Raw genomic sequence first — 54,994 nt, forward strand, 5'->3', positions numbered from 1 at the left:
GGTGCTAAGGTGCAAGCCTTGAGCAATGCCTGACCCAGGGAGGGACATGCCATGACATGCCGAATTATCATAGCCGACGATCATCCGCTGTTTCGTGAGGCGATGCTGCGCACGGTTCAGCGACTGCTGCCCGAAGCCATCATCGACGAAGCTGGCGATCTGGACGCGGTGCGGGCGCTGCTGGCACTGGGTGAAGAGCCGGACACACTGATACTGGATCTGCGCTTTCCCGGACTGACCGGCGTCAGCCAGCTCGCCGAACTGCGCCAGCGCTTGCCGCGCAGCACGCTGATTGTGGTGTCGATGGTCGATGATGAAGCGTTGATCCGTGACGTCATGGCCGTCGGCATTGACGGCTTTATCGGCAAGAACATTGCCCCGGCCGAAATCGGTCAGGCGATTCTGGCGATTCGTGAAGGCGAGGTGCTGGTGAAGTTTGCGCCGTCAGGGCTGTTGCCGCTGGAGACCGGCACCCCGCTCACACCCCGTCAGCAAGACGTCCTGCGCTTGATCGCTCAGGGCAAGACCAACAAGGAAATCGCTCGCGAACTGGATATTTCACCGTTCACGGTGCGCATTCATGTGTCTTCTTTACTACGCACGCTCAACGTGCCCTCACGGGCGGCCGCTGCAGTGAAATATGCAGGAACTCTGTAGGCGCTGCCGCCGCGCTGCGATCTTTTGAGCTTGTCTTTAAAAACCAACATCAAAAGATCGCTGCCTTCGGTAGCTCCTACAGGTGACGGTGTGGGGTTATGGATCGACCTGCGCCATCAGCTCCGGCACCGACTCCGGCCGTTTCGCATAGCGCTGCGCCAACACCGCGCAAACCATCAATTGAATCTGATGGAACAGCATCAGCGGCAGGATCAGCACGCCAATGGTGCTGCCGGCAAACAATACCTGAGCCATCGGCACGCCGGTGGCCAGGCTCTTTTTAGAGCCGCAGAACAGAATGGTGATGCGGTCTTCCTGACTGAAACCGAAGGCCTTGCCCAGCAACGTCGCCGCCACTAGCACCATTGCCAGCAAAATGCAGCAGACCACTACCAGCCCGAGCAACTCGATCAGCGGGATCTGATGCCAGATGCCTTCGTTGACTGCCTCGCTGAACGCGCCGTAAACCACCAGCAGAATCGAACCCTGATCGACAAACTTCAGCCAGTTCTTGTTGCGCCCTACCCACGCGCCGATCCAGCGACGGGCAATCTGACCCACGATGAATGGCAGTAGCAACTGCATGCTGATTTTGACGATCGCATCGAGGGTCGAACCGCCGTCGCCATGAACGTCGAGCAGCAGCGTCACCAGCAACGGTGTGAGGAAAATCCCGAACAGGCTGGATGCCGCCGCACTGCAAATCGCCGCAGGAATGTTGCCTCGCGCCAGCGAGGTGAAGGCAATCGCCGATTGCACCGTTGCGGGTAACGCGCACAGGTAAAGCATGCCCATGTACAACGTGTCGCCGATCAGCGGCGACAGCAGCGGTTTCAAGGCAAACCCCAGCAGCGGGAACAGCACGAAGGTCAGACCGAACACCAGCAAATGCAGGCGCCAGTGACCCGCACCGGCGATGATCGATTCACGGGAGAGTTTGGCGCCGTGGAGGAAAAACAGCAGCGCGATGGCGATGTTGGTCAGCCAGCCGAAACCGACCGCGACCTGACCGCTGGCAGGTAGAAAACTCGACAGTAGCACGACGCCGATCAGCGTCAGGGTGAAGTTGTCGGGCAGGAATCTTGGGCGCGTCATGGTGTGTTCATCCGGGGGTTGCCAGTACGTGCCGACGACTCTAACGTGAGCGGCAATTACCGACTAACGCCGAAGAGCCTGCAGATGCCGCCTAAAGGACATATCAAAAGTATTCGGCGCAGCATTCCCGGGCTGCCCAGCCTTCCGCGTCCGCTGTACGGACGCACTGAATCCCTGCCCAATCGCGCACTGACCCGCCGCCACAGCCATCCGTGGGTGCAATTGTCGTACGCCATTCAAGGGGTGCTTGAGGTCCAGACCAGTGCCGGACGCTTCGTTGCGCCGCCTGAGCGCGCTGTATGGATTCCGGCCGGCGTGCCGCATCGGGTATTCAGCTCACCACACACCGAAATGCGCAGTCTGTATATCGATTGCAGCGTTGCCGGTTGGGCTGTTGAGCACTGTCATGTGCTCGGTGTCAGCGACTTGCTGCGTGAACTGATCCGCGCATTCAGCCAGGTTCCCGTGGAATACGATCAAACCGGCCCACACGGACGGCTGGCCCAGGTGATCCTCGATCAACTCGCCGAAGCGCCACAGATCGACCTGATGTTGCCGCTACCGCAAGACGCGCGTTTACGGCAGATCTACCAGAGCCTGGAGCAACATCCCGAACAGCAGACCACGCTAAGCCATTGGAGCGAGAAGTTCGGTGTCACCGAAAAAACCCTCACGCGCCTGTTCCTGCGCGACACCGGCCTGACCTTCCGCGCCTGGCGCCAACGCTTGCGCTTGCTCGGAGCGCTGACGCCACTGGAAAAAGGCGAACGCGTCACCGACGTCGCGCTGGCCTGCGGCTACGACTCGACGTCAGCGTTTATTGCAGCATTCCGCCAGCAGTTTGGGGAGACGCCGGGGGAGTTTTTTCGCTGATTCGCGATCATCCACGGGGTCAACACTTCGATAAAACCGAACTCTAAACCAGAAATAAACGATTTTTCTTTCACCCAAACACGTCGCTAGCATGGCCTCGTCTGACCCTGATACAACCAGAAAAAGGGAGCGTGACATGCCAGAAACGAACATCAATATCGGCGAACCATGGATGTGGGGCGCCTTCATCGTCTTCGTACTTGCGATGTTGGCACTGGACCTTTTTGTGTTCGGCGGGCGCAAGGCACATCGGGTTTCAGTGCGGGAAGCCTCGGCATGGGTTATTGCCTGGTGCTTGCTGGCGCTGAGCTTCGCCGGGCTGCTGTGGTGGTATCTGAACGGCGAATTCGGCGGCGAAATCGCCCGACAGAAAACCCTGGAATTCCTCACCGGTTATCTGATCGAGCAGTCGCTGTCGATCGACAACATGTTCATCTTCGTGATGATCTTCACCTACTTCGCCGTGCCGCCGGAGTTGCAGCGTCGGGTGCTGCTGTACGGCGTACTCGGGGCGATCGTAATGCGCGCGGTGATGATTTTTGCCGGGGTGTGGCTGGTGTCGCAGTTCGAGTGGCTGCTGTACGTGTTCGGGGTGTTCCTGATCATCACCGGTATCAAGATGCTGATCTTTGCCGATCAGCAACCGGATCTGGAGAAAAACCCTTTATTGCGCTGGGTGCGCGGGCATATGCGGATTACCAGCGGCTTTCATGGCGAACGGTTTTTTGTCCTGCAAAACGGCGTGCGCTGGGCCACGCCGATGTTTCTGGTGCTGGTACTGATCGAGGCCAGCGACTTGATGTTCGCGGTCGACAGCATCCCGGCGATCTTCGCCGTCACCACTGACCCGTTCATCGTCTTCACCTCGAACATCTTCGCGATCATGGGCCTGCGGGCGCTGTACTTTCTGCTGGCGGACATGGCCGACCGCTTCCACCTGCTCAAGTACGGTTTGGCGATCGTGCTGGTGTTTATCGGCGGCAAGATGACATTGATGCCGTGGTTCCACATGCCGGTGGAATGGTCGTTGGCGGTGGTGGGTGGGGTGATTTTCGGGTCGGTGCTGCTGAGCCTGATCACGACGAAGGGCAAAGCGCCGGAAAACCAGTCACCCTGAAACCCTGTGGGAGCGAGCCTGCTCGCGAAGGCGTCGTGTCATTCAACGATTATGTTGACTGATCCACCACATTCGCGAGCAGGCTCGCTCCCACAGGATTGTGTGCTGTCAATTACCGGATTTGATGCTGGTCCAGACCCGGGTGCGTACACGCTCAACCTTTTGTGGCAGTGGCTGGACGACGTAGAGGGTTTTCAGCGCCTCGGGGGTCGGCGTCAGGTTCGGGTTGCCAGTGATTTCCTTGTTGATCAACACCATCGAATCCTTGTTCGCATTCGGGTAACCGAGGAAATCACTGATCGGCGCGATGACCTTCGGATCAAGCAGGTTGTTGAGAAACTCGTGAGCCTCGGCGACGTTCTTCGCGCTCTTCGGAATCGCGAACGTATCGAACCAGATCGGCGCGCCTTCCTTCGGCAAGCGCCAGTCGACCACGACACCATTGCCCGACTCTTTCGCGCGATTGCCGAACTGATAGAAGCTGCCGGAGTAGCCGATGGCTACGCAGATGTCGCCGTTGGCGATGTCGGTCATGTATTTGGCGGAGTGGAAGTAGGTTACGTAGGGGCGAACCTTGAGCATGAGCTCTTTGGCTTTTTCGTAGTCGGCGGGGTTTTGGCTGTTCGGGTCCAGGCCCAGATAATGCAAGGCCAGCGGCAGAATTTCCGTCGGCGAATCAAGCATCGCCACACCGCAGGATTTCAGCTTTTCCATGTTCTCGGGCTTGAACACCAGATCCCAGCTGTCCACCGGCGCATTCTCGCCCAGCGCCGCCTTGACCTTGGCCGGGTTGAAGCCGATCAGCACCGTACCGACCATGTAGGGAACGCCGTACTGGTTGCCGGGATCGTTCTTGCCCAGCAGCTTCAACAACTCCGGATCCTGGTGCTTCCAGTTGGGCAACTTCGACTTGTCGAGTTTCTGAAACACACCAGCCTTGATCTGGGTCTCGAGAAACTGGTTCGACGGCACCACGAGGTCGTAACCGGAGTTACCGGTCAGCAGTTTGGCTTCCAGGGATTCGTTAGTGTCGAAGGTGTCCCAGGTCACTTTGATGCCGCTTTGCGCTGCGAAATCCTTGGGCACCGCCGGCAGGATGTAATCCGCCCAGTTATACACCCGCAGTTCGCGCTGCTCGGCCTGGACCGCGCTGGCCAGCAGCGTCAGTCCACAAACGGTGGCACCCAGAATACGTTTCATCGTGACCATGGTTGTTTTCCCAAAAAGCGACGTGAGTTCGATGGTTTTTATGTTCTGTACACGGCAGTGGCTAAAGATAGCCAAGGGTAAAAAGGTCTGGCGTTTCGTTGTGGCTTTGATTCTTGCTGACCGCGTAGATGGATCACAGTGGGCGATGGGCCAAAAGGGGATCGATATGGCCAATTTGAATGACCACCGTTATGCGCAAGCAAAAGTAGCCGGTGAATGGCTGGGCATTGTTCGTACTCGACTCACCCACTTCGCGACTATTCAAACCCCGTTGAACATCGGCTTTTGAACGCAAAAGCCACGCTTATCGGCTTCGCTTAAAAGCCCTTGCAAAGAACAAATACTGGTATACCATCAGACCAACAAATACATAATAATCGCGTCACAACACCCGAGGACTGCCCAATGATCGATGCCGCCATCTACAAACAAGTCATGGGCTCGTTCCCGTCCGGCGTAACCGTCATCACCACCCTTGATGACGACGGCCAGATCGTCGGTCTGACCGCCAGCGCCTTCAGTTCGCTGTCGATGGACCCGGCGCTGGTGCTGTTCTGCCCCAACTACAGCTCCGACTCCTACCCGGTGCTGATCAAGAACAAACGTTTTGCGATCCACGTTTTGTCTGGCGGCCAGCAAAGCGAGGCCTACGCTTTCGCCCGTAAAGGCAAGGACAAGGCGCAGGGCATCGAGTGGACATTGAGCGAGCTGGGCAATCCGATTCTGGCCAACGCGACAGCGGTGATCGAGTGCGAGTTGTGGCGCGAATACGAAGGTGGCGACCACGCGATCATGGTCGGTGCGGTGAAGAACCTGATCGTGCCCGAACAGTGCGCCGGACCGCTGGTGTATTGCCACGGCAAAATGGGCGCCCTGCCCGTCCTGGCCTGATCAAAACCTCCAGACTCATGCAGATCAAATGTGGGAGCGAGCCTGCTCGCGAAAGCGGTGTTACAGGCAAGCAGATGGCGACTGACACGATGCCAACGCGAGCAGACTCGCTCCTGCAGTTTTGCGGCCACAACAACAAAAAATCCGAGGAAGCGTCATGAAATTTTCCCTGTTCGTACACATGGAACGCTGGGACGAAAGCGTCAGCCACCGCCAACTGTTCGAAGACCTCACCGAACTGACCCTGATGGCCGAGGCCGGTGGCTTCAGCACCGTGTGGATCGGCGAACACCACGCCATGGAATACACCATCTCGCCGAGCCCGATGCCGCTGCTCGCCTACCTCGCCGCCAAAACCACCACCATCCACCTCGGCGCCGGCACCATCATCGCGCCGTTCTGGCACCCGCTGCGGGTCGCCGGTGAATGCGCGTTGCTCGACGTCATCAGCAACGGCCGCATGGAAGTCGGCCTCGCCCGTGGCGCTTATCAGGTTGAATTCGATCGCATGGCCGGCGGCATGCCCGCATCAAGCGGCGGCCAGGCCCTTAGAGAAATGGTCCCGGTGGTTCGCGCCCTCTGGCAAGGCGACTACGCCCACGACGGCGACATCTGGAAATTCCCCACCTCCACCAGCGTGCCGAAACCCATCCAGAAGCCCAATCCACCGATGTGGATCGCCGCCCGCGACCCGGACTCACACAACTTCGCCGTCGCCAACGGCTGCAACGTGATGGTCACGCCTTTGATGAAGGGTGATGAAGAAGTCCTCGACCTGAAGAACAAATTCCAGACTGCGCTAGACAACAACCCAGATGTACCGCGCCCGCAATTGATGGTGCTGCGTCATACCCACGTGCACACCGTTGATGATCCGGATGGATGGAAAGTCGGCGCCAAGGCGATCTCGCGGTTCTACCGCACGTTTGATGCTTGGTTTGGCAACAAGGAAACGCCGGTGAACGGCTTTCTCACGCCGAGCCCGGAGGAGAAGTTCGCAGGGCGTCCGGAGTTTGAACTGGAGAGTTTGCACAAGACGGCGATGATCGGTACGCCGGAGGAGATTATTCCGCGGATCAAGTATTACCAGGAACTGGGGGTGGATGAGTTTAGTTTCTGGTGTGATAACAGTCTGCCGCATGAAGAGAAGAAGAAGTCGTTGGCGTTGTTTATCAAGCACGTGGTGCCGGCGTTTCGGTGAGTGTTCTATTGGTTAAGCCTTGTAAATGAAAACGCCCCGATAATCCGGGGCGTTTTTCAGATAAAACTATTTACCATTAAGCTTTTCATGTATTCAAAAGAGAAAAAACACGAGCAGGTATAATAATAACGCTACTCCCGCCAGTCCGCAGCGGTGCCTAGGGTCAGCCTTCGGCCCCATTCCTCCGGGTCCGATAGTGACCCATCCGCCCCGCAAGTAGTTATAGACGGCTTGCCCAAACCAAATCTGCCCTAAGACCATTGCAAAAAAACGCTCCCTATCCCCGTTGTATCGTACAAATCCAGCGACCACTGCAACCACTAGCAGTATCAATCCAATGAGATGCCTGTATCGCTTCAATTCCTCCAACATCTATTTATCCTTGAAGATTTCTATCGGTTTTTCCGCAAGCGTATCCCACGCGCCAGTTGCTCCGATGCTGTTCGAAATTTTACTGGCTACTTCTTCAGAATAGCCACCGGCTACAACAAACTTTTCAAAACCAGCACTCAGTCCTGCGCTAGTCAACGCTTTCGTAAAATCATCTGGCCCCTTCAAGTAACCAGCCAACAATCCTGCCAACGTTGATCCATTGGACAACAGGGTAGCGGTCAGTCCGGCGGCCGGAACTGAAGCAACTCCCATGAGCCACCCCGCACTACTCAATGCCTCGATGTTAGCGGCGCGCAGCTACTGGAGAGTGCCTGCATCGCTAAAATCAATATTGGCACCCGAAGCGAGACAATCCATGTTTCCACAAGGAAGGTAACGCGGGGCATAGGCATTGCCATCAATGACAACTGGAATTCTGTAGCCACCGTTGTCATCCATTAGATAACCCGTAAGCAGATCCGAGTGCGGCGAGATCCTTGTCTTCCTTGTTCTGCCCGTCTGTCGGTGTGTTGGCTGTTTTAGCTCAATGCTCGACGCAGAATCGGGTCGCCACCTCATTCGCCCCCAACACGCGACCGTCCGCTGCCTTCAGCTCAATCTTGCGGATCGGTTGACGATTCTTCGCATCGACCATCACTGATCCCGCCTCACCCGGCGCGTACATAAACTCGCCGCCCCATTGCGACAGCGCGACAATCACGGTCTGCAAAGCCTTGCCGCGTTCGGTCAGCACATATTCCTTATAGGCGCCGCCATCGGCTGCCGGCACTGTTTGCAGGATGCCTTGCTCCACCAGCGCCTTGAGGCGGGCGCTGAGCATGTTTTTGGCGATATCCAGGTTCTTTTGAAAATCGCTGAACCGGCGTATGCCCTCCAGCGCATCGCGGATGATCAGCAACGACCACCAGTCACCGATCAGGTCCAGTGTCCGGGCAACCGGGCAGGCATTGCCCTGCAGGCTTTTGCGCTTCACGTCAACGTACTCCCTCAAACCAGTGATCGGCCTTGTGGCTCAGGGTTGCATCATACAACCCTGATGCCGAGATCCAACCCAGCACCTGCATACAAGTGACCGGTTGCGATTGCGGGGATAGTGAAGACTGCCTTTTCGGCAATCCATGCACGCCCTTCGAAGAACCCTGACGCAAGGAGTTTCCATGAGCACGCTCACCACGCAAGACGGCACCGAAATCTATTACAAGGACTGGGGCAGCGGTAAGCCCGTGCTGTTCAGCCACGGCTGGCCGCTGGATGCCGACATGTGGGAATACCAGATGGAATACCTGAGCAGTCGTGGCTATCGCACCATCGCTTTCGACCGTCGGGGTTTCGGCCGTTCCGATCAACCGTGGACCGGTTACGACTACGACACCTTTGCCGATGACATCGCGCAACTGATCAATCATCTGGACCTGCGTGAAGTGACGCTGGTAGGTTTCTCCATGGGCGGCGGCGATGTCAGTCGCTACATCGCCCGGCACGGCAGCGAGCGCGTTGCCGGGTTGGTTTTACTGGGCGCAGTGACGCCGCTTTTCGGCAAGAAAGCCGACTTCCCGCAGGGCGTAGACACCTCGGTGTTCGATGGCATCAAGGCCGGTCTGCTGAAAGATCGTGCGCAGTTCATTGCGGACTTTGCCGCGCCGTTCTATGGCACCAATCAGGGCCAGACCGTCTCCGACGGCGTGCTGACGCAAACCCTGAACGTCGCGCTGCTGGCGTCGCTCAAAGGCACCGTGGACTGCGTGACTGCCTTCTCGGAAACCGACTTCCGTCCGGACATGGCGAAGATCGATGTGCCGACGCTGGTGATTCATGGCGACGGCGACCAGATCGTGCCGTTCGAAACCACCGGCAAACAGGCTGCCGCGCAGATCAAAGGGGCTGAACTCAAGGTTTATGCCGGTGCACCACATGGTTTTGCGGTGACGCATGCGCAGGCGCTGAATGAAGATTTGTTGGCGTTTCTCAGACGATAACCCTGGCCAATCAAACCTGACACTAACCTGTGGCGAGGGAGCAGACTTCCTCGCCACAATTAAAGCGTCATTCTCAAGTGAAACAGCATCACGCCATGTGGGCCTTGTGCATTGCACTATGGTATTTGTCACGACCGACGACCACCAAGGAGGGAAACCCGATGCTGCGAATTCTGGGCAAGGCTTCATCAATCAATGTGCGCAAAGTGCTGTGGACCTGCGCCGAACTGCAGATCCCGTTCGAGCGTGAAGATTGGGGCTCGGGCTTCAAATCCACCGACACACCTGAATTTCTCGCACTCAATCCCTGCGCCATGGTGCCGGTGATTCAGGACGGTGATTTCACCCTGTGGGAATCAAATTCGATCATTCGTTATCTGGTGGCGCGTTATGACGGTTCGCACCTTTATCCGGCGGATGCGCGCGAGCGTGCGCGCATCGATCAGTGGCTGGACTGGCAGCCTTCGGAGCTGAACCGCTCGTGGTCGTATCCGCTCATGTCGCTGGTGCGCAAATCACCGGACTACCAAGACCCGGAGGCATTGGCTGCTGGATGCCGGGCGTGGTCGCGCAACATGGAAATACTCGACCGGCAGCTGGAAAAAACCGGCGCCTATGTTAGCGGCAAGCAGTTTTCCCTGGCCGATATCCCGATTGGCTTGTCGGTCAATCGCTGGTTCGAGACGCCGCTCGCTCATCCGCACCTGCCCGCGGTCAATGCCTACTACGAGCGCTTGAGCCAACGTCCCGGTTATCTGCTTTACGGCCGCAACGGCACGCCGTGATCAAGGCTATTTCGCCTTGAACGCCTCACGCCGCGCCTGCCGTTCGGCGGCGTAGGCTTCTCGCGGCTGGCTGATCAGGTCTGCGCGCCGCAAAGGTTCGCCGCAGTGGTCGCATAGCGGACCCAAACCTGCGTCGTGATGACAGTTTTTGTGGGTCATGTTCACTGCCACTCCCTCTTCCGGTGCCTTGCACCAGGTTTCTCCCCACGCCCGCAACGCAATCACCACCGGATAAAACGCCTCGCCTTTCGCGGTGAGGTGGTACTCGTAGCGTTTCGGCCGCTCGTTGTACAAACGACGCTCGACCAGCCCGTGCGCCTCGAGGTTTTTCAGGCGGGCGGCGACCATCTGCGGGGTGCCAGCGGTTTGCGCCAGGATCTCGTCATAGCGATGGCTGCCCATAAACAACTCGCGCAAAACCAGTACGGTCCAGCGGTCACCTACGATTGCCTCCGCCCGCGCCACCGGGCACAGCGTGTCAGCAGACGGACTATCATTTATTGCCATCAGCGCTTGCCTCTTTCTTGATTACTATGATTATCATATCAACATGGCGCCGGGACCAGCCCTGCGCACTGTTCAAACTCTCTGCCGGAGCAAACAGTCATGTTGCCACCTCGCTATCCACTGGACAGAACCGCTTACTTGCTGGTCGATCCGTACAACGATTTTCTCTCGGAGGGCGGCAAGGTCTTCCCACTGATCAAAGCGATGGCCGACCAGAACGGTTTACTCGACAACCTGCGCAAACTCGACCGCGCCGTGCGCGGCCTGCAGATTCCGGTAGTCATCGTCCCCCATCATCGCTGGGAAAAAGGCGATTACGAAAACTGGGATCACCCCACCCCGACCCAATGCAAGATCATGCACATGCACCATTTTGCCCGTGGCGAATGGGGCGGTGAATGGCATCCGGACTTCGCGCCGCAGGACGGCGACATCGTGGTTCAGGAACATTGGGGCTCCAGTGGTTTCGCCAACACCGATCTGGATTTTCGCCTGAAACAGAAAGGCATCACCCACGTGATCATCGCCGGTCTGCTGGCCAACACCTGCATCGAAGCCACCGCCCGCTATGCTGCTGAACTGGGCTATCACGTCACCTTGGTGCGCGATGCCACCGCCGCGTTCAAAGCGGAAATGATGCACGCCGCTCACGAACTCAACGGCCCGACCTTCGCCCATGTCATCGCCAGCACCGACGAACTGATCGCCAGCCTCACCCCACACGGTGAAGCGCAGTGAGCCGGTCCGGCATTTGACACGGGTCGTATGCGCAGAAATTCTCGTGGCCATCGCCGACACCCTGTGCCAAAAACCACAATCTCACACAGTGTCAATTACTCTTCTGCACGCACCACACCTCGCTCCTCAAGCAAACGCACAAACATGCTCAAACTGCGCGACACCGTGCCCCGCCGCCACACCAGCCAAGTGGTCAGGTAGCGGAAATCTGCCGCCAGCGGCCAGACACTCACCGTCGCGCTGCCGGGCATGCTTTGCAGCATTTTGCGTGGCATCAGCGCCAGGCCTGCGCCGGCGCTGACGCAAGCGAGCATGCCGTGATAGGACTCCATTTCGAAGATCTTGCCGGGCACGGCGGCGTCGGTGCTGAACCATTTTTCGAAGTGGTGACGGTAGGAGCAGTTGGAGCGAAACGCATAGATGCTCTCGCCATTCACATCCGCCGCGCGCTGGACTGGCGGGTGGTTGAGCGGTGCGATGATGACCATTTCTTCTTCAAACGCAGGCACGCCCTCCAGCGCCGGATGCAACACCGGGCCGTCGACAAATGCAGCGGCCAGACGCCCGGATAGCACGCCGTCGATCATTGTCCCGGACGGACCGGTAGACAGGTCCAGATCGACTTTGGGGTGCAACTGGTTATACGCCGCCAGCAGTTCAGGGATGCGCACCGCGGCGGTACTTTCCAGTGAGCCCAGAGGAAACGCGCCCTGGGGTTCTTCTCCGGCAACCGTGGCCCGCGCCTCTTGCACCAGGTCGAGAATGCGCCGTGCGTATTCAAGAAAGCTCCAACCGGCCGGTGACAGGCGCAAACGGCTTTTTTCACGAATAAACAGATCGACGCCCAAATCCTGCTCAAGCTGTTTGATTCGCGTGGTCAGGTTCGACGGCACGCGATGGATCTGCGCGGCGGCGGCGCTGATGCTGCCGTGTTCGGCCACGGCTTTGAAGATTTCCAGCTGCACCAGATCCATAGTCATTCTCTAATCGTGAAAGAAACGATCTTTATTATTCAGTTTCCAGAACACAAACACCACCCTACTCTAGGCCCATCCAATGAACACGCAGGACGAAAGCCATGAGCCAGATTTCCAGCCAGACCCACGCCATTTCGATCAACCCTGCCACTGGCGAGCAGATCGGCCACTACGCGTTTGAATCCGCAGAAGCCCTCGATGCCGCGCTGACCCGCGCAGCGTTCGGCTTCGGCAAGTGGAAGCGCAAGCCGTTGCAAGACCGCTCTCGCGCTCTGACCGCCCTCGCCGGCGCGCTGCGTGAAACCGCTGAGGCCATGGCCACCATGATCACCCTGGAAATGGGCAAGCCCATTGCCCAGGCCCGCGGTGAAATCGAAAAATGCGCCAAGCTCTGCGAGTGGTACGCCGAACATGGCCCGGCCATGCTCGATGCTGAACCGACTCAGGTTGAAGGCGGCAAGGCGCGCATCGAATACCGCCCACTCGGCCCGATCCTCGCCGTGATGCCGTGGAACTTCCCGATCTGGCAAGTGCTGCGCGGTGCCGTTCCAGCGCTTATCGCCGGCAATACCTACGTCCTCAAGCATGCGCCTAACGTGATGGGCAGCGCGTATTTGCTGCGCGATGCGTTTAACCGCGCAGGCTTTGCCCCCGGCGTGTTTGAAGTGATCAACGTCACTCCGGAAGGCGTCTCCAGCGCCATCGCCGACCCGCGCATTGCCGCCGTTACGCTGACCGGCAGCGTCCGCGCTGGCATGGCCATCGGCGCTCAGGCAGGTGCCGCGCTGAAGAAATGCGTACTGGAGTTGGGCGGATCTGATCCGTTTATCGTGCTCAATGACGCCAATCTCGACGAAGCCGTTCAGGCCGCAGTGATCGGTCGCTACCAGAACTCCGGTCAGGTCTGCGCGGCGGCCAAGCGACTGATCATCGAAGAAGGCGTCGTTGAAGCGTTCACCCGCAAATTTGTTGAGGCAACGCGCAAGTTGAAGGTGGGTGACCCGCTGTCTGCCGACACTTACATCGGGCCGATGGCGCGTTTTGATCTGCGTGATGAACTGGATCAGCAAGTGCGCGACACCCTCGAAGAAGGTGCGACCCTGTTGCTCGGCGGCGGCAAAACCGCTGGGGCTGGCAACTACTACGAACCGACCGTGCTGGCCGACGTTACCGATCGCATGACTTCGTTCAAACAGGAACTGTTCGGCCCGGTCGCCTCGATCATCACCGCCCGCGATTGCGCGCATGCCGTCGCGTTGGCCAACGACAGCGAATTCGGCCTGACCGCGACGATCTACACCGCCAATGTGCAACTGGCACAGCAACTGACCAGCGAGCTGGAAACCGGCGGCGTATTCATCAACGGTTATTCCGCCAGCGACCCGCGCGTGACCTTCGGTGGCGTGAAGAAGAGTGGGTTTGGCCGTGAGCTGTCGCACTTCGGCGTTCGCGAGTTCTGCAATGCGCAGACGGTGTGGCTGGATCGCCGCTGATCATTTGCAGAAAATGCTGCCGCTCGATGCCCTGCAAGTTGCCCATTGCCGTGGGCCTTCTATAGTGATCAGGTCCCCCTGCTTTTGGGGCCCGATATCGAGCGCTTTTCATGATCGCCCCCGAACGCCTGATCATCTGCGAGCACTGCGATTGTGTGTATGAAAAAGCCGTGCTCGGCAAACACCAGAAAACCCTCTGCGTACGCTGCGGCGGGGTGCTCGAACGCTTCAACGGACTGACCGTTGAGCAGCGTCTGGCCCTGTCGTTCACGGCGGCGGTGCTGTGGCTGTTCGCCAATTTCTATCCGGTGATGAGCATCAGCCTCAAAGGCTTGAAAAACAGTGCGACGCTGTGGGATTCAGTGGTCGCCCTGAGCCAGGGTCCGATCACGTTCATGGCGATGGTGGCCGCAATCTCGATCATTATTGCCCCGGCGTTCCAGTTGGTGTTGCTGATCTGGGTGCTGAGTTTCGCCCTCTCATCCCGACGCGCGCCAGGCTTCAAGGTCTGTATGCGCTGGCTGGAAACGTTGCGCCCGTGGAGCATGCTGGAAGTGTGTTTACTGGGGGCGATGGTCGCCGTGTTCAAACTGGCCGGGATGCTTGATGTGCTGCCCGGTATCGGCCTGTTCGCCCTGGCCGTGCTGAGCCTGATGATGATCCGTATTGCCGGCCGCGACATCCGTGAACTCTGGGACATCTTATGAAGCGACCAGCGACCGCCAGCGAGCTGAACCTGTGCCTGTGCCACAGTTGCGGCCTGGCCTGCGACATGACCGACGAACCGCATGAGTGCCCGCGCTGCGACGCCCCGCTGCATCGGCGCAAGACCAATTCGCTCACCCGCACCTGGGCCTATCTGCTTGCCGCACTGGTGTTTTACGTGCCGGCCAATTTGCTGCCGGTGATGAACACCACGATGCTGGGCAGCGGCGCCGACAGCACGATCATGAGCGGCGTACTGGAGTTCTGGCAGCACGGTGCATGGGATATCGCGCTGATCATCTTCATCGCCAGTATTGCCGTGCCGGGCGTCAAGTTCGGAGCCCTGACGCTGTTGCTGATCACTGTGCAGCGCGACAGTGGCTGGGCGCGGCGGGAGCGCTCGAAGCTGTTTCGATTCGTCGAGTTGATCGGCTATTGGTCGATGCTCGACGTACTGGTGGTTGCCCTGGTCGCGGCGCTGGTGAAATTCCAGACGCTGGGCGATATCGAACCGCGTTCGGGCATCCTGTTTTTCGGCATGGTGGTGGTGCTCACCATGCTCTCGGCAATGAGCTTCGACCCGCGACTGATCTGGGACAACGCGCCGGACGACGAAACGCTCAGCGACGCACCCTCTCAAGCAGCACCTGCAAGGGATGGCGCACTGCCCGATCCGACTGGCGCTTGACCTGGCTGCGGCACGAATATCCGGTGGCCAGCGCCTCGCCCTTCTGCGCTGGCGCGTCGATCTGACGTGCCCACGACTGTTCGTAGATCACTGCCGAAGTGTCGCGGTTGCGCGCTTCGTGGCCATAGGTGCCGGACATGCCGCAGCAGCCGGTGGCCTGCGTGGTCAGTTTCAATCCCACGCGCTCGAACACTTGCTCCCACTGCCGGGTCGCGGCCGGTGCATTGGTTTTTTCCGTGCAATGCGCCAGTAAACGGAAGGTCTCTGCGGTGCCTTCTAGTGCCTGTTCCGGTATCACGTCGAGCAGCCACTCCTGCAGCAGCGCGACCTCCGGACATGCCTGCATACCGGGGACTTTCTGATATTCCTGGCGATAAACCAGGGTCATGGCCGGGTCCAGCCCCACCAGCGGCACGCCGACATCCGCCAGTTCGCGCAACTGTCGCGCATTGCGTAGAGCCGCGCGGTTGAACGCCGACAGAAAACCCTGCACATGCAGCGGCTTGCCGTTGGCACTGAACGGCGCCAGATAGACCTGATAGCCAAGGCGCGAAATCAGCTCGACCAGATCCGCCAACAGCGGCGCTTCGAAGTAGCGGGTAAACGCATCCTGCACCAGCACCACGCTGCGCTCGCGTTGCGTCTGGGTCAGCGCAGACAAGGTCGGCACCGCCGCCGGCTGCACCTGCCAACGGCGCATCGCTGCGTGAAAATCGAAACGGCTGAGCAACGGTACATCAACCATGCCGCCCAGGCGTTCCAGCAGTTGTCGAACCACCGACGCGCCCATCAAACCGTTGTACAGCGCCGGAATCTGCGCCATGTAGGGGATGCTGTATTCAAGCGACGCGATCAGATAATCCCGCGCCGGACGCAGGTAGCGGCTGTGATACAGCTCGAGGAACCGCGAACGAAATTCCGGCACGTTGACCTTCACCGGGCATTGGCCCGCGCAGGATTTGCACGCCAGACAACCGGCCATGGCGTCGTAGACCTCGTGGGAGAAGTCCGGCGTTTGCGCGCGGCTGTTGCGCCAGCGCTGCCAAAAAGTGCTGAAAAACGCGGGTCGACGAATAGCCTCAGACAGCACATCAACCCCCGCCTCACCCTGCAATCGCAGCCATTCGCGGATCAACGACGCCCGGCCCTTGGGCGACTGCGCGCGCTCACGAGTGGCCTTCCACGACGGGCACATCGCGTCATCAGGATCGAAGTTGTAGCAAGCGCCGTTACCATTGCAGTGCATCGCTGCACCGTAGTCCTGCCAGACTTTCTCGTCGATCTGTCGATCCAGTTCGCCACGCAAGGTCACTTCATCAATCTTCAGCAGTGCTGCGCCAGTGCTGGCCGCCGTCGCGATTTTGCCCGGGTTGAATTGGTTGAACGGGTCAAACGCGGCCTTCAGCGCTTGCAGCGCCGGGTACAGCTCACCGAAAAACGCGGGCGCATATTCCGAGCGCAGGCCCTTGCCGTGCTCGCCCCACAGCAGGCCGCCGTAGCGTTGAGTCAATGCGGCGACGCCATCGGACACCGGCCGCACCAGCGCCGCTTGTTGCGGATCTTTCATGTCGAGAATCGGCCGCACGTGCAGCACCCCGGCATCGACATGACCGAACATGCCGTACTGCAAACCGTGGCTGTCGAGCAGATCGCGCAACTCGGCGATGTACTCGGCAAGATGCTGCGGTGGCACGGCCGTGTCTTCGACAAACGGCTGCGGCCGCGCTTCACCGGCAACGTTGCCGAGCAAGCCCACGGCGCGTTTGCGCATGCCGTAAACCTTGTTCACCGCGGCGTGGCCTACCGCCAGCGTGTGGCCCAGACGCTCAACGGTAAGGTCTTTGCTCAAGTGCTCAACGAACGCTTCGACACGGCGCTGCAGATCTTCGGCATCGTCACCGCAAAATTCCACCAGGTTGATCCCCAGCGTCGGCCGTTCGGGGCTTTGTGGGAAATACTCGGCAACGCCGTGCCAGACAATGTCCTGCATCGCCAGCAACAGCACTTTCGAGTCGACGGTTTCAATCGACAGCGGCTTAAGCGCCATCAGCGCCCGGGCATCACGGAGCGCGTCCATGAACCCGGCGTAGCGAATGTTCACCAGCATCGTATGCTTGGGGATGGGCAGAACGTTCAACTTCGCCTCAACCACAAAGCCGAGCGAACCTTCGGCCCCACACAGCACGCTGTTGAGGTTGAAGCGATTGTCCGCCTCGCGCAGGTGCGCCAGGTCGTAACCGGTCAGGCAACGGTTGAGATCGGGAAAGCGCGCCTTGATCAGCGCACCCTGCTCATCAATGATCTGCCGCGCACAACGATAGACTTCGCCGATCCGATCCTCGCGTGCGCACTGCGCCTGAAGTTCGCTCTCCGCAAGCGGCTGACCGTGCAGACGATCGCCGCCGCGCAGGATCATATCCAGCTCCAGCACGTGATCGCGGGTCTTGCCATAGGTGCAACTGCCTTGGCCGCTGGCGTCGGTGTTGATCATGCCGCCGACGGTGGCGCGGTTGGAGGTGGAGAGCTCCGGGGCAAAAAACAGCCCGGCTGATTTCAGCGCGGCGTTGAGCTGATCCTTGACCACCCCGGCCTGCACGCGCACCCAACGCTGCTCGACGTTGATCTCCAGAATACGGTTCATGTGCCGCGACAAGTCGACGACGATACCGTCGGTCAACGACTGGCCATTGGTGCCGGTGCCACCGCCGCGCGGGGTGATGACCACGTGTTGGTAGGTCGGGTCGGCAATCAGTCGTGCGACCTTCGCCACATCCTCAGCGTCCATGGGAAACACCGCAGCTTGCGGCAGTCGCTGATAGATCGAGTTGTCAGTGGCCAGCACCACGCGACTGGCGTAGTCAGCGCTGATTTCACCACGAAAACCGCTGGCCTTCAGCGCATTGAGGAACTGCTGGTAATTGGAGGTTTGCGCGGTTGCGGGCGACAGCTGGGCAATCATCGGTCAGGACATCTCGGTAAAAATCGGGCCGTGTGGCGGTGAACAGTTGTACGCAACGAATGATTGCGTCAGGCTCCGCCATCTCATGTTGCCCATATTCATTGCTGACGAACGCTGGGACAACCGTAAATTCGACCCGCTATTGATGACTTTTACGAATGAATCCGCGCACGCTCACGCCTTCCATGTCATTACTGCTGGCCTTCGAGGCTGCCGCGCGCCACGAAAGCTACACCCGCGCCGCCCATGAACTGTCGCTGACGCAAAGTGCGGTCAGCCGTCAGGTGCAAATCCTCGAGAAAATGCTCGGCATGCGCCTGTTCAGCCGCGAAGGCAGGCAAGTAGTCCTGACCGACGTCGGGCGCATGTATCAACGCGAACTCGCCGAGGCACTCGGGCAGATCCGCAGCGCCACTTTGCAGGCCATGGCATTCGGTTCGGGCATCCATAGCCTGCGGCTGGCAACGCTGCCGACCTTCGGCTCGAAATGGTTGTTGCCGCGACTCAAGGATTTCTACACCGCCCACCCGGGCATGACCGTGCACTTGCACTCACGCATCGAAGCCATCGATTTTGATACCAGTGAAATCGACGCGGCGATCTGTGTGGGTGGTGGCGAGTGGCCAGGGCTGACCGCCCTGCCCTTGCACACCGAGGAACTGGTGGTCATCGCCAGTACACAACTGTCCGAAGACGAGCGCAACGACGCCGGGCAACACATCGCCGGGCAATTGCTACTTAACGTCAGCAGCAATGCTCAAGCGTGGACAGAATGGTTCAGCCAGCACGATTTGCCGCATCGCAGCATGCGCATCGGCCCGAGCTTCGAGATGACTGCGCATCTGATTCAGGCGGTGCGGGCGAATATTGGCGTGGGTTTGGTGCCGCGGATTCTGGTCGAGGATGAACTGCTGAATGGGGAATTGCTGCAACTGGGCGAACCGATTACCAGTCGACGCAGCTATTACCTGGTGTACCCGCCGCGCAATGAAGCGCTGCCGTCGTTGAAGGCGTTTCGGGACTGGTTGGTGGAGACGCTTTGAAGGCTCGCGATGACTGACAAGGCACTGTCAGATTTTTTTGCGAGCTGGTAATGGCCTGCTGTCAGGCAGGCCTTAAATCCCCCAAACCTGAAACCTATGCATCCTGCAAAATCAGATCCGCACCCTTCTCCGCCACCATCAGCACCGCCGCATGGGTATTGCCCGACGTCACGTTCGGAAAGATCGATGCATCGACAATCCGCAAGCCCTCAAAACCATGCACCTTCAGACGCTTGTCGACCACCGAAGTCTGTTCGTCCGCGCCCATCGCGCAAGAGCCGCACAAGTGGTAGATCGAGCCGCAGTTGTCGCGGAAGTATTGCAACATCTGCTCGTCTGTATCCACTGCCGGCCCCGGCAACACTTCGTCAACTGTGATGCTCTTGAGCGCCGGGGCGTTCATGATTTTGCGCATCAGGCGACTGCCCTGAATCACCTCGTCGATGTCCTTTTGCGTGCTCAGGTAGTTGGGATCGATCAGCGCTGCGTCGCGCGGATTTTTCGAGGCGATCTCGATGTGTCCGCGACTGGTCGGCCGGCACGGGTTGAAGCACAACAGAAAGCCTGAGTACGGCTCCGGCTTGAGACTGGCCTTGTTGTTTTTCGGAATCTGATACGACAACGGGTTGAAGTACAGTTGCAGATTGGGGTGCTGCTGATGCGCCTCGCCACGGAAAAAACCGCCCGCCTGATTAACGCTCATGGCCAGCGCCCCCTTGCGCGTCAGCAGGTATTTCACGCCGAGTTTGAACTGGCCGAACAGCGAGCTCAGTTCATCGTTGAGCGTCGGGATATTGGCCTTGTAGTAATAACTGGCGCATAGGTGATCCTGCAGATTCCGGCCCACCGCCGGCAGATGTTTGACTAGAGGAATCTGGTGCCTGGCCAGCAGGTCGCGATCGGCAACGCCGGACAACTGGAGGATTTTCGGCGTATCGACAGCACCTGCGCAGAGGATGACTTCCTTGCGTGCGGTGAAGGTTCGCGCCAGGCCATGCTGGGTAATCGAAATGCCCGTCGCACGTCGCTTCGTTTCGTCGAACAGGACTCGGTCCACCAGCGCGTAATGCTCAACCGTCAGGTTCGGGCGTTTCAGCGCCGGATGCAGATGCGCAAAGCTGCTGGAGCAGCGCTGGCCATTTTTAGTGTTGACGTCGTAGAGGCCCGCACCCTCGAAATTCGCGCCATTGAAATCATCGCTGCGCGGATAGCCGAGCTCGGCGCAGCCCTCCAGAAACACGTCGCAAATCGGATGGGTCTGACCCTTCATCGGCGTGATGCTGATCGGGCCGCTGCTACCGTGGTATTCGCTGTCGCCCAGCGGATGGTTTTCCAGTTTGCGGAAGTACGGCAGCACGTCCTTGAAGCCCCAGCCGTCGTTGCCATTGGCAGCCCAATCGTCAAAATCATGGGCCTGCCCGCGCACGTAAATCATCGCGTTGATCGAGCCCGAGCCACCCTGCACCTTGCCGCGTGGCGCGTAGATTTCGCGATTGCCCAATTGCTTCTGTGGCTGGCTGTAATACATCCAGTTGAAGGTCGGGTTGTAATACATTTTGGCGAAGCCGACCGGGATCTTGAACCACAGAGAGCTGTCCTTGCCACCCGCCTCCAGCAGCAGCACGCTGTATTTGCCCGAGGCCGAGAGCCGGTTGGCGAGCACGCAGCCTGCGGCGCCTGCGCCAGCGATGATGTAGTCGTATGTCATGCACGGTTACCGCGTAAGTCGTTGTCCATAATTCGCCGAACCTTTAGGGGTTGGCGTGGCAATCAGAAGCTATGTCAGCCTCTGGCCGGCGATGTGTCTTTGACGTCCACAGGCGTCGGGGCCATTTGCAGGTGCAGGCGCTCGCCGGTGTACGGTGAATGCTTGCGCACCACGTCCATGTTCAGCTCGACGCCCAGGCCCGGCTCGGTGGACGGAATGATGTAGCCGTCCTCCCACTGCAACGGCTTGGTCAACACCTCGGCATGAAAACCGCCCCAGGTGCCGATGCTTTCCTGAATGAGAAAATTCGGTGTACACGTCGCCAACTGGAAACTCGCCGCCGCACCAATCGGCCCGTTGTACAGATGCGGGGCAATTTGCGCGTAATAGGCCTCGGCCATGCTGGCGATCTTCTTGGCTTCGAGCAGGCCGCCGCAACGCGCGACGTTCATCTGCAGAATCGATGCACCGCCGGCCTGCAGCAGCTTGAAGAATTCGTACTTGGTGGTCAGGCGTTCGCCCGTAGCAATCGGGATGCTGGTCTTGGCCGCAACCTGGGCCATGGCCTCTTCCTGCCCTGGCGGCACCGGCTCTTCGAACCACAGCGGATCGTATTTTTCCAGGCGCTTGGCCAGACGTATCGCCGAGGACGGCACCATCTGCCCATGGGTGCCGAACAGCAGGTCGCATTTGTTGCCCACCGCCTCGCGGATCTTGCGGCAGAAGGTTTCGCAGCGTTCCAGCACTTCCAGCGAGATCTGGTGCCCGGAGTACGCGGTGTAGGGCCCGGCCGGGTCGAATTTCACCGCCGTGAAGCCTTTGTTCATGTTGTCGATGGCGCACTCGGCAGCCAGGTCCGGGTCGTCGTAGTCGTACTCGCCACGGCTGTTGACCGGATACAGATAGGTGTAGGAACGCAGGCGTTCGTTAACCTTGCCGCCGAGCAACTCGTAAACCGGCTTGTTCGCCGCTTTGCCGATGATGTCCCAGCACGCCATCTCCAGACCGCTGACCACGCCCATCATGGTCAGGTCAGGACGCTGGGTGAAACCACTGGAATAGGCCTGACGAAAGAAGCGCTCGATGTGGTGCGGGTCCTGATCGAGCAGGTAGCGTTCGAACACGTCCTCGATGATTGGCAACATGGCTTTGGGGCCGAAGGTCGCGGCGTAGATCTCGCCAACACCTTCAATGCCGCAGTCGGTCTTGAGCTTGACGAACAGCCAGTACATACCGCCGACGTGCGGTGGCGGTACAGCAACGATATGGGTTTCAAGGGCGACGATTTTCATCTCAGGCACCTGTCTTGTTCAAGGATTGGCGATTGATTCGGGCACGCAGGGTCACGGCAGCCAGGGTGCCGAGGAAGCCGACGAAGGCGATGTAGCCGAAGTAGAGCTTGTAACCGAGGGCACCGGGATACTGCTCGGTGAGGTAGCCGTTGATCAGCGGAATGAAGGCGTCCGGCAGGTAACCGACCACCGAAACAATGCCGATGGCCAGGCCGGTGATGCGCAGCGGAATGTTGCAGGTATCGAGGATCGCCCAGTACAGCCCGCGAATCGCATAGGTCATCAGGCCGATGAAAATCACCGTGCTGATCAGCAGGCCGATGCTGTTGAGCGACGGGAACACGATCAGGCCGACAATCGCCAGACTCGCCAGTAACAGCGCAACGATCAGCACCGAAATATTCGAGAACCTGTCCCCCAGCCAGCCGCCACCGATGCCGCCAATCGGGCGCATCCACAGTTTGATCGTGGTGATGGTGCCGGCCATGACGGCCGTCATGCCGCTGCCCTGAAGGTAATCGGAGAAGCTGTAGGTGGCCCAGAAGATGTGATAACCGCAGAACACAATCGCGGTGACCAGCCATAGCTCGGGAATTTTCACCAGGGTCGCCAGGTCGGTGAGCAGATTGAATTTGCCCTTCTCCACCGCCGGCGTGTCCTGCATCGACTTCGGATCCTTGATCAGCACCAGCACACAGCCGATGGCGATACAGGTAAAGGCGTAGAGATAGACCACGTGCCGGAAGCCTTCGGCGGTGGACTCGCCACGGGTTTCGGTGGCGAAGGCAAACAGCCCCAGAGCAACGGTCGCCAACAAGGCTTCAATCAGGCCACGACCACCGTCGAGGATGCCGAAGAAACGCCCCTGTTCGGTGTGATGCGCGATCATTTTCACGCGCTTGAGCACCGAGGCCCAGAAGGTCAAACCGGTGGTCAGTCCCCAGCAACCGAAGATGATCATCAACTCGGTCATCGACGGCGCGGTCGAGTACCAGAGGCCCAAAACGCCCGTGGCCACCAGCGAGAAGAAAATCAGGAAACGCGGCGCAATGCGGTCGGCCAGCCAACCGCTCGGCAAGTAGCAGAGCAGAAAAATCGTGCCGAGGATCGAGTACAGATAGCCCAGTTCACTGTGGCTGATCTGGAACACCTCGAGCATGGTCGTTTGATAGACCTGGCGCAGGTACAGAATCGGATAGATCGCGCCGGCGGCCAGTACCAGCAACATCAATTGGAAATAGCGACTTCCCTTGTCACTTTGGCTTTTCACAGCCGCGTTGGAACCCTGAACAGCGGCAGCAGAGGATGCATGCTTGGACATTGAAGTGACCTCGGGCGACCCGTGCTCCGGGCGCCCCTGATAATTGTTTTTATAGATGAAGCGTGAGGCGTGTCGCGGTGGATCAGTACTTCATGACCACAAGTCGGGTCTGGGTGAATTCGAGCATGCCGTGCTTGCCGTCATCACCGCCCAGGCCGGAGCGCTTCCAACCGGCGTGGTAACCCTGATACGGGTCGGCCGGGGTGCGATTGACGTACAACTCGCCAGCCTCGATGGCGTTGGCGACTTTCTGCGCGGTGCGGTAATTCTCGGTGTAGAGCACCGACGCCAGGCCGAACTGGTGGTCGTTGGCCATGGCCAGCGCCTCGTCGATGTCGCGGTACTTGAGCACCGGCAGCACCGGGCCGAAGATTTCCTCCTGGACGATTTCCATGTCCTGACGGCAGCCGCTGAGCAGCGTTGGCGGATAAAAATGCCCCCGACCCTGCGGCAGGACACCGCCGCACTCCAGGGTCGCCCCGTCGGCCACGGCACGTTCGACCATCGCGTGAATGTTTTTCTGTGAGCTGGCGTTGGCCAGCGGGCCCATCAGGCTGGCGTCGGTGGCACGGTCGCCGAATTTGACCTCGGCGATTTTGCTTTTGAGCAAGTCGAGGAACCGGTCGTAGATACTTTCCTGCACATAGACACGCTCGACCGCAGTGCACAGTTGCCCGCAGTGCGTGGTCTTCGAGGCAATGACCGCCGTCGCAGCCGCTTCCAGATCGGCATCCGCCTCGATGATCGCCGGGGTCTTGCCGCCCAGTTCCAGCGACGGCTTGGCGATATTGGCCTTGCAGTAATCGAGGACGATGCGCCCGGCGTTGACGCTGCCGGTCAGGGTAATCAGGCCTACCGATTTATGCGTGCAGACCGCCGCCGCCGTGGCGTGGTCCATGGTCAGAATATTGATGACACCCGCCGGCATGCCCGACTGCTGCACCGCTTTGGCGATTTCGAACGCCGAGGTCGGTGTGTTGTTGCTCGGACGCACCACCACGGTGTTGCCGGTAATCAGCGCCGGGGCGATTTTGCGCAACAGGGTGTAGACCGGGTAGTTGAACGGAATCAGGCAGGCGACGACGCCGATCGGCTCACGATGCAAAAACAGGTTTTCATCAGGGCTGTCGCTGGGAATGATTTCGCCTTCGATACGGCGTGCCCATTCAGCATGATAACGAGTGATCTGCGCCGCATAGCGCGCTTCATTACTGGCGTCGCTGACGCTTTTGCCGGACTCGGCGGCCAGTGCGGCGCCAATGGCTTCAGCACGATCCTCAAGGGCTGCGGCCAAGGCTCGCAGGTGTTCGGCGCGCTCGATGCTGGTGAGTTTGCCCCAAAGCTTTTGCGCGATGGTCGCAGCGTCGACCGCGGCAGTGGCCTCCTCGGCAGTGGCGCCCGACACATGACCCAGCAACGCTTCGGTGGCCGGATTGTAGACCGCAATCAGCGCTGCGCTGGCAGGCTCGATGAATTGGCCGTTAACAAAATTTCGCTCGATTCGCATGTGCATCGCCCATCGTTTGTTTTTATCAATGCCGCCAGTCTTGTCATCGATGGCGGGTTGAACAAACGATTTATCGGGCGGTTAAACATGCGAAAAATGCAGGTTACTCCTGGCTCCACCGCAAACTCCTGTGGGAGCGAGCCTGCTCGCGAAGAGGTGGGTCATTCACAGATGATGGCGGCTGATCCAACGCTTTCGCGAGCAGGCTCGCTTCCACAAGGGGATTTGGGGTGTGTCAGGAAGCAGCCGTCGACGGCTCCAACTGACGTTGCGCCAGCCAGATTTCTTCTTGCAGCCACTGACTGAACACCTGCAACTGCGGCATTTCCGTCTGCTCCGGCCGGGTCACCAGCCAATAGGATTGATGCCCTTCGACATGCACATTCAGCACTTGGGTCAGTTGTCCGCTGGCCAGCTCCGTCGCGACCATGTGCCAGTCGGCAATGGTGATTCCCAGCCCATCGGTCGCGGCCTGAATCGCCAGGTCCAGCAGGTCGAACTCATAACCGCCCTGGGTATCCACACCAGTGATCCGTGCCGCATCGAGCCAGTGTTTCCAGGTCAAGTAGCGCTGATCTTCCTTGGCCAACACATGCAATAACGTAAGGCGATTGAGGTCGATGCCCTGCTCGCCACTCTCGCGGGCATACAGCGACGACGCGCACACCGCGATGTGCCGCTCCTGGATCAGCAGCGAACTGTCGAGGCCATCCCACTCCCCATCACCAAAACGGATGGCGCAATCGAGGGTACTGGTTTCCGCGAGGCTGTCCTGCAAGCGCGTCGTAATGCTCAATTCCAGTTCCGGGTGCCGCTCGCGCAGACGCCCCAGCCGCGGCATCAACCAGCGACTGGTGAAGGTCGGCGGCGCGTTGATGTGCAGGCGATTGGAATGGGTTTTCTGTTGAATGCTGCGCACCGTCAGCTCGATCTTGTCGAACGACTGATGCAGCGCCCGCAACAGAATCTTGCCGGCGCCCGTCAGCTCCAAATGATGATGGCGGCGCTCGAGCAGGCTTTCGCCAAGCTGTTCCTCCAGTTGCCGCACCTGGCGGCTGACCGCACTTTGCGTGACATTGAGCAACTCGGCGGCGCGGGTGAAGCTGCCGGTGCTGCCGGCGACTTCGAACGCCTTGAGCGCGTTCAGGCCAGGCATTTTGCGTTTCATATCAAAGCACTCGAAAACCGCTGACAAGGCGCAGAGCATCCCATGAGTGTGTGGGACTGTCCTACAGGATTTTTCGAGTAACTTGCATTCGACGCAGGTTTCTCCAGCGTTTTTATCGTTTGTTCAACAATCGGCACATGGCAAAACTGCGCGGCATCTCTAATAAAAACAATCGAGAGCCGCTCCATGCCCTTCCCCTCTTCGTTTCGCCTGCGCACGACTTCCATCGCTCTGTTCTGCAGCTTTGCCGCCCCGGCAATGGCGGTGCAGGTCACCGACAATCTTGATCTGGGCGGTGCCATCCGCGCGCGCTGGGATGTCGACCCGGATCGCGACATTCAGAAGTTCGGGCTCGACACGGTATTCCTCAGCGCAAAATACAATTCGGAAAGCTGGATCGGTGAGGCTCAGTACCGTTTCTATGGCCGCTCCTACCCGTACCAGTACACGAAAAACTACGGCGACATCCAATTCGCCAAGTTCGCGTGGGTGGGCTACAAATTCAACCCCGACCAGCAGGTGCAAGTGGGCCTGAACACCGTACCGTTCGGTTTGCAGCCGTACTTCGGCAGCACGTTCTACGAGACGCTGGGCAACGTTATCGGCCTGGAAGATGTGCAACAGGTCGGCGCCAAGTACATCCAGCAAACCGGCGAATGGAACATTCAGGCCGGGTACTACGTGCGCCCCGCGTGGCAAGGCAAAGGCACCAGCAACGGTGTGAGCTACTCAAGCGTTGTATCCGAGGCCGACGACTATGTGGCTGACGGCAGCGACAACCGGGAGCGCAACACCATCGTGCTGCGCGTGGCCAAGGCGCTGGACCTCGGCCCGTGGAAGTCCGAGGTCGGCGTCTCCGGCCTGACGTCGAGCATTCAGAACAGGGACACCGACAACGACGGCCGACGCAATGCCGTTGCCGTGCATTACCTGGGCAAGAACGGTCCATGGGGCGTGCAGTTGCAAGCCGCGCGGCAGCAGATGTCACCGCGCAATCCGGGCACTGATGAACTGGTAACCCTTGGTGGTTACGACGGTACTTTCAACGTCGCCAGTCGCGGCAATCTGTACGTGGCAGACCTGAGTTATGACGTGGGCGGCAAATACCTGTTCGACCAAGTCAGCGGCATCAAGCTCTACGCCAACTACAGTGCCTTCGACAAATCCGCCAGCAGCTTCAAGACGTCGGAACGGATGATCCTCGGCAGCTCGTTTTCGGTGAGTAAATTGTGGGTGGCGGCTGAATGGCTGATCGGCAAGAACGATCCGTACATCGGTGGCAGCAGCTACACCCAGAGTTTGGGTGCAGGGGGCCTGGATCAGTGGGAAAACCAGATGTATGTGAACATCGGGTATTACTTCTGACCGCCAGTATTACTGCGCCAGTCAGTACGTCATCGCGACAACCGACATTTCAGACTGATCGCTCTGCGCTGGTATCGACAGCCAAAAAAAAGCAGAAACCGGAATTCGGTTTCTGCTTTTTTGCACCCGACAATTGCTACAGGCAATCACGCACAGACTGGCGTAGCGACCCGGACTTGGCCCACGGCGGGCCTTGGTACAAGGAAACGCTGCTGCCGTCCTTGTATTTGACGATTTCGAGAATCTCGTCAGCCGTGATGATGCTCGGCGCAGTGATGCGGTAACCGTTGGAGATCGATGTCTGCGAGGTTTTCGCAACATCCTTCTGCCACAACGGCAATACGCACGCGGCATAGTCTTTGGGCGCCTTGCTAGTGGTCTTTCTGACATTGGGCTCACCCGGCACCAACGATGTCGGCAACGAGCACCCTGCCAACATGACCAACGCCAGACTCCCGATCCATATCCGCATGATGTTTCCTTTTGCAAAAAAAGTGAATGTACCGCCTAACAGACAACACATCCATCGTGGCATCGCGCCCGCTGTGGAGATTGGACAATTTTTTACACCCCCATTCAGCGGTATCACAGAAAAACCACCCACGACGGGTGAAAAATGCGACTACTCTTTTTTACCGAGAATGTTCCGGAGGTGATCATGCGTCTCAACGAATACGAACACGAACTGCAACGCGACTTGCAAAGCGTCGCGTCGGATCTGCGCTGGTCGGCAGTCGATCTGAAACGCATCGCCGAGCAGCTGCGCAAATCTGGTAACGAGGCTGACGCGCAGTCAGTACTGAGATCCTGTGAGGTCTTGCAAAGCGATGAAGAGCGGCTGCAATTGTACGCCAGGGAAGTGAAGGCACGGGCAATCAGTCGCACCAAAGTCCACTGACACACACTTATTACCGCTGCAAACTAAAGCCCTGGCGTTAGCCGGGGCTGCTTTTGTAAAACCCGTTATCTCGCCTCGTAACCCTGAACACGCGTTTAGGGTTTTCAGTATCCGCTCGTACCGCGCAAGCCTGTTTCAGCATTTGGCACTTCTCTCAATACTCGACGCTCCAACGTCAAAGGAACCTTTAACCAAAGGTCCGGCTCGAATATTGCAGTTTTATTTCTTTTTTGTGACAGCGGTAACAGGCAACCGATGAAAGTACGTGCAACCGTCATCTGCGAACAGAATCGACATATCCTCCTGGTGCGCAAGCCCCGCTGCCGCTGGAGTTTGCCGGGCGGCAAAGTCGAACCTGGAGAAACCCGGACGGGCGCTGCCGTGCGCGAATTGCAGGAAGAAACTGGGCTGAATGCCGATGAAGTGCTCTACCTGATGGAACTGCAATACGGCGGAACCCGACATCATGTCTATGAGGCTTCGGTGCTAAACATAGAAGAGTTGCGCCCGCAGAACGAAATCACTGATTGCATCTGGTTTCCGTTAGGCGCGGTACAGAATCTGGATACCAGCGAAGCAACGCTTCGCATCGTCCGGGCATTTCAACGGCGTTTATAAACATCAACCGGCGAAGGCCCTGCGGCCGGCACTCATTTCTGTACGCAATTCGCCAATAAAGTTGGAAATGTCGCGGATCGTGACGAGATGTTCCGGGGAAACGCCGTTGAGCAGCAACTCGACGCGTCCGCTGCCGGGCTCATAGACTTTGATTTGAAGCAGCCCCTGAGGCGTTGAAATGCACTCGCATTTAAACGTGGGAAAGCCGGATTCGACAATGCGACAGATGTCGGCAATGGCAAGCATGGCGGGGCGCCTCGCAGGCGTTGAATCGATCGATCCGTAGAGCATAGATGGGCAATGACTGCCCCGCCCCCCGAAAAACGTCAACCCGATCACACTTTTCATGCGTCCCGTCAGTGAGAATCGTGATCCCAGATCCAGTTCCACATGCCCGGCAACTGCACCGATTCGGAACTTTGCCGAACCGTACGCGCCAGCGCAGCCTTCTCCAATTCAGCGTGATCGTCATAAAAAGGCTTTTGCGCCAATCTCACGCCGGTGGTCGCGGCGCTATCGAGCAGGATTTGCAGGTATTCGCGCATATGCCGCGCGGTATAGCGGTTGAGATCATGAAAGGTCACCACCACAGGAATCACACCGTCCACTGTCGGAAACTCTCCCAGGGCGATGCGCTCACGCACTTGCGATAGCTGCTGCAACATGTTCGCCCTTCGGCGCGGGCTGGCGTTGAAGCCCCAGATCTTGCCGTCATTGGCACTCAGATCCGTAAGCAACACCTGCAAGCCATGCTGTTGATAGGCGGCGAACGTGCGTTTGTCGTAATTCCAGAATGGCGGTCGCAGCAACTTCGGCGGCGCTCCGGTGAGGGCGGCGATGTCAGCGGAGCCGTTGGTCAGCGATTCTTTGAGTTCCTGCGGGGTGAGCGAGCGATGGTTGGTGTGCCAATGGGTTGCTGTATGAAAACCGAGGACATGCCCCTCTTCGAACTCGCGCCGCATGATGTCGCGACCGATTTCGCTGTTGCCAGCCCGGGGGGCACGCGTCTGGACGAAAAATACCGCTTTGATGCCCGCCTGCACCGGGTTGTCTTTCAGGCTGTCGAGCACCTTCGCTGATGGATTCCAGAAACTCGAGGCGCTGGGGCCGTCATCGAACGTCAGCAGAAAACGCACCGGCGCTTGAGCCTTCAGCCGGGATTCGGTTTGCGCGGTCAGTTCAATGGGCGCGGCAATGCAGCCGGCCAGCACCAGGGCGATGACCGCTGCACAAAAAAGTTTGAATCCGGATGTCATGTTTTGCCTTCAGTCCGACCACTGCGTTCATGTACCGATTGGCAAAACTCCCTCGCCCTTATCCAGCCCTGCGCTCGGCTTCGCGCGCCGAGGTTGGATAAGGTACACAGGGTTTGGTTCCAGTGCTCGCTCTGTGCACCAGTGGCTGCTGAAACGAGGCGACACGTTCATCGGTCACCTCGCCAAGGAGTGAAGCAAAGAGCCAACTAAGCTGATATTTCCTACAGGAGATTCAGCCGATGTGCGGAAGACTCTCGCAGTACCGGGGCATTCACGATTTCGTCGCAGTGCTGAGCATTCCCGATGCGCTGATCAATCATGTCGGCGAAGCGCCGCTGGCTCGATACAACGCAGCGCCGACCACCGCGCTGGCGGTCCTGCATCAACACGAACAACGTGTGTATGCGGACAATCTGCGCTGGGGCTGGAGTCCGCACTGGGCAAAGGACCGCGCCGCACCGATCAATGCGCGGGTGGAGAAAGTCGCACACGGGCCGTTTTTCCGCGCAATCTGGCGTCACCGCTTGATCGTGCCGGTCGATAATTGGTTCGAATGGGTCGATGCCGAGGACAAAACCCGACAACCATGGCTGATTCGTCGGGTGGATCATGAGCCAGTTTTCTGCGCCGCCATTGGGCAATTTCCGACACCGGGTGCCGATGCTCGTGACGACGATGGCTTCGTCATCATCACTGCCGACAGCATGGGCGGCATGCTCGATATCCACGACCGTCGACCGGTGGTGCTCAACGCCGAACTGGCGCGCGAATGGCTCGATCCGGCGACCCCGGTGGAACGAGCCGAGCAGATGCTGTTGTTCGAGGGTGAAGACGCAACGGTGTTTGAGTGGCACAAGGTCGTCAAAGCCGTCGGAAACTCACGCAATCAAGGCCCCGAGTTGATCGCTGAAGTGGCCTGAAAATCTGCCAGCGCTACACGCTCTCTTATGTAGGAACTGCCGAAGGCTGCGATCTTTTGATCTTGAAAACCACAAGCTAAGATCGCAGCCTTCGGCAGCTCCAGGGTGACGCGTAGCGTTTACAAACAGTGTTTCAATCTTGAGACAAGCGTATATAAAACAGTCGTTTGAGCGAACTAACCGCCTGTCTGACATTTCAATCGTCATACATACATTTACATTCGCTACGGATAGCATGCGCGCCGCATTTCCAATTGGTATACCAGTTGACTGTAAAGTCAACAAGCCAGAATTCCCCCATAACGTCTACAAGCCTTGCAGAGAAATAAGTTGCGCGACGATTTTGCAATCAAACAGGTCGGAGGCCTGGAGTGTATTCATCTGTCCACGACAGAACGCCTTCAACTCGACTGTTTTATCGGCCATTACATCAAGACCCGAAACCTGAGTTCAGTTCCTGACATCGAACGTATCCTGCGCATCACTCTGGATGAGTATCCCGGCCAGGCGCCGGTGATGGTCAACGAGCTCAATGCCTGGATCGACCGAACTCTGGGTTACCGGGCGGCACACCCCGATTTCTCGCAGCTGGAAGACCTTTGAAACGCCAAAGCCCCGTTGATTCGGGGCTTTGGCAATTCATCATTCAAGGTTTTAGCGGGCGTTCCTGATCGCGATCCGACAGCTCTCGGCTGTCGTCATGTTTCCAGGTCTGCTCCTCTCTCCTCTTCTGTTGCTCGACCTCTTCTTCTGATGGCTCATCCTCATCATCCAGATGCGTTTTCTCAGTTGCCATATCCGCCTCGCTTTCAGAAGTCATTCATCGTCGATAAAGCGTAGAACAGTTTTCACCGCGCAACTTGTAACCACTCGACGCTGACAGCAAACACCATCTCCGGCTAACAATTGCGCTAAATCGCGCCGTCCGTGAGCCGCGGCTGGCGTAACATGGCACCCATCACAAATGCGTCAGGGAGACGACATGCTGTACCGAATCGCAGCCGACGGGCTGGTGCTGTTTCATTTGCTGTTCATTCTATTCGTGCTGTTCGGCGGACTGCTGGTGCTCAAGTGGCCGCGACTGATGTGGCTGCACTTGCCGGCCGCCGCGTGGGGCTTCGCGGTCGAGGTGTTGCACCTGACTTGCCCCCTGACCTATTGGGAAAACCTGATGCGCCACGCCGCCGGGCAAACCGAGTACGCCGGCGGTTTCATCGAACATTACATCTGGCCGATCATCTACCCGGCCGGGCTTACACCGCAGATTCAACTGGTGCTAGGCAGCGTGGTGCTGATGATCAACCTGCTGGTTTACGGGCGATTGATCCGCTCGTGGAAACTGCGCCGAGCCAGCCGTATTTCGCTTTAACGCGACGCAGGCTTCAAGGCCTCCAGCCACGCCGGATCAAGGCGTGGCTGGTCGACATCGAGACCCAGCGCTTGCATCCGATCTTTGTGCTGTTCGACTTCACGATGCAACTGCGCATGATCGCTGGAGTTGCCATCCAGTTCATGCATCTGCGTCAGCCCCTGATGATAGAAGCGCAACACTTTCATCGCGATCGGGTCGTTCTTTTCCACTGCCGCCGTCACCTGATGCATCACATTGGTGACGCTCATCAAATTGCGCTTGAGCCGCCAGCTATACACCGCCGGCGCCATCCAGCTCTGATTCCAGAAGCGCCCGCGCAGCAATGCCGCCGTCAGCAGAAATGCCAGAAAAACCCCGCCGACATTAAACCGCAGGTTATCGCCGCCCGGTTCTCCGAACAGCTGCACCGCCACCGTTGAAAACAGCATCGCCAGCACCAGGAACAGCACGGCGATGATCAGCGTGCTGCGGCGGGTCTGCTGGCGAAAAGTGGCGGCGTCCATCGGCTGAATCTCGAACATCACTAATGACTTCCTTGAGCAAGAAAAAGAGGCACAACTGAAAAACGGGCCCGCGCATTATCGCCTCTGCGATGGATTTAGCTATGCTGAGGCCCCTTTTCATCTTTTCATCGTCCAACGGGGACATGGCGGTATAGCGCAGATCGTGCCATCTTCATTCATGGATACACACTATTCGGATGCCATTCGCCTGGTTCTGGGATGACATCGTTTTAAGGATCATTGCATGACCCAACGACACGTAATCAATGCTTCGGTCAGCCCCAAAGGCAGCCTGGAAACCCTTTCTCAACGTGAAGTGCAGCAACTGAGCGAAGCCGGATCCGGCAGCACCTACACCCTGTTCCGCCAGTGCGCCCTGGCCATCCTCAACACCGGCGCTCATGTCGATAACGCCAAGACCATTCTTGAAGCCTACAAGGACTTCGAAATCCGCATTCACCAGCAGGATCGCGGTGTGCGCCTTGAGCTGCTGAACGCTCCGGCCGATGCCTTCGTCGACGGCGAAATGATCGCCAGCACCCGGGAAATGCTGTTCAGCGCCCTGCGAGACATCGTCTACACCGAAAACGAACTCGACAGCCAACGCATCGATCTCAGCACCTCGCAAGGCATCAGCGACTACGTCTTCCACCTGCTGCGCAATGCCCGCACCCTGCGCCCGGGTGTCGAGCCGAAAATCGTCGTGTGCTGGGGCGGTCACTCGATCAACACCGAAGAATACAAATACACCAAGAAAGTCGGCCACGAACTGGGCCTGCGCAGCCTCGACATCTGCACCGGCTGCGGCCCCGGCGTGATGAAGGGCCCGATGAAAGGCGCGACCATCGCCCACGCCAAACAGCGTATTCACGGCGGTCGCTACCTCGGTCTGACCGAGCCGGGCATCATCGCTGCCGAAGCGCCAAACCCGATCGTCAATGAACTGGTGATCCTGCCGGACATCGAGAAACGTCTGGAAGCGTTCGTGCGTGTCGGCCACGGCATCATCATCTTCCCGGGCGGTGCCGGTACGGCGGAAGAGTTCCTCTACCTGCTGGGCATCCTCATGCATCCGGACAACGAGGGCCTGCCGTTCCCGGTCATCCTGACCGGGCCGAAACATGCTGCACCGTATCTGGAGCAGCTCGACGCGTTCGTCATCGCGACCCTCGGTGAAGCGGCCAAGCAGCACTACGAAATCATCATCGACGACCCGACTGAAGTCGCGCGTCAGATGACCCAGGGCCTTAAAGCCGTGAAGCAGTTCCGCCGCGAGCGTAACGACGCGTTCCACTTCAACTGGCTGCTGAAGATTGACGAGGGCTTCCAACGTCCGTTCGATCCGACCCACGAAAACATGGCCAACCTGAAACTGCACCGCGACCAGCCACCGCATGAACTCGCGGCCAACCTGCGCCGGGCGTTCTCGGGGATCGTGGCCGGTAACGTCAAGGACAAGGGCATTCGTCTGATCGAGGAACACGGCCCGTACCAGATCCGTGGTGACGCCGCGATCATGCAACCGCTCGACGCACTGCTCAAAGCCTTCGTCGCCCAGCACCGGATGAAACTGCCGGGCGGCGCGGCGTATGTGCCGTGCTATCGAGTGGTGGCGTAAGGTTCGGCCACAAGACACCCTTGTAGGAGCTGCGGCACGCTGCGATTTTTTGATCTTGCTTTTAAAGGTCAAAATCAAAAGATCGCAGCGTGCCGCAGCTCCTACAGGAATTTGTGTCAGGCAAAGATCTTGTGCTCAACGCAAAACCCTGTGGGAGCTGGCTTGCCAGCGATGACGGCCGAACGTTCACCCTCAACCCCGCAGCCTCTCTCAATCCGTCAACCGCGCCGCCAACGCCTTCGCCTGCAACGCCACATCCGTCACCGCCGTACTCTCCCACCACATCCCGCGCAACGGCGGGCCCATTGCGAACAAGCGACTCGCTGCTTGCCCGTGTTCGTCCACAACAGCTCCGTCAGGCGCTGCCGAAATCCCTAACGCCAAAGGCCCAGGCTGCACCAGACCCCGCGCCAACAATTGCTGTGGCAACGGTCGCGCCACACGACGCCAGTCATATTCGATACCGCTGGAGTTGATCAGCGCTGCGCCATGTACCACGCAGGTTTGCGCTTCACCCCGCGGACGGATGCGAATACTCACACCACCCTCCGCGCAAGGCTCAAGCCCTTTGAACGAAGCTGCGTGAATCCGCAACCGCCCTTCGCTATGCAGACGCTCGACCAACTGCGCACTCAGCGGTGGCGAACGGTGGTGATGGCTTTCCCACCAAGGCCGCACATGACGTACGAATTGTCGACGCTGCACGTCAGTCGCCTGACTCCACAGTCGCCCGATGTGCGCGCGCACCGTGTCCAGCGGCGCTTGCCAATCGATGCCTTGTGCGATGGCGTCGCGGCAATGCCGTCGCAACTCGCGCAGTAACTGTCGGGGGGAACGAATGCCGTGGTCTTCAGCAAGAAAATCTACCCAGCCCGGCGGTTGTCGACGAACATGGGGCAGCAAGCCATGACGGGAAAACACCTCGATCGGCCCACGATGCCCAGCCTGCTCCAGCGACACCACGGCATCGACCATGGTCAGGCCGGAACCGATGATCAGCACGCTCGATTGCGCATCGAGCTGACGCATGGCCGCTACATTCCACGGGTCCAGGGCGGCGGCGTTGAGACCACTGGATTGCGTCTGCGGTGTGCGCGCGGCCGGGAACATGCCGGTGGCGAGTACTGCGTACGCGCCGTGCAATTGTTGGCCATTGTCCAGGGTGAGCTGCACTGAATCCGTATCGATTTGCAGATCGACGGCCTCTGCGCGGATGTGCTCGACGGTCGAACCCTGCTGCGCGCCGTCCTCTCGTGCTTCGGCTAAACGCTGCTGCACGTAAACACCGAACAGTCCGCGCGGCGGGAACAGTTCACTGACCGGCACCTGTTGCTCGGCAGACTCGGGCCAGCCGCCCGAAGCGATGTGCTCGGCCAGCCATTGCGTCAGGTCATCCGGGTTATCCGGATCGACGCTCATCCGCGCCGCGTTGCCATTGAGCGTGTGGCCCAACTCCACCGCACTATAGGCCTCACCACGGCCGAGTTCCGCGCGCGGCTCAATGACCAGAATCCGGCGCTGGCCTGGCCGACGCAACAACTGCACCGCCAGCATCGTGCCGCTGAGGCCACCGCCGATGATCAGAATGTCTGCATGGTGGTTCATTCAAATCACCACATTACGCACAAACCGCGCCGCCACCGGCCCGTCATTGCGATAGGCATGCGGCTGATTACTGGCAAACATGAAGAACTCCCCCGTGCCGATCTGCTGCGCATGATCGCCAAGCATCAACGTCAGGCAACCCTCAAATACATAAATCTGTTCACTCCAGCCATCGGCGTCCGGTTGCGACGGATAGACCTCGCCCGGTTGCAGGCACCATTCCCATTGCTCGACTTCGCGGGTAGCGGTGGCTTTGGACAGCAACACGGCTTTGCTGCCGGGGATGCTCCCGGCCCACGCCACTTCGTTGATGCGGCTCGGATCGCGCGCGTCGGGGGCCTGGATCAAATCGCTGAAGGCAACATCGAGTGCTTCGGCGACGCGATCGAGGGTGGTCAGGCTGACATTCTTTTCGCCCGCCTCGATCGCCACCAGCATCCTCCGACTCACTCCGGACTTTTCCGCCAGCGCGGTCTGGCTCATGTCGGCAGCGTGCCGCAAGCGCCGGACGTTCTGGCTGACGTGTTGCAGGACGGAGGCGCGTTGGCTGGAATCTTTGTGCACTATATTGCTCACTCGGTGGGGTTGGGCAGTATACTGCGCAACATTTGGCGCATTGTGCGTCGCTCTTTCTCTCGCGCGCAAGGACATGACGTCAGTGAATCGCTCCGACACCTCCTCTCGTTTCTCCCGCTTCAGCAAGGCCGAGTGCGTGCTGGTGGTGATCACCATGATCTGGGGCGGCACCTTTTTGCTGGTGCAGCACGCGATGACCGTCAGCGGCCCGATGTTCTTCGTCGGCCTGCGCTTTGCCGCCGCAGCGGCCATCGTCGCGCTTTTTTCGTGGCGGCACCTGCGTGAGCTGACCTTGTTTGAACTCAAGGCCGGCGCCTTCATTGGCGTAGCAATCATGCTCGGTTACGGCCTGCAGACGGTCGGGTTGCAGACAATTCCAAGCAGTCAGTCGGCGTTCATCACTGCGTTGTACGTCCCGTTCGTGCCGTTGCTGCAATGGCTGGTGCTGGGGCGGCGACCGGGTTTGATGCCGAGCATTGGCATCATGCTGGCGTTTACCGGATTGATGCTGTTGTCGGGGCCGTCCGGAGCCTCGCTGAATTTCAGCCCCGGTGAAATCGCCACACTGATAAGCGCCGTAGCCATTGCTGCTGAAATCATTTTGATCAGCACCTACGCCGGCCAGGTGGATGTGCGCCGGGTGACCGTGGTGCAACTGGCAACGACCTCGGTGTTGTCATTTTTGATGGTGGTGCCGACTGGCGAAGCGCTTCCGGATTTTTCCTGGCTGCTGCTCGCAACGGCTTTGGGCCTGGGCGCGGCGAGTGCGGCTATTCAGGTCGCGATGAACTGGGCGCAGAAGAGTGTTTCGCCGACGCGAGCGACGCTGATCTACGCCGGTGAGCCGGTATGGGCAGGGATTGTAGGGCGGCTTGCTGGCGAGCGCTTGCCGGCGATTGCTCTGTTGGGCGCCGGGTTGATTGTGGCAGCGGTGATCGTCAGTGAGTTGAAGACCAAGGGTAAGCATTCGGAGCAAGTGCTGGAGGATTTTGACCGCGAGACTGAGCGCTGAGGATCTTGAAGATCAAAAGATCGCAGCCTTCGCCAGCCCCTACATTGGAATGCGTTTTCCTGTAGGAGCTGCCGCAGGCTGCGATCTTTTTTCGCCCATGAAACAAGGCCAAACACAAATATCCAGACTACTTTGTAGGATTCTGAGACATCCTGGCGTTTGGTGATCGGGGAGCTGGCACGTATGATGCTTCACAAACTTCCGCAGATTAGAAGCCTATGTCCCTGATAGTTCTACTGCTTCTGCCATTCATTGGCAGCTGTCTGGCAGCGGTGCTGCCACACAATGCGCGTAACACCGAATCCCTGTTGGCAGGTCTGGTCGCTCTGATCGGCGTCGTCCAGGTGGCTTTGTTGTACCCGCAGATCGCCAATGGCGGCGTCATTCGCGAAGAATTCATGTGGTTACCCAGTCTCGGGCTGAACTTCGTTCTGCGCATGGACGGTTTCGCCTGGCTGTTCTCGATACTGGTACTCGGGATCGGCTCACTCGTCTCTTTATATGCCCGCTACTACATGTCACCGGACGACCCGGTGCCGCGATTCTTCGCATTTTTCCTGGCGTTCATGGGCGCCATGCTTGGCCTGGTGATCTCCGGCAACCTCATCCAGATCGTGTTTTTCTGGGAGCTGACCAGCCTCTTCTCTTTCCTGCTGATCGGTTACTGGCACCACCGCTCCGATGCCCGTCGTGGCGCCTACATGGCGCTGATGGTCACGGGCGCCGGCGGACTATGCCTGCTGGCGGGGGTCATGATCCTCGGCCATGTCGTCGGCAGCTATGACCTTGACAAGGTCCTGGCCGCCGGCGACCTGATTCGCGCACATGCCCTCTACCCAATCCTGTTACCCCTCATTCTCATCGGCGCCTTAAGCAAAAGCGCCCAGTTTCCCTTCCACTTCTGGCTGCCCCACGCTATGGCGGCGCCCACGCCAGTCTCGGCGTATCTGCACTCGGCGACCATGGTCAAGGCCGGGGTTTTCCTGCTCGCACGCCTGTGGCCATCACTGTCCGGCAGTGAAGAATGGTTCTACATCGTCAGCGGCGCTGGCGCGTGTACGCTGTTGCTCGGCGCGTATTGCGCAATGTTCCAGAACGACCTCAAAGGCTTGCTCGCCTACTCAACCATCAGCCACCTGGGCCTGATCACGTTGCTGCTGGGCCTGAACAGTCCGCTGGCCGCCGTTGCAGCGGTATTCCATATCCTCAACCACGCCACGTTCAAGGCCTCGCTGTTCATGGCCGCAGGCATCATCGACCACGAGAGCGGCACCCGCGACATCCGCAAGCTCAGCGGTCTGATCAAGCTGATTCCGTTTACCGCAACGCTGGCGATGGTTGCCAGCGCCTCGATGGCCGGCGTGCCACTTCTCAACGGCTTCCTGTCGAAAGAGATGTTCTTCGCCGAAACCGTGTTCATCAATGCCACGGCGTGGGTCGAAGCCGCGCTGCCGATTGTCGCAACCATTGCCGGTACATTCAGCGTCGCCTATTCCCTGCGTTTCACCGTCGATGTGTTCTTCGGCCCACCGGCAACCGACCTGCCCCACACCCCGCACGAGCCGCCGCGCTGGATGCGTGCACCGGTCGAGTTGCTGGTGTTTACCTGCCTGATCGTGGGGATCTTCCCGGCACAAGTGGTCGGCCCGCTGCTCGCCGCCGCCGCGCAGCCCGTAGTGGGCGGTACCTTGCCGGAGTACAGCCTGGCAATCTGGCACGGCCTGAACGCACCGATGATCATGAGCCTGATCGCGATGTCCGGTGGCATCGCGCTTTACCTGTTACTGCGTAATCAGTTCAGACACGGCCGCTTCAAATACCCGCCACTGGTGGGACGTTTCAACGGCAAGCGCCTGTTCGAGCGCAGCCTTGTGGTGATGATGCGCATGGCCCGGCGCGTTGAACGCCGACTCGGCACCCGACGCCTGCAAATGCAATTGTTCCTGATGGTCTTGGCGGCTGTGCTCGCGGGCCTGATTCCGATGCTGCACAGCAGCCTGAGCTGGGGTGACCGGCCGAAGATTCCGGGCTCGATCGTTTTCGTGACCCTGTGGCTGCTGGCAATTGCTTGCGCCCTCGGCGCCGCGTGGCAGGCCAAGTATCACCGTCTCGCCGCCCTGACCATGGTCAGCGTCTGCGGCTTGATGACCTGCGTGACCTTCGTCTGGTTCTCCGCTCCGGATCTGGCGCTGACGCAATTGGCCGTCGAAGTGGTGACCACCGTGCTGATCCTGCTGGGGCTGCGCTGGTTGCCACGACGGATCGAAGAGGTTTCGCCACTGCCGAGCACGCTGCGCAAGGCACGCATTCGCCGTCTGCGCGACTTGATGCTGTCGATTGCGGTCGGCGCCGGCATGGCGCTGCTGTCCTACGCGATGCTCACGCGGCAGACGCCGAATGACATTTCCTCGTTCTACCTCAGTCGCGCCCTGCCTGAGGGCGGCGGCAGCAATGTGGTTAACGTGATGCTGGTGGACTTCCGAGGTTTCGACACCCTGGGTGAAATTACCGTGCTGGTCGCTGTGGCATTGACGGTGTTCGCCCTGCTGCGCCGCTTCCGTCCTCCGAAAGAAAGCCTGCAACTGCCGGCCCAGCAGCGCTTGCTGGCACCGGACGTGGTCACCGACCTGGTCAACCCGCGTTCGGCCAGCGACACCGCGCTCGGTTTCATGATGGTCCCGGCGGTGCTGGTGCGTCTGCTATTGCCGATAGCGCTGGTGGTGTCGTTCTACCTGTTCATGCGCGGACACAATCAGCCGGGCGGCGGATTTGTCGCCGGGCTGGTGATGTCGGTGGCGTTCATCCTGCAATACATGGTCGCCGGTACGCAGTGGGTCGAGGCACAAATGAGCCTGCGGCCACTGCGCTGGATGGGCACGGGGCTGCTCTTTGCCACCGCCACCGGGCTTGGTGCGATGGTGGCCGGGTATCCGTTCCTCACCACCCACACCTGGCATTTCACCCTGCCGCTGCTGGGTGACATCCATATCGCCAGCGCGCTGTTCTTCGACATTGGCGTGTACGGCGTGGTGGTCGGCTCGACGCTATTGATCCTCACCGCTCTCGCCCACCAATCGGTGCGTGGTCACAAGAACGCGTCCCTGCCCAAGGCCGTCGCCAGCAAAGGAGCCGTCTGATGGAAGAAGTCATCGCAATCGCCATTGGCATTCTCGCCGCCTCAGGCGTCTGGCTGATCCTGCGCCCACGTACGTTCCAGGTGGTCATGGGCCTGTGCCTGCTGTCCTACGCGGTCAACCTGTTCATCTTCAGCATGGGCAGCCTGTTCATCGGCAAGGAGCCGGTGATCAAGGACGGCGTGACCCAGGACTTGCTGCACTACACCGATCCGCTGCCGCAGGCACTGGTATTGACCGCAATCGTCATCAGCTTCGCCATGACCGCATTGTTCCTCGTCGTTCTGCTCGCCTCGCGCGGCCTGACCGGCACCGACCACGTCGACGGCCGGGAGCCTAAAGAATGATGGCGATGACTCACCTGATCGCCGCACCGATTCTGCTGCCGCTGCTGACTGCCGCGATCATGCTGATGCTCGGCGAGCGGCACCGCCCGCTGAAGGCGAAAATCAACCTGTTCTCCAGCCTCCTCGGCCTGTTCATTTCTGTGATGCTGCTGCAATGGACGCAAACCACCGGCGTGCCCGGCTCAATCGGCGTTTACCTGCCGGGCAACTGGCAGGCGCCGTTCGGCATCGTGCTGGTGGTTGATCGCCTCTCGGCGCTGATGCTGGTACTCACCGGGGTCATTGGCGTCAGCGCCCTGCTGTTTGCGATGGCACGTTGGGACGGCGCGGGATCGAGCTTCCACGCGTTGTTCCAGATCCAGTTGATGGGTTTGTATGGCGCGTTCCTGACCGCTGACCTGTTCAACCTGTTCGTGTTCTTTGAAGTGCTGCTGGCCGCCTCTTATGGCCTCTTGCTCCATGGCTCGGGCCGGGCACGGGTTTCTTCGGGGCTGCATTACATTTCGATCAACCTGCTCGCCTCGTCGCTGTTTCTGATCGGCGCGGCGTTGATCTACGGCGTCACTGGCACCCTGAACATGGCCGATCTGGCGGTGAAAATTCCGCTGGTTCCAGAAGCTGACCAAGGCTTGCTGCACGCCGGCGCAGGCATTCTCGCGGTAGCGTTCCTGGCCAAGGCCGGCATGTGGCCGCTGAACTTCTGGCTGGTGCCGGCCTACTCTTCGGCCAGCGCACCGGTAGCGGCAATGTTCGCGATCATGACTAAGGTCGGCGTCTACACCCTGCTGCGCCTGTGGACGCTGCTGTTCTCCGCACAGGCCGGAGCCTCGGCGTTCTTCGGTGGTGACTGGCTGATCTACGGCGGCATGGTGACCATGGCCTGCGCGGCGCTGGCGATTCTTGCCGCGCAACGCCTTGAGCGCATGGCCAGCCTGAGCATTCTGGTGTCAGCGGGGATCCTGCTGTCGGCCGTCGGCTTCGCGCAGCCGAACCTGATCGGTGCGGCGTTGTTCTATCTGGTCAGTTCGACGCTGGCGTTGAGTGCGCTGTTCCTGCTGGCCGAGTTGATCGAGCGTTCGCGCTCAGCCAACGAAATCCCACTGGAAGACGAAAGCGAATTGCTGCCGCGACCACAGGAATCCCTGCAACCGCCCAAAGGCATCAACCTCGACGACGAGCAGAAAGCCGTGGTCGGCCAGGTCATCCCATGGACCATGGCGTTTCTCGGCTTGAGCTTTATCGCCTGCGCCCTGCTCATCATCGGCATGCCGCCGCTGTCCGGTTTCATCGGCAAACTCAACCTGATCAGCGCGTTACTCAATCCGCTGGGATTGGGCACCGCCGCGCCGATTTCCAACGCGGCATGGGCGCTGCTGGCGCTGTTGATCCTGTCCGGCTTGGCAGCGTTGATGGCGTTCTCGCGTCTCGGTATCCAGCGCTTCTGGACGCCAGAAGAGCGCCCTTCACCGCTGCTGCGCAAACTCGAATGTGCGCCGATTTTCCTGCTGCTGGGGCTGAGCATCGTCCTGACCTTCAAGGCCGAGCCGCTGATGCGTTACACCCAGGCCACTGCTGACGCATTGAATAATCCCCAGCAATACGTCAATGCCGTGCTCGGGACTCGCGCCGTACCGAGCCCGGAAAGCAAGGCCGCCCTGTTGGAGGTGCAGCCATGAAGCGTGTATTTCCGGCACCGTTGCTTTCATTGGCGCTGTGTATCTTGTGGCTGACGCTGAACCTGTCAATCAGCCCCGGCAACCTGCTGCTCGGCGCAATACTTGGTTTCGCTGCGCCGTTGATGATGCGCAAATTGCGTCCCAAGCAAGTGCGTATCCGCCGTCCATGGACAATCGTGCGGCTGCTCCTTCTGGTTGGTCGTGATGTGGTGATGTCCAACTTGATCGTCGCTTGGGGTGTACTGAATGCAGGTCGTCGCCCGCCGCGCTCGAGCTTCATCAAAGTGCCGCTGGACCTGCGAGACGCCCATGGTCTGGCGACATTGTCGATGATCTGCACGGTAGTGCCCGGTACGGTGTGGTCAGAACTGGCGCTGGATCGCAGCATTCTGCTGGTACACGTATGGGATCTGGATGACGAAGCGCAATTCATCGAGCACTTCAAGAGCACTTACGAGCGGCCGCTGATGGAGATTTTCGAATGAGCCCATTACTCTCGAATGCGATTCTGCTGACGCTGTTTCTATTCTGTCTGGCCATGCTGCTGACGCTGTTGCGTCTGTTCAAAGGGCCATCGGCGCAGGATCGGGTACTGGCGCTGGACTATCTGTACATCGTTGCGATGCTGATGATGCTGACTCTAGGCATTCGCTACTCCAGTGACACTTACTTTGAGGCGGCGCTGCTGATCGCGCTGTTCGGCTTCGTCGGTTCGTTTGCCCTGGCGAAATTCCTGCTGCGTGGCGAGGTCATCGAATGAACGCGGAACTGTCTCTTTGGGTTGAAATTCCTGTGGCGATCCTGCTGGTGCTCAGCGGCGTGTTTGCCTTGATCGGCGCAATCGGATTGCTGCGGATGAAGGACTACTTCCAGCGCATGCACCCGCCGGCACTGGCGTCGACGCTGGGAGCGTGGTGTGTGGCGCTGGCCTCGATCATTTGCTTTTCAGCGCTGAAGTCCGGGCCGGTGCTGCATGCCTGGCTGATTCCGATTTTACTGGCAATCACGGTCCCGGTGACCACGTTGCTACTGGCGCGGGCGGCGTTGTTCCGCAAACGCATGGCCGGGGATGATGTGCCGGCGGAAGTGAGTAGTCGCTCCAGTGAAAGCGGTAGCTGAATTCAGACTTTGTGGAGCCGGGACGGGCCTCTTCGCGGGCAGGCCCGGTCATCACATAAATCTGCTCAGCCTCAAACCCAAGCCACCGCCAACAACCCCGCCCCCAACACCGCACACAACGGCGAATAAACCCACGTATCCAGCCGCGCAAAACGTGAGCCCTTCACCTCCTTGAAAAACCCCACCAGATGCGAATCACCAATCGCCCGGGCAAACATCAGCAGCGCAATTACACTGATCACCCACTGCAACGCCTTGTGATGTACCGGCGCCACGCCCCACCCGACCCGCAGACACACCAGCGCGGCAATCGCCAATAACACAGCCGCCACCAACAACGTTAGCCATCCCGATGGCTTGAACGCCGGTCGTAGCGTGGCCACCAAACCTTCCACCGGAACCTGCGGAACTGCCGCCACCGCCGCCCATTGCCCACCCAACGCCCAATACACATGCACCAGGCTGATCACCGCAAACACTGTCACCAGCCATTGAGCCAACACAAAGGTCATGGTTGAAATCCTTGAAAGGGATTTGAACAAATCATCCTAGTCGCATTTTTTTCAAGTGCACGACCGATCAGCGGTAAGGTAAAGTGCCGCCCCATGAAATTCTCCCGTTCCGACCGATCACTGCTGGCCTGGATGCTCTATTGCTGCGTCCTGTTCAACGTGTTCGCTTGCAGCATCGGTCACGGGCAAATGGTCGGCATGCAGCTCAACGGCATCGGCGGCCAGTTCTGTACAGTCGACCCGGCGACTCAAGCGCCGCTGGCCTCCAATCCCAGCGAAGAACAACTGCCGACGCTGTCCAAAGCCTTCGGCTGTCCGCTGTGTTCTGTCGGCGGCGGCATGGGTCCGGCGTTCAACTCCAGCCTGACCCTGGCGATCCTCCCGGAACAACACAGCCCACCCCTGGCGCCCATCGCCAGTGCCGACCTCCCCGCACGCTTCACCTGGCCCTCGGCCAACCCACGCGCCCCACCGCTCGCCTGAGTGTTCCTGCCTTTTTGATTTGTCAGCCCACTGCGCCAACGCGCGGCGTTTGCCTGTGCGCTGACTCCTAGACATGCATTCAGGATTCAATGATGAAACAACTCACTTTGCTGGCGAGCCTGTGCGGCTGCCTGTCCGTTAACGTCTGGGCGCAATCCACCATGGAGCTCGCGCCGATCAACATTGATGGCGAATCCGGCAACGAACCGGGCCTGAGCCTCGACCAGTCCAGCGGCATGGCTTCGCGACTCGGCTTGAGCGTCCGCGAAACACCCGCTTCGGTGGCCATCGCCAATCGCAACGACATCGAGCGCCACGGCGCACAGAACTTCCAGGACGCCGCCAACACCCTGCCCGGCGTCAATGCCAGCGCACCGCCAGGCTTCGGCGGATTCATCTCCTATCGCGGCTTCACCAGCAGCCAGATCACGCAGATGTTCAACGGCATCAACGTTTCCGGAGGCCTCGCCCGTCCTGTCGATGCGTGGATCTATGACCGAGTGGAGTTGGTGGGCGGTCCGTCGTCGCTGATCAATGGCGCAGGCTCGGTCGGTGGTTCGTTGAACTACGTGACCAAACTGGCGACCCGCGATGAACAGGCCGTTGAAGGCAGGGTCAGTTACGGCACCTACGACACCACCGAAACCGCGTTCGGCCTCAACCACGCGCTGACCGATCCAGGCAGTGAGGTGCAGCACTACGCGCGCCTGGATGTCAGCCACAACACCAGCAATGGCTACATCGATCGACAGGAGCGCGATGCCTGGAGCGTAGCGTTTTCGATACTCAGCGATTTCACACCAAACCTGTCGCATACCCTGGCCCTGGAGTATCAGGACGAACACGAAGACAGCCCGTACTGGGGCACGCCGGTACTCAACCCCAAGGCCGGCGAATTGAAGATTGATAAACACAACCGCTTCAACAACTACAACGTCGAGGACGGCCGCTACGAACAGCGGACAATCTGGGTGCGGTCGATCATCGACTACCGGATCAACGACAGCACCACCCTGCGCAACACGCTGTACCACCTCGACAGCCAACGCGATTACCGCAATCTCGAGACCTACAAATACAACGCCGACAACTCGGCAGTGAATCGTTCGACGGCGTACCAGGTGCGGCACCAAGGCGAACAGAACGGCAACCAGTTCGAACTGCGCCACGACAACACTTTGTTGGGACTTGATACGACGTGGTCCGGCGGTTTCGAATACAAGGTCAACCAAACCACCAACTCGCCGCTCAGCATAAAAGACGCGAGCGCGGTAAACCCGAACCACTATCGTCCCGGGTATTTCTACGACATTCCCGGCACCAACCCCGCACTGATCAGTGACAAGACCAACGAGGTCACCACCAAAGCGCTGTTCGTGGAAAACCGTCTGGCGTTGACCGACAAACTGTCCCTGCTCACCGGCCTGCGTTATGACGACATCGACCTCGACGTGACCAACCACCGCGCCGTGACCGCCGCCAATCCAAGACACCTCAAGCGCAGTTGGGAGCCTGTCACGGGGCGTGCAGGCCTGACTTACCAATTCATCCCTTCGGCCAACGTCTACGTGCAATACAGCACCGCGGCCGAGCAACCCAATGGCACACAGGACTTCGACGTATCGACCGGCAAGCAATGGGAAATCGGCAGCAAATTCGACTACCTGAACGGGCGAGGCTCGGCGACTGTGGCGGCTTACACCATTGAGCGAAAGGACTTCGCCGTCACCGATCCACTGGACCCGACCCGCAGCATTGCGGTGGGCCAGCAGACGTCAAAAGGGATCGAGATTGCCAGCTCCTTGCGCATTACCGACAGACTGCTGGCCGAGGGTAATTTCGCCTGGGTTGACGCGCAGTACGATGATTTCACCGAAAAAAACGCCACGGGCGCCGTGGTTTCGCGCAAGGGCAACACGCCCACCAATGTCCCGGACCGGGTTGGCAATCTCTGGCTGACTTATGATTTTTCGCCGCAATGGCAAGGTGGCGTCGATGCGCGATACGTCGCATCGGTATTTGCCGACAGCGCCAACACCCTGACCGTGCCGTCGTACACGCTGTTTGGGAGCTTCCTCAGTTACAAGGTCGATTCGCACACCACCGTGACCGGTCGGGTGCGTAATTTGACGAATGAGGTGTATGCCGAGTTTGCGCATGTATCGCCGGCGTATTACCTGGGTACACCACGCACCTTTGAATTGGCGGTGCAGACCAGGTTCTAACAGAAAACGCTACTCACTGTAGATACCGTCTTAAATCTCATCGAGCAAGCGCAAACTCCGGGTCATATGGCAGGCCCGATTTGAGCACTCCGTAAATGAAGTGCAGCAGTTTGCGCATTGCTGCGCAGATGATCTGCTTTGGGGCCTTGCCGTTGGCCTTCAGGCGTTCTTTCATCGCCTTGATCACCTTGTTGTGTTTCAGCGCGACCATGCCAGGCATGTAAAGGCCTGCACGAACGCGGGCTGAGCCGATTTTTGAGATTAGGGTGTGGCCTTTGAACTTCCCTGATTCTTGCAGCTTGGGGTTCAGCCCGGCAGCGGCTACCAGTTGGCGAGGATCGGTGTATTTACGCAGGTCGCCAAGCTCAGCTAGCAGTCGCTCAAGCGTTTTCTGTCCTATACCGTCGATGGTCACGATCAGATCCCGCATCCGTCGCATGTCCGGGTCGTCATCGATGTGCTTTTTGATTGCTTTGTGCGTTTCAGCGATCTCTTTTTCGATATGGCGCAGGACGGAATTGATCGAGTCTTTGACCTTTTCGTCGGACACGTCCAAACGATTGAGCTCCATTTGCTCCATTTCCTGAAGGTCATCCAAGCGGCGCACCATCGCTTTCAACTGGCGATATTTCAGAGGCTCAGGCGCCCATGGCTGAAGCTTCTGATCCTTTTCGCGAGCAAAATCGGCGATCAGTTTGGCGTCGCTTTTATCGGTCTTGATCCGGCGCAGTTCACTGTCGGCGTAGGCTTTGGTCGTGGCCGGGTTCACTACGCAGACCCGGTAACCCTTGTTGTAGACGAACTCGGCGAGTTCCAGATGATAGACGCTGGTAGCTTCCATCACGATCAAGGCCGAAGGCTCGACCTGCTTTTCCAGCCAAGCTTCAAACTCTCTGAAACCCTTTGGATCGTTGGTCAACTTGGCTTTGGTTTTGTGCTTGCCGTTGGGCAAGTGCGTAGCAATATCAAAAGTGTTTTTTGCGATGTCGACGCCAACGAAACTGGACATGATCGTCTCTCCACTTGATCCCTTTTGCGATCATCACTGCACTCTGTCCAACCTTGCGAATGCGGGCTCTCGCCAAAAACGGGCCCAAGATACCGTTCGAACTATACGAGTGAGTGTGGAGGGATGGAGCACAATCTACGTCACAGGCAAGAAGCCTAAGGAGCTGCACAGCTTCCAGATCCCTCCCTCGATGATCAGTCGAGAACTATCGCTCCTGACGGAGCGATAGTCGAGATACAAGGAGCTGCCGCAGGCTGCGATCTTTTGACTTTGTCCTTTCAAAGGCCAGATCAAAAGATCGCAGCCTGCGGCAGCTCCTACAGCATCAGCATCTGCATCAGGATTTATTGCAGGCTGGCCGAAACCTTATCCGCCACATCCTTCGGCAACCACGCCTGCCACACATCCGGATGCGCCTTCATGAACGCTTCAGCCGCCTGACGCGGTGCGGTGTGCTTCTCGCTCATGTCGGCCAACGCCTTGTTCAGCTCAGCAATCGGGAAATCGACTTTGCTGAAGAACTCGGCAATCTGCGGATACTGTTTCTGGAATGGTGTAGACACGCCAATCGACAGTTTCGACGCCAGCGAGCGGGTGGGTTTCGGGTTGGGATTATCAGCGTCAGTCAGCGTTTTCCATGCCTCGGCATCAAACGGCGGCTCTTCCAACTGCACCAGTTTGAACTTGCCCAGCAACGGCGTCGGCGACCAGTAATAAAACAGCACCGGTTTACCGCGACGAATAGAGGAACTGATCTCGGCGTCGAGAGCGGCACCCGAGCCACTGCGGAAATTGGTGAAGTCGTCCTGCAACCCGTAAGCCGTGAGTTTCTGCTTGTTGACCACTTCTGAAGTCCAGCCAATCGGGCTGTTGAGGAAACGCCCCTTGCTCGGGTTCTCCGGGTCCTTGAACACGTCCTTGTATTTTTTCAGATCACTGACACTGCGCAAATCCGGCGCCAGCGGCTTGATGCCCTTGGCCGGGTCACCCTTGATCACGTATTCCGGCACCCACCAGCCTTCGGTGGCGCCCTTGACCGTATCGCCCAGGCTCACCACCTTGCCTTCAGCCTCGGCCTTGACCCACACCGGACTGCGCCCAGCCCACTCCTCGCCAATGACCTGAATGTCATTGTTGGCCAGCGCGGTTTCCAGGGTAATGGTGGTGCCGGGCAAGGTGTCGGTTGGCAACCCGTAGCCCTTCTCGACGATGATCCGCAAGACATCGGTGATCAGGCTGCCGCTTTCCCAATTCAGGTCGGCGAAATGGATCGGCGCCTGTGCTGCCATCGTCGATTGCGCTGACGCCAGCAGGCCGAATGTCGCCACGCTGGCGGCCAATAACCGTCGAAATCCGTTCATGCATTACACCTCGTGCTGTTCACAGCAATGACAGGATGGCCTGACAGAAGACCGCAAGCCTCTGAATACTCAGTCAACTGACTGTAGACGAGGTTCCTGCTTTTTCAGGGCATGGCCCCAGACGAGGTTAGCTTTCAGACTTTTCCTGCAAGCTTTGAAGCTCGCGTCTGACCATGCTGGCGTATTCCGCTGGACGCAACGCGTAGATCTGCGAGGCCACCCATCCCAGCCACGCGCCTTGCAACTCGGCCTTCATGGCAAACAATCGCCCGGCCTCATCACGCGCATTGTCGATGTTCTGAGAATGAAAATCGGCGCGACTCAAACCACCGATCACTCGCTGGCCTTGAAGGTCACCAGTTCGCCCTTGCGCCACTTCGCGGCTTTGCCAGTGACGGCTTTCAGGGTCTTGGTCAGGCCTTCCTGCAATTGCTCATTGGCGGCGAACACGGTCACCACGCTGTGACCTTCCTTGAACAGGATCGCATGGCCATCAGCGCTATCAACGAAGGCGTAATCGCCAAGCCCATAAACCGTGAGTTTTATTTCACGAAAACGGATATCCATCTTGCCACCTTCACGGCTGGGCAAGACCGATGCACTGAAGTGGTCGCCGACCTTGAGCTTCAGCCCAGGTTTGTCATCGACTACCAGCGCACTTTGCGTGTCGATCTCGGCAACGTAAATGCCTTCCGCGCTTTGCTCGGTGATGTAAACAAAACGCGATTGGAACTGCTTGACCAGCTTTGCACGCAAATCACCCAGCACGAACAAAGCATGCATATCGAGATTACTGACTGCCAAAGAAACATCCCCACATCTGAAAAACCGCACACGGGAAACGCGCACGGCAAAAAACGGCCAGGCCGATGGCACTGCCAATTGACTCAAATAAAAACCTGAACTGAGCAGAGCGCTCGTTCAACGCGAGGTTCGTAAGACTACTGGATTGTCACTCGCGAAACTCACTCCAACGTCGCCAAAGCCTGAAGGAAAAATCCTCACTCGCCATGAGAGAAAGTTGACTACGAACTTTAGGGAAAATTCTCACGAAGAAAAGCTCTTTTCCGACATATCGCTTGCGAAAAATTGCTTTAGATAAGCGCTGTCGTCAACAGGTACTGGCGATTCTAGAGCAGCGATGCTCATTAAGACTACCCACAACGGCCTGTAAATATCGGCCAACTGATGAAAAGGACTTCATATGTGCACTCTGACTCATTTCGCCATGCCCGCTGACGCCCGACTCAAATCGCCTGTGATCCTGCATATCACCGGTATGGAAGATCTGCCGGAATCCGTAACGAACGACCAGACGCCACGCTTTCAGGTGGTACCTGCAGGTAACGCTTTCTTTCACATTAAAGAAAAGTCGACCGGCCGTGTAAGAGGTTTCCGCGAGGATCATAACGAGGCTTGCGCGCTCGCCCGCTCACTCGAATTACAAATCGAACTCCTGGCCAGTGGCTGCCTCAGATAGAGAGAGTGTCGACTACGCCATCCCGGCGTGCGCAAAAGGAGCACATGATGGATTTGGAAACATACAACCTGAAAACCCTGTTCGATCAGTTGGGGCTGCCTTCAGAGGATACGCAAATCGACGATTTCATCGAAAAGCATCCGCTGGACGCCAACACCAAATTGGTTGATGCGCATTTTTGGACGCAAGCTCAAAAACAGACACTTGAAGAGTGGATTGGCAAAGACGACGACAGGGCAATTGTCTTCGATGAACTGAACGTACGCCTGCACGACGGCAAGTGACCCGATCAGTGCAGGCTGTCGCCAACCTCCGCCTTCAACTGCGCGAGCCACGCAGCCCTGCACTCCTCGGCCTCATCACGACTGGCAAACGCGGTGCCACGTCGCTCACCGTTGAGCAAAACGACCCAGCAAACGCTTTGCCCCATTGCGCGTAAACCGGCGGGCACGCCACTGCCGATCATCACGGCAACATCAACCCTGCACTGCATGCGGACCTCCGAAATTCATTAGCTACCTAACTAAGCAGGCATGTTAATGACTTCGCCGCAGCGCAAACAGCAACGCGCGTGCACATATTCATTGCATCAAGCGTAACAATCGATCAGCGCGGACTTTCCGGTTTATAGCCCAACCGCAAGCCGCCCCAGTGTCGGCCCTTTATCGTGATCGGCACCGACAGGTCGTGCATCAACTCGCCGGTGTCACGGGTGTAGGTCTGCAGCAACACTGGTTGCTGATGGCTGCCACAGCGAATCCCGGTGCGGTCGGCGAACTTGCGCTTAGTCCGGTTGTTGACCGCATCGACCTGCGCATCGCCAGTCAGTGCCCGGCTGAACACCTGATTGTGCGTCGGCACATACCCCTGCTGCGTGCAGGCAATGGCGAACACCAGCCCCTCGTGACGCGGCAACAACGGTTCCTGAATCGCCGGCAGAACCTGATCGGTATAACGGTCGAATCGGGTTTGATACTTGGTCGGCTGAGTATTCGCGATCGCCTGATACTGGCGGTCGAACAGATCTTCGAGACTGATCCGCCCTTGCTCGACGTCCGCTTCGAAACGCGCCGCAATCTGACTCGCCCCTTCGCGCGCCAGATCATAGATGCGCTGGTGATAGTCATCCAGACCGACTTCGGCGAGACGTTCGCTGATGGTTTCTGCCTGCCCCTCCATCTGCACCGCCGCATCGGCGAGGCGCCGGGTCTGTTGATCGCTGATCGCCAGATCGCTGCGCATCTGCTCGATGGCCTTGAACAGGCTGTCGAGTTGCTCACGATTGGTCTCGGCACCACGGGCGATTTCGCCGACCTGACTTTCCACCCCGGCCGCCAGCCGAGCAATGTTCTCCAAGTGCTGGCCGGTGTGCTCGACCTGTTGGACGCCAGTGTGCAAGTCACTGGACAGCTCGCGGATCTGCTCCACCACCTGCGCGGTGCGCTGCTGAATGTCGGCGACCATCTCGCCCACTTCGCCAGTCGCCGACGCCGTCCGCGCCGCCAATCCACGCACCTCATCAGCCACCACCGCAAACCCGCGGCCATGCTCGCCAGCCCGCGCCGCTTCAATAGCCGCGTTCAACGCCAAAAGATTGGTCTGGCTGGCAATCGACTGGATCACCAACGTCACACGTTGAATGTCATCGCTGCGCAGGCTCAAGGCTTCGATCAATTCACGACTGGCATTGGCGCGCTGACTGAGCTGACGCATGCGCGAAATCGAATCGATCAATTCGGTGCGCCCCGCCGCACTGCTGTGATGTGCCTCGCTGGCGGCTGCCAGTGCATCGCGGCTGAGCTGCGAAGTCGCGTGTTCGGTGGCGATCATCACCTCGGCGTTGCTGACAATCCGTGCTGCGGCATCGAGTTGCGATTCGAGCTTGCTCGCCAGCTCCTTGACCGAAAACGCCACGCCGGCCGCCGACAACGCGTTATGGCTGGTGGTGTAGGAAAGGTCGCGGGTCAGTTCGGACATGGCGCTGCCGGTGTCGGCAGGCGGTGCATCGGGGACGGCTCGGGTGCGCAGGCGCGGCAGCCAGACAATCAGCACCGCCAAGGGCATGCCAATGTAAAGCGACCATTCACCCAGCGTCATGCCGGCCAACAACAGCATCAGGGCGATGCTTTGCAGGGTCGGTGCGATCCAGCGGTTTTTCGGCAAAAGCACTGGTGCAGGCAAAGCCCCAACCAGAGATCCATCTCTCGTCATATCAACACCCCACACTTGTTCTCATTATTGTGACTGCATTAAACGCCACTACAACGCCATTATCTATGGTCCGTTAGTCGCGGGGTCTGAGTCAGGTCAATGAAACAATCGGGGAATCGCAGACGAGCAAAAACAAAGATCGCAGCCCCTGCGACCCCATGTAGGAGCTGCCGAAGGCTGCGATCTTTTCAGAACGACCCGCAATCGGCGGGTCGCCTCAGGAATCAGGCCTGACGCTGGTGCTTATCGATCTGCTCGTGACGCTCTTGAGCTTCGATGCAGTACTTGGTGGTCGGGCTGATCAGCAGGCGCTTCAGGCCAATGGCCTCGCCGCTGTCGTCGCACCAGCCAAAACTGTCTTCCTTGATGCGCTCAAGGGCTTGTTCCAGTTGCGGCAGCATGCGCTGGTCGCGATCGATCGCGTTGACCAGCCAGGTGCGCTCTTCTTCAACCGAAGCCGCGTCCGCCGGATCAGCCGGGGTATCCAGGCTCTCGATGGCGATACGGTTTTGCTCAATGCGCTCGTGGGTTTCGACTTTCATGTTCTGCAACAGCTCTGCGAAGAAAGCGTGTTGCTCAGCATTCATGTAGTCATCTGCCGGCATGGCCAGCAACTTGTCCTTTGTCATTGATATCTCTATAAAAAAACGTGCATTAAGGCGAAATAGGGAGCGTTCCGGCGAACCGTGTCCGGTCGACGAAAAGGCATCGTTTATTGCAAATGCCACCCGGCACTCAATTTACGAGGGGCGGCAGTCTAAGGCCCGTTTCAGGCATCAGCAACTCTAAATACTGGGAATTTGTCCGACAAGGCCCGGAAATGGCTCTGACACAGGCTTCATTGCGGTTATCGGAGTGCGTTTATAGCAAGAAATTCAGTCGAGCGGCTGTATATAGAAGACAAACGGCTAACCAAGCGCCATTTGATCGCAATTTTTTCGTCTGCCGGTGCATCGTTTCAGCCAGGCAGACCCGGTAAACCACCACTAACATCATCCACACCTCGCCACAGCGATATCGATCAGCCAGAAGGATGACTTATGCCCCGCCCCGATCTGCCGGCCACCGACGAGCCCACTCTCGCCAGCCCCCCGATCACTGCCGAGCGTCTGCTGCAACTGATCACCGAAGAATACGAAACCCTGCCGCGCCAGCTTAAGCGCATTGCCAGCTACATGAGCCAGCAAAGCGACCGGATCATGGTCGACCGCATCAGCGACATTGCCCGCGAATGCGAAGTCCACCCGTCCGCCATCGTGCGCTTTTCCCAGCGCTTCGGCTTCAGCGGCTTCAGCGAAATGCAGGCCCTGTTCCGCACCGCCTACACCCACAAAGCCTCGCCGGTGCAGAACTACCAGCAACGCATCCGCAACATGATCGCCAACCAATCG

Annotated in this window: 59 protein-coding genes (1 of these 59 only partly in view); 32 read left to right on the top strand and 27 right to left on the bottom strand. The window is 58.8% G+C overall.

Annotation, left to right across the window (positions count from 1 at the left end; all coding sequences use genetic code 11):
* Positions 1-51 precede the first annotated feature (51 nt).
* Positions 52-657 carry a LuxR C-terminal-related transcriptional regulator gene (locus JJD74_RS19895; RefSeq protein WP_200616619.1) on the top strand — a complete coding sequence of 202 codons (606 nt, stop codon included), beginning with the start codon at positions 52-54 and terminating at the stop codon, positions 655-657.
* 96 nt (positions 658-753) lie between these two features.
* Here the strand turns inward: JJD74_RS19895 and JJD74_RS19900 are convergent, their stop codons facing one another.
* On the bottom strand, positions 754-1,752 hold the full coding sequence (locus JJD74_RS19900; RefSeq protein ID WP_200616620.1) for a bile acid:sodium symporter family protein: 999 nt from the start codon (positions 1,750-1,752) through the stop codon (positions 754-756).
* A gap of 84 nt (positions 1,753-1,836) precedes the next feature.
* Here JJD74_RS19900 and JJD74_RS19905 point away from each other — a divergent pair, with 84 nt between their 5' ends.
* Entirely contained in the window at positions 1,837-2,625 is a 789-nt protein-coding gene (locus JJD74_RS19905) for an AraC family transcriptional regulator (protein WP_042559536.1), read from the top strand.
* 136 nt (positions 2,626-2,761) lie between these two features.
* Entirely contained in the window at positions 2,762-3,742 is a 981-nt protein-coding gene (locus JJD74_RS19910; RefSeq protein WP_042559537.1) for a TerC family protein, read from the top strand.
* A 108-nt stretch (positions 3,743-3,850) separates the two neighbouring features.
* On the opposite strand, the gene JJD74_RS19915 is transcribed toward JJD74_RS19910, so the two are convergent.
* Entirely contained in the window at positions 3,851-4,951 is a 1,101-nt protein-coding gene (locus tag JJD74_RS19915) for a polyamine ABC transporter substrate-binding protein (RefSeq protein ID WP_042559538.1), read from the bottom strand.
* Between JJD74_RS19915 and JJD74_RS19920 the strand changes: the two genes are divergently transcribed.
* The 3 genes from JJD74_RS19920 to JJD74_RS19930 all read left to right on the top strand — a co-directional run bounded on the left by JJD74_RS19920 (position 4,944) and on the right by JJD74_RS19930 (position 7,043).
* On the top strand, positions 4,944-5,240 hold the full coding sequence (locus JJD74_RS19920) for a hypothetical protein (RefSeq protein WP_155401131.1): 297 nt from the start codon (positions 4,944-4,946) through the stop codon (positions 5,238-5,240). The two genes, JJD74_RS19915 and JJD74_RS19920, sit on opposite strands and share 8 nt — an antisense overlap.
* Positions 5,241-5,356: 116 nt before the next feature.
* Positions 5,357-5,842, top strand: a complete 486-nt coding sequence (locus tag JJD74_RS19925) for a flavin reductase family protein (protein WP_042559540.1) — start codon at positions 5,357-5,359, stop codon at positions 5,840-5,842.
* Between the two features lie 157 nt (positions 5,843-5,999).
* Positions 6,000-7,043 carry an LLM class flavin-dependent oxidoreductase gene (locus JJD74_RS19930; RefSeq protein ID WP_200616621.1) on the top strand — a complete coding sequence of 348 codons (1,044 nt, stop codon included), beginning with the start codon at positions 6,000-6,002 and terminating at the stop codon, positions 7,041-7,043.
* A 372-nt stretch (positions 7,044-7,415) separates the two neighbouring features.
* Here the strand turns inward: JJD74_RS19930 and JJD74_RS19935 are convergent, their stop codons facing one another.
* The gene (locus tag JJD74_RS19935) at positions 7,416-7,688 is read right to left on the bottom strand and encodes a hypothetical protein (RefSeq protein WP_200616622.1); all 273 of its coding nucleotides are present in this window, start codon (positions 7,686-7,688) and stop codon (positions 7,416-7,418) included.
* Positions 7,689-7,959: 271 nt separating this feature from the next.
* Positions 7,960-8,409 carry a winged helix-turn-helix transcriptional regulator gene (locus JJD74_RS19940; protein ID WP_200616623.1) on the bottom strand — a complete coding sequence of 150 codons (450 nt, stop codon included), beginning with the start codon at positions 8,407-8,409 and terminating at the stop codon, positions 7,960-7,962.
* 184 nt (positions 8,410-8,593) lie between these two features.
* On the opposite strand from JJD74_RS19940, the gene JJD74_RS19945 reads away from it, so the two are divergent.
* Positions 8,594-9,412: an alpha/beta fold hydrolase gene (locus tag JJD74_RS19945; protein WP_200616624.1), complete on the top strand. Its 819-nt coding sequence runs from the start codon at positions 8,594-8,596 to the stop codon at positions 9,410-9,412.
* Positions 9,413-9,573: 161 nt separating this feature from the next.
* On the top strand, positions 9,574-10,197 hold the full coding sequence (locus JJD74_RS19950; protein ID WP_200616625.1) for a glutathione S-transferase family protein: 624 nt from the start codon (positions 9,574-9,576) through the stop codon (positions 10,195-10,197).
* Positions 10,198-10,203: 6 nt separating this feature from the next.
* On the opposite strand, the gene JJD74_RS19955 is transcribed toward JJD74_RS19950, so the two are convergent.
* Positions 10,204-10,704, bottom strand: coding sequence for a winged helix-turn-helix transcriptional regulator (locus JJD74_RS19955; protein WP_200616626.1), 501 nt, complete (start codon positions 10,702-10,704; stop codon positions 10,204-10,206).
* A 99-nt stretch (positions 10,705-10,803) separates the two neighbouring features.
* Between JJD74_RS19955 and JJD74_RS19960 the strand changes: the two genes are divergently transcribed.
* Positions 10,804-11,442, top strand: coding sequence for an isochorismatase family cysteine hydrolase (locus JJD74_RS19960; RefSeq protein WP_200616627.1), 639 nt, complete (start codon positions 10,804-10,806; stop codon positions 11,440-11,442).
* A gap of 95 nt (positions 11,443-11,537) precedes the next feature.
* Here JJD74_RS19960 and ptrR read toward each other — a convergent pair whose 3' ends face one another.
* Positions 11,538-12,416, bottom strand: a complete 879-nt coding sequence (ptrR, locus tag JJD74_RS19965) for a putrescine utilization regulator PtrR (protein WP_042559547.1) — start codon at positions 12,414-12,416, stop codon at positions 11,538-11,540.
* Between the two features lie 104 nt (positions 12,417-12,520).
* On the opposite strand from ptrR, the gene JJD74_RS19970 reads away from it, so the two are divergent.
* The 3 genes from JJD74_RS19970 to JJD74_RS19980 all read left to right on the top strand — a co-directional run bounded on the left by JJD74_RS19970 (position 12,521) and on the right by JJD74_RS19980 (position 15,305).
* Positions 12,521-13,912, top strand: coding sequence for an aldehyde dehydrogenase family protein (locus JJD74_RS19970; protein WP_200616628.1), 1,392 nt, complete (start codon positions 12,521-12,523; stop codon positions 13,910-13,912).
* Positions 13,913-14,022: 110 nt separating this feature from the next.
* Positions 14,023-14,619, top strand: coding sequence for a paraquat-inducible protein A (locus tag JJD74_RS19975; protein ID WP_042559549.1), 597 nt, complete (start codon positions 14,023-14,025; stop codon positions 14,617-14,619).
* Positions 14,616-15,305 (top strand): paraquat-inducible protein A, encoded by a 690-nt coding sequence (locus JJD74_RS19980; protein ID WP_042559550.1) that lies wholly within the window; start codon positions 14,616-14,618, stop codon positions 15,303-15,305. The genes JJD74_RS19975 and JJD74_RS19980 overlap by 4 nt, the downstream gene beginning before the upstream one ends.
* Here the strand turns inward: JJD74_RS19980 and ydiJ are convergent.
* The gene (ydiJ, locus tag JJD74_RS19985; protein WP_200616629.1) at positions 15,238-18,264 is read right to left on the bottom strand and encodes a D-2-hydroxyglutarate dehydrogenase YdiJ; all 3,027 of its coding nucleotides are present in this window, start codon (positions 18,262-18,264) and stop codon (positions 15,238-15,240) included. The genes JJD74_RS19980 and ydiJ overlap by 68 nt on opposite strands.
* 158 nt (positions 18,265-18,422) lie before the next feature.
* Here ydiJ and JJD74_RS19990 point away from each other — a divergent pair, with 158 nt between their 5' ends.
* Positions 18,423-19,307, top strand: a complete 885-nt coding sequence (locus JJD74_RS19990; protein ID WP_042559552.1) for a LysR substrate-binding domain-containing protein — start codon at positions 18,423-18,425, stop codon at positions 19,305-19,307.
* Positions 19,308-19,401: 94 nt separating this feature from the next.
* On the opposite strand, the gene JJD74_RS19995 is transcribed toward JJD74_RS19990, so the two are convergent.
* From JJD74_RS19995 to JJD74_RS20015, 5 genes are all read right to left on the bottom strand, one after another.
* On the bottom strand, positions 19,402-21,015 hold the full coding sequence (locus tag JJD74_RS19995; RefSeq protein ID WP_200616630.1) for a GMC family oxidoreductase: 1,614 nt from the start codon (positions 21,013-21,015) through the stop codon (positions 19,402-19,404).
* A gap of 74 nt (positions 21,016-21,089) precedes the next feature.
* Entirely contained in the window at positions 21,090-22,307 is a 1,218-nt protein-coding gene (locus JJD74_RS20000; protein WP_042559555.1) for a mandelate racemase/muconate lactonizing enzyme family protein, read from the bottom strand.
* A 1-nt stretch (position 22,308) separates the two neighbouring features.
* Complete coding sequence (locus JJD74_RS20005; RefSeq protein WP_115147334.1) at positions 22,309-23,628, bottom strand: MFS transporter; 1,320 nt, start codon at positions 23,626-23,628, stop codon at positions 22,309-22,311.
* An 82-nt stretch (positions 23,629-23,710) separates the two neighbouring features.
* Positions 23,711-25,135: an aldehyde dehydrogenase gene (gene aldA, locus JJD74_RS20010; protein WP_200616645.1), complete on the bottom strand. Its 1,425-nt coding sequence runs from the start codon at positions 25,133-25,135 to the stop codon at positions 23,711-23,713.
* A gap of 235 nt (positions 25,136-25,370) precedes the next feature.
* Positions 25,371-26,303 carry a LysR substrate-binding domain-containing protein gene (locus tag JJD74_RS20015; protein ID WP_200616631.1) on the bottom strand — a complete coding sequence of 311 codons (933 nt, stop codon included), beginning with the start codon at positions 26,301-26,303 and terminating at the stop codon, positions 25,371-25,373.
* A 186-nt stretch (positions 26,304-26,489) separates the two neighbouring features.
* On the opposite strand from JJD74_RS20015, the gene JJD74_RS20020 reads away from it, so the two are divergent.
* Positions 26,490-27,668: a hypothetical protein gene (locus tag JJD74_RS20020; RefSeq protein ID WP_200616632.1), complete on the top strand. Its 1,179-nt coding sequence runs from the start codon at positions 26,490-26,492 to the stop codon at positions 27,666-27,668.
* Between the two features lie 136 nt (positions 27,669-27,804).
* On the opposite strand, the gene JJD74_RS20025 is transcribed toward JJD74_RS20020, so the two are convergent.
* Complete coding sequence (locus JJD74_RS20025) at positions 27,805-28,140, bottom strand: hypothetical protein (protein WP_042559559.1); 336 nt, start codon at positions 28,138-28,140, stop codon at positions 27,805-27,807.
* Between the two features lie 186 nt (positions 28,141-28,326).
* Between JJD74_RS20025 and JJD74_RS20030 the strand changes: the two genes are divergently transcribed.
* Positions 28,327-28,566: a hypothetical protein gene (locus JJD74_RS20030; protein WP_007910805.1), complete on the top strand. Its 240-nt coding sequence runs from the start codon at positions 28,327-28,329 to the stop codon at positions 28,564-28,566.
* A gap of 255 nt (positions 28,567-28,821) precedes the next feature.
* Positions 28,822-29,184, top strand: coding sequence for an NUDIX hydrolase (locus tag JJD74_RS20035; RefSeq protein ID WP_200616633.1), 363 nt, complete (start codon positions 28,822-28,824; stop codon positions 29,182-29,184).
* A gap of 3 nt (positions 29,185-29,187) precedes the next feature.
* Here the strand turns inward: JJD74_RS20035 and JJD74_RS20040 are convergent, their stop codons facing one another.
* Entirely contained in the window at positions 29,188-29,430 is a 243-nt protein-coding gene (locus JJD74_RS20040) for a DUF1652 domain-containing protein (protein ID WP_042559561.1), read from the bottom strand.
* 110 nt (positions 29,431-29,540) lie between these two features.
* Positions 29,541-30,440, bottom strand: coding sequence for a polysaccharide deacetylase family protein (locus JJD74_RS20045; protein WP_200616634.1), 900 nt, complete (start codon positions 30,438-30,440; stop codon positions 29,541-29,543).
* Positions 30,441-30,679: 239 nt separating this feature from the next.
* Between JJD74_RS20045 and JJD74_RS20050 the strand changes: the two genes are divergently transcribed.
* Both JJD74_RS20050 and JJD74_RS20055 read left to right on the top strand, forming a co-directional pair.
* Positions 30,680-31,360 (top strand): SOS response-associated peptidase, encoded by a 681-nt coding sequence (locus JJD74_RS20050; RefSeq protein ID WP_200616635.1) that lies wholly within the window; start codon positions 30,680-30,682, stop codon positions 31,358-31,360.
* A 330-nt stretch (positions 31,361-31,690) separates the two neighbouring features.
* Complete coding sequence (locus JJD74_RS20055) at positions 31,691-31,963, top strand: hypothetical protein (RefSeq protein WP_042559564.1); 273 nt, start codon at positions 31,691-31,693, stop codon at positions 31,961-31,963.
* Positions 31,964-32,006: 43 nt separating this feature from the next.
* Here the strand turns inward: JJD74_RS20055 and JJD74_RS20060 are convergent, their stop codons facing one another.
* The gene (locus JJD74_RS20060) at positions 32,007-32,180 is read right to left on the bottom strand and encodes a hypothetical protein (RefSeq protein WP_155401132.1); all 174 of its coding nucleotides are present in this window, start codon (positions 32,178-32,180) and stop codon (positions 32,007-32,009) included.
* Positions 32,181-32,342: 162 nt separating this feature from the next.
* On the opposite strand from JJD74_RS20060, the gene JJD74_RS20065 reads away from it, so the two are divergent.
* Complete coding sequence (locus JJD74_RS20065) at positions 32,343-32,729, top strand: DUF2784 domain-containing protein (RefSeq protein ID WP_115147339.1); 387 nt, start codon at positions 32,343-32,345, stop codon at positions 32,727-32,729.
* Here the strand turns inward: JJD74_RS20065 and JJD74_RS20070 are convergent.
* Positions 32,726-33,253, bottom strand: coding sequence for a DUF3087 family protein (locus JJD74_RS20070; protein ID WP_200616636.1), 528 nt, complete (start codon positions 33,251-33,253; stop codon positions 32,726-32,728). The genes JJD74_RS20065 and JJD74_RS20070 overlap by 4 nt on opposite strands.
* A gap of 226 nt (positions 33,254-33,479) precedes the next feature.
* On the opposite strand from JJD74_RS20070, the gene ppnN reads away from it, so the two are divergent.
* Complete coding sequence (ppnN, locus tag JJD74_RS20075; protein WP_042559566.1) at positions 33,480-34,853, top strand: nucleotide 5'-monophosphate nucleosidase PpnN; 1,374 nt, start codon at positions 33,480-33,482, stop codon at positions 34,851-34,853.
* Between the two features lie 210 nt (positions 34,854-35,063).
* Here the strand turns inward: ppnN and JJD74_RS20080 are convergent, their stop codons facing one another.
* Both JJD74_RS20080 and JJD74_RS20085 read right to left on the bottom strand, forming a co-directional pair.
* A complete protein-coding gene (locus JJD74_RS20080; protein WP_200616637.1) occupies positions 35,064-36,458 on the bottom strand; it encodes an FAD/NAD(P)-binding protein in 1,395 nt (464 codons plus the stop codon).
* Entirely contained in the window at positions 36,459-37,022 is a 564-nt protein-coding gene (locus tag JJD74_RS20085; RefSeq protein WP_042559568.1) for a helix-turn-helix domain-containing protein, read from the bottom strand. It abuts the gene before it with no gap.
* An 85-nt stretch (positions 37,023-37,107) separates the two neighbouring features.
* Here JJD74_RS20085 and JJD74_RS20090 point away from each other — a divergent pair, with 85 nt between their 5' ends.
* From JJD74_RS20090 to JJD74_RS20120, 7 genes are all read left to right on the top strand, one after another.
* Positions 37,108-38,046, top strand: a complete 939-nt coding sequence (locus JJD74_RS20090) for a DMT family transporter (RefSeq protein WP_200616638.1) — start codon at positions 37,108-37,110, stop codon at positions 38,044-38,046.
* A 218-nt stretch (positions 38,047-38,264) separates the two neighbouring features.
* The gene (locus JJD74_RS20095; protein ID WP_042559570.1) at positions 38,265-41,183 is read left to right on the top strand and encodes a monovalent cation/H+ antiporter subunit A; all 2,919 of its coding nucleotides are present in this window, start codon (positions 38,265-38,267) and stop codon (positions 41,181-41,183) included.
* On the top strand, positions 41,183-41,527 hold the full coding sequence (locus JJD74_RS20100; RefSeq protein WP_016775082.1) for a Na+/H+ antiporter subunit C: 345 nt from the start codon (positions 41,183-41,185) through the stop codon (positions 41,525-41,527). The genes JJD74_RS20095 and JJD74_RS20100 overlap by 1 nt, the downstream gene beginning before the upstream one ends.
* On the top strand, positions 41,524-43,203 hold the full coding sequence (locus JJD74_RS20105; RefSeq protein ID WP_047301749.1) for a monovalent cation/H+ antiporter subunit D: 1,680 nt from the start codon (positions 41,524-41,526) through the stop codon (positions 43,201-43,203). Before JJD74_RS20100 ends, JJD74_RS20105 begins: the two co-directional genes overlap by 4 nt.
* On the top strand, positions 43,200-43,688 hold the full coding sequence (locus JJD74_RS20110) for a Na+/H+ antiporter subunit E (RefSeq protein WP_042559572.1): 489 nt from the start codon (positions 43,200-43,202) through the stop codon (positions 43,686-43,688). The genes JJD74_RS20105 and JJD74_RS20110 overlap by 4 nt, the downstream gene beginning before the upstream one ends.
* On the top strand, positions 43,685-43,963 hold the full coding sequence (locus tag JJD74_RS20115) for a K+/H+ antiporter subunit F (protein WP_042559573.1): 279 nt from the start codon (positions 43,685-43,687) through the stop codon (positions 43,961-43,963). The genes JJD74_RS20110 and JJD74_RS20115 overlap by 4 nt, the downstream gene beginning before the upstream one ends.
* Positions 43,960-44,322, top strand: a complete 363-nt coding sequence (locus JJD74_RS20120) for a Na+/H+ antiporter subunit G (protein ID WP_042559574.1) — start codon at positions 43,960-43,962, stop codon at positions 44,320-44,322. Before JJD74_RS20115 ends, JJD74_RS20120 begins: the two co-directional genes overlap by 4 nt.
* 71 nt (positions 44,323-44,393) lie before the next feature.
* Here JJD74_RS20120 and JJD74_RS20125 read toward each other — a convergent pair whose 3' ends face one another.
* Complete coding sequence (locus JJD74_RS20125; protein WP_042559575.1) at positions 44,394-44,834, bottom strand: DUF3995 domain-containing protein; 441 nt, start codon at positions 44,832-44,834, stop codon at positions 44,394-44,396.
* Positions 44,835-44,927: 93 nt separating this feature from the next.
* Between JJD74_RS20125 and JJD74_RS20130 the strand changes: the two genes are divergently transcribed.
* Positions 44,928-45,317, top strand: coding sequence for a DUF2946 domain-containing protein (locus tag JJD74_RS20130; protein ID WP_042559576.1), 390 nt, complete (start codon positions 44,928-44,930; stop codon positions 45,315-45,317).
* Between the two features lie 92 nt (positions 45,318-45,409).
* Positions 45,410-47,542, top strand: a complete 2,133-nt coding sequence (locus tag JJD74_RS20135; RefSeq protein ID WP_200616639.1) for a TonB-dependent receptor — start codon at positions 45,410-45,412, stop codon at positions 47,540-47,542.
* A 37-nt stretch (positions 47,543-47,579) separates the two neighbouring features.
* Here JJD74_RS20135 and JJD74_RS20140 read toward each other — a convergent pair whose 3' ends face one another.
* The 4 genes from JJD74_RS20140 to JJD74_RS20155 form a co-directional block, all read right to left on the bottom strand.
* On the bottom strand, positions 47,580-48,551 hold the full coding sequence (locus JJD74_RS20140; RefSeq protein WP_200616640.1) for an IS110 family transposase: 972 nt from the start codon (positions 48,549-48,551) through the stop codon (positions 47,580-47,582).
* 344 nt (positions 48,552-48,895) lie between these two features.
* Positions 48,896-49,912, bottom strand: a complete 1,017-nt coding sequence (locus JJD74_RS20145; protein ID WP_042559578.1) for an ABC transporter substrate-binding protein — start codon at positions 49,910-49,912, stop codon at positions 48,896-48,898.
* Positions 49,913-50,039: 127 nt separating this feature from the next.
* Positions 50,040-50,237 (bottom strand): hypothetical protein, encoded by a 198-nt coding sequence (locus JJD74_RS20150; protein WP_150592187.1) that lies wholly within the window; start codon positions 50,235-50,237, stop codon positions 50,040-50,042.
* An 8-nt stretch (positions 50,238-50,245) separates the two neighbouring features.
* Entirely contained in the window at positions 50,246-50,716 is a 471-nt protein-coding gene (locus tag JJD74_RS20155) for a hypothetical protein (protein ID WP_080896030.1), read from the bottom strand.
* A gap of 400 nt (positions 50,717-51,116) precedes the next feature.
* Here JJD74_RS20155 and JJD74_RS20160 point away from each other — a divergent pair, with 400 nt between their 5' ends.
* Positions 51,117-51,392, top strand: a complete 276-nt coding sequence (locus JJD74_RS20160) for a hypothetical protein (protein WP_042559580.1) — start codon at positions 51,117-51,119, stop codon at positions 51,390-51,392.
* A 44-nt stretch (positions 51,393-51,436) separates the two neighbouring features.
* Complete coding sequence (locus tag JJD74_RS20165; RefSeq protein WP_442793286.1) at positions 51,437-51,676, top strand: DUF2789 family protein; 240 nt, start codon at positions 51,437-51,439, stop codon at positions 51,674-51,676.
* Positions 51,677-51,681: 5 nt separating this feature from the next.
* Here the strand turns inward: JJD74_RS20165 and JJD74_RS20170 are convergent, their stop codons facing one another.
* From JJD74_RS20170 to JJD74_RS20180, 3 genes are all read right to left on the bottom strand, one after another.
* Complete coding sequence (locus JJD74_RS20170) at positions 51,682-51,885, bottom strand: hypothetical protein (protein ID WP_042559582.1); 204 nt, start codon at positions 51,883-51,885, stop codon at positions 51,682-51,684.
* A 113-nt stretch (positions 51,886-51,998) separates the two neighbouring features.
* Complete coding sequence (locus JJD74_RS20175; protein WP_200616641.1) at positions 51,999-53,603, bottom strand: methyl-accepting chemotaxis protein; 1,605 nt, start codon at positions 53,601-53,603, stop codon at positions 51,999-52,001.
* A 224-nt stretch (positions 53,604-53,827) separates the two neighbouring features.
* Entirely contained in the window at positions 53,828-54,232 is a 405-nt protein-coding gene (locus JJD74_RS20180; RefSeq protein WP_047301757.1) for a TraR/DksA family transcriptional regulator, read from the bottom strand.
* 411 nt (positions 54,233-54,643) lie between these two features.
* On the opposite strand from JJD74_RS20180, the gene JJD74_RS20185 reads away from it, so the two are divergent.
* On the top strand, positions 54,644-54,994 hold the 5' portion of the coding sequence (locus JJD74_RS20185; RefSeq protein WP_200616642.1) for a MurR/RpiR family transcriptional regulator. The gene runs 558 nt beyond the window's last position; the window shows 351 of its 909 coding nt (coding positions 1-351); the start codon lies at positions 54,644-54,646; its stop codon lies off the right edge, out of view.

Origin of the sequence: Pseudomonas sp. MF6776 (assembly GCF_016613125.1) — a bacterium.
In the GTDB taxonomy this organism is placed as follows: Bacteria; Pseudomonadota; Gammaproteobacteria; order Pseudomonadales; family Pseudomonadaceae; genus Aquipseudomonas; species Aquipseudomonas iridis.

What these genes read in the sequence shown, in the direction of transcription:
- JJD74_RS19950 (WP_200616625.1), top strand. Translation starts at nt 9,574, where the DNA reads ATGCTGCGAATTCTGGGCAAGGCTTCATCAATCAATGTGCGCAAAGTG.
- JJD74_RS20180 (WP_047301757.1), bottom strand. Translation starts at nt 54,232, where the DNA reads ATGACAAAGGACAAGTTGCTGGCCATGCCGGCAGATGACTACATGAAT.
- JJD74_RS20145 (WP_042559578.1), bottom strand. Translation starts at nt 49,912, where the DNA reads ATGAACGGATTTCGACGGTTATTGGCCGCCAGCGTGGCGACATTCGGC.
- JJD74_RS20045 (WP_200616634.1), bottom strand. Translation starts at nt 30,440, where the DNA reads ATGACATCCGGATTCAAACTTTTTTGTGCAGCGGTCATCGCCCTGGTG.
- JJD74_RS20065 (WP_115147339.1), top strand. Translation starts at nt 32,343, where the DNA reads ATGCTGTACCGAATCGCAGCCGACGGGCTGGTGCTGTTTCATTTGCTG.
- aldA (WP_200616645.1), bottom strand. Translation starts at nt 25,135, where the DNA reads ATGCGAATCGAGCGAAATTTTGTTAACGGCCAATTCATCGAGCCTGCC.
- ptrR (WP_042559547.1), bottom strand. Translation starts at nt 12,416, where the DNA reads ATGGATCTGGTGCAGCTGGAAATCTTCAAAGCCGTGGCCGAACACGGC.
- ppnN (WP_042559566.1), top strand. Translation starts at nt 33,480, where the DNA reads ATGACCCAACGACACGTAATCAATGCTTCGGTCAGCCCCAAAGGCAGC.
- JJD74_RS20005 (WP_115147334.1), bottom strand. Translation starts at nt 23,628, where the DNA reads ATGTCCAAGCATGCATCCTCTGCTGCCGCTGTTCAGGGTTCCAACGCG.
- JJD74_RS19910 (WP_042559537.1), top strand. Translation starts at nt 2,762, where the DNA reads ATGCCAGAAACGAACATCAATATCGGCGAACCATGGATGTGGGGCGCC.
- JJD74_RS20070 (WP_200616636.1), bottom strand. Translation starts at nt 33,253, where the DNA reads ATGTTCGAGATTCAGCCGATGGACGCCGCCACTTTTCGCCAGCAGACC.
- JJD74_RS19980 (WP_042559550.1), top strand. Translation starts at nt 14,616, where the DNA reads ATGAAGCGACCAGCGACCGCCAGCGAGCTGAACCTGTGCCTGTGCCAC.
- JJD74_RS20015 (WP_200616631.1), bottom strand. Translation starts at nt 26,303, where the DNA reads ATGAAACGCAAAATGCCTGGCCTGAACGCGCTCAAGGCGTTCGAAGTC.
- JJD74_RS19935 (WP_200616622.1), bottom strand. Translation starts at nt 7,688, where the DNA reads ATGGGAGTTGCTTCAGTTCCGGCCGCCGGACTGACCGCTACCCTGTTG.
- JJD74_RS19990 (WP_042559552.1), top strand. Translation starts at nt 18,423, where the DNA reads ATGAATCCGCGCACGCTCACGCCTTCCATGTCATTACTGCTGGCCTTC.
- JJD74_RS19925 (WP_042559540.1), top strand. Translation starts at nt 5,357, where the DNA reads ATGATCGATGCCGCCATCTACAAACAAGTCATGGGCTCGTTCCCGTCC.
- JJD74_RS20000 (WP_042559555.1), bottom strand. Translation starts at nt 22,307, where the DNA reads ATGAAAATCGTCGCCCTTGAAACCCATATCGTTGCTGTACCGCCACCG.
- JJD74_RS20115 (WP_042559573.1), top strand. Translation starts at nt 43,685, where the DNA reads ATGAGCCCATTACTCTCGAATGCGATTCTGCTGACGCTGTTTCTATTC.
- JJD74_RS19900 (WP_200616620.1), bottom strand. Translation starts at nt 1,752, where the DNA reads ATGACGCGCCCAAGATTCCTGCCCGACAACTTCACCCTGACGCTGATC.
- JJD74_RS19995 (WP_200616630.1), bottom strand. Translation starts at nt 21,015, where the DNA reads ATGACATACGACTACATCATCGCTGGCGCAGGCGCCGCAGGCTGCGTG.
- JJD74_RS20035 (WP_200616633.1), top strand. Translation starts at nt 28,822, where the DNA reads ATGAAAGTACGTGCAACCGTCATCTGCGAACAGAATCGACATATCCTC.
- JJD74_RS19975 (WP_042559549.1), top strand. Translation starts at nt 14,023, where the DNA reads ATGATCGCCCCCGAACGCCTGATCATCTGCGAGCACTGCGATTGTGTG.
- JJD74_RS20095 (WP_042559570.1), top strand. Translation starts at nt 38,265, where the DNA reads ATGTCCCTGATAGTTCTACTGCTTCTGCCATTCATTGGCAGCTGTCTG.
- JJD74_RS19970 (WP_200616628.1), top strand. Translation starts at nt 12,521, where the DNA reads ATGAGCCAGATTTCCAGCCAGACCCACGCCATTTCGATCAACCCTGCC.
- JJD74_RS19945 (WP_200616624.1), top strand. Translation starts at nt 8,594, where the DNA reads ATGAGCACGCTCACCACGCAAGACGGCACCGAAATCTATTACAAGGAC.
- JJD74_RS20170 (WP_042559582.1), bottom strand. Translation starts at nt 51,885, where the DNA reads ATGCAGTGCAGGGTTGATGTTGCCGTGATGATCGGCAGTGGCGTGCCC.
- JJD74_RS20040 (WP_042559561.1), bottom strand. Translation starts at nt 29,430, where the DNA reads ATGCTTGCCATTGCCGACATCTGTCGCATTGTCGAATCCGGCTTTCCC.
- JJD74_RS20125 (WP_042559575.1), bottom strand. Translation starts at nt 44,834, where the DNA reads ATGACCTTTGTGTTGGCTCAATGGCTGGTGACAGTGTTTGCGGTGATC.
- JJD74_RS20120 (WP_042559574.1), top strand. Translation starts at nt 43,960, where the DNA reads ATGAACGCGGAACTGTCTCTTTGGGTTGAAATTCCTGTGGCGATCCTG.
- JJD74_RS20175 (WP_200616641.1), bottom strand. Translation starts at nt 53,603, where the DNA reads ATGACGAGAGATGGATCTCTGGTTGGGGCTTTGCCTGCACCAGTGCTT.
- JJD74_RS20135 (WP_200616639.1), top strand. Translation starts at nt 45,410, where the DNA reads ATGAAACAACTCACTTTGCTGGCGAGCCTGTGCGGCTGCCTGTCCGTT.
- JJD74_RS20100 (WP_016775082.1), top strand. Translation starts at nt 41,183, where the DNA reads ATGGAAGAAGTCATCGCAATCGCCATTGGCATTCTCGCCGCCTCAGGC.
- JJD74_RS20060 (WP_155401132.1), bottom strand. Translation starts at nt 32,180, where the DNA reads ATGACTTCTGAAAGCGAGGCGGATATGGCAACTGAGAAAACGCATCTG.
- ydiJ (WP_200616629.1), bottom strand. Translation starts at nt 18,264, where the DNA reads ATGATTGCCCAGCTGTCGCCCGCAACCGCGCAAACCTCCAATTACCAG.
- JJD74_RS19955 (WP_200616626.1), bottom strand. Translation starts at nt 10,704, where the DNA reads ATGGCAATAAATGATAGTCCGTCTGCTGACACGCTGTGCCCGGTGGCG.
- JJD74_RS20025 (WP_042559559.1), bottom strand. Translation starts at nt 28,140, where the DNA reads ATGCGGATATGGATCGGGAGTCTGGCGTTGGTCATGTTGGCAGGGTGC.
- JJD74_RS19930 (WP_200616621.1), top strand. Translation starts at nt 6,000, where the DNA reads ATGAAATTTTCCCTGTTCGTACACATGGAACGCTGGGACGAAAGCGTC.
- JJD74_RS20140 (WP_200616640.1), bottom strand. Translation starts at nt 48,551, where the DNA reads ATGTCCAGTTTCGTTGGCGTCGACATCGCAAAAAACACTTTTGATATT.
- JJD74_RS20050 (WP_200616635.1), top strand. Translation starts at nt 30,680, where the DNA reads ATGTGCGGAAGACTCTCGCAGTACCGGGGCATTCACGATTTCGTCGCA.
- JJD74_RS19905 (WP_042559536.1), top strand. Translation starts at nt 1,837, where the DNA reads ATGCCGCCTAAAGGACATATCAAAAGTATTCGGCGCAGCATTCCCGGG.
- JJD74_RS20105 (WP_047301749.1), top strand. Translation starts at nt 41,524, where the DNA reads ATGATGGCGATGACTCACCTGATCGCCGCACCGATTCTGCTGCCGCTG.
- JJD74_RS20160 (WP_042559580.1), top strand. Translation starts at nt 51,117, where the DNA reads ATGTGCACTCTGACTCATTTCGCCATGCCCGCTGACGCCCGACTCAAA.
- JJD74_RS20030 (WP_007910805.1), top strand. Translation starts at nt 28,327, where the DNA reads ATGCGTCTCAACGAATACGAACACGAACTGCAACGCGACTTGCAAAGC.
- JJD74_RS19915 (WP_042559538.1), bottom strand. Translation starts at nt 4,951, where the DNA reads ATGGTCACGATGAAACGTATTCTGGGTGCCACCGTTTGTGGACTGACG.
- JJD74_RS20110 (WP_042559572.1), top strand. Translation starts at nt 43,200, where the DNA reads ATGAAGCGTGTATTTCCGGCACCGTTGCTTTCATTGGCGCTGTGTATC.
- JJD74_RS20165 (WP_442793286.1), top strand. Translation starts at nt 51,437, where the DNA reads ATGATGGATTTGGAAACATACAACCTGAAAACCCTGTTCGATCAGTTG.
- JJD74_RS20090 (WP_200616638.1), top strand. Translation starts at nt 37,108, where the DNA reads ATGACGTCAGTGAATCGCTCCGACACCTCCTCTCGTTTCTCCCGCTTC.
- JJD74_RS20130 (WP_042559576.1), top strand. Translation starts at nt 44,928, where the DNA reads ATGAAATTCTCCCGTTCCGACCGATCACTGCTGGCCTGGATGCTCTAT.
- JJD74_RS20080 (WP_200616637.1), bottom strand. Translation starts at nt 36,458, where the DNA reads ATGAACCACCATGCAGACATTCTGATCATCGGCGGTGGCCTCAGCGGC.
- JJD74_RS19960 (WP_200616627.1), top strand. Translation starts at nt 10,804, where the DNA reads ATGTTGCCACCTCGCTATCCACTGGACAGAACCGCTTACTTGCTGGTC.
- JJD74_RS19895 (WP_200616619.1), top strand. Translation starts at nt 52, where the DNA reads ATGACATGCCGAATTATCATAGCCGACGATCATCCGCTGTTTCGTGAG.
- JJD74_RS20020 (WP_200616632.1), top strand. Translation starts at nt 26,490, where the DNA reads ATGCCCTTCCCCTCTTCGTTTCGCCTGCGCACGACTTCCATCGCTCTG.